This window comes from Staphylococcus sp. GDY8P120P (assembly GCF_017892065.1).
Lineage (GTDB): Bacteria > Bacillota > Bacilli > Staphylococcales > Staphylococcaceae > Staphylococcus > Staphylococcus nepalensis.
In genome coordinates, this window is sequence record NZ_JAESKI010000028.1 from 1 (window position 1) to 57671 (window position 57671).

General features: G+C 33.4%; 62 protein-coding genes, 1 pseudogene and 1 riboswitch (1 of these 64 running past the window's edge). Of the genes and pseudogenes, 7 read left to right on the forward strand and 56 right to left on the reverse strand.

The features are described from left to right. Nucleotides 1–69: 69 nt before the first annotated feature. The 16 genes from KA900_RS13205 to KA900_RS13280 all read right to left on the reverse strand — a co-directional run bounded on the left by KA900_RS13205 (nucleotide 70) and on the right by KA900_RS13280 (nucleotide 15270). Nucleotides 70–552: a SprT family protein gene (locus tag KA900_RS13205; protein ID WP_115342038.1), complete on the reverse strand. Its 483-nt coding sequence runs from the start codon at nucleotides 550–552 to the stop codon at nucleotides 70–72. Continuing rightward, nucleotides 545–2695 carry a Tex family protein gene (locus KA900_RS13210; protein WP_115342037.1) on the reverse strand — a complete coding sequence of 717 codons (2151 nt, stop codon included), beginning with the start codon at nucleotides 2693–2695 and terminating at the stop codon, nucleotides 545–547. The genes KA900_RS13205 and KA900_RS13210 overlap by 8 nt, the downstream gene beginning before the upstream one ends. A 148-nt stretch (nucleotides 2696–2843) precedes the next feature. Continuing rightward, nucleotides 2844–3614, reverse strand: a complete 771-nt coding sequence (sigB, locus tag KA900_RS13215; protein ID WP_096808819.1) for an RNA polymerase sigma factor SigB — start codon at nucleotides 3612–3614, stop codon at nucleotides 2844–2846. Next, entirely contained in the window at nucleotides 3589–4071 is a 483-nt protein-coding gene (gene rsbW, locus KA900_RS13220) for an anti-sigma B factor RsbW (RefSeq protein WP_115342036.1), read from the reverse strand. Before rsbW ends, sigB begins: the two co-directional genes overlap by 26 nt. A gap of 1 nt (nucleotide 4072) precedes the next feature. Then, nucleotides 4073–4399 (reverse strand): anti-sigma factor antagonist, encoded by a 327-nt coding sequence (locus KA900_RS13225; RefSeq protein ID WP_096808817.1) that lies wholly within the window; start codon nucleotides 4397–4399, stop codon nucleotides 4073–4075. Nucleotides 4400–4467: 68 nt separating this feature from the next. Then, a complete protein-coding gene (locus KA900_RS13230) occupies nucleotides 4468–5511 on the reverse strand; it encodes a SpoIIE family protein phosphatase (RefSeq protein ID WP_242692998.1) in 1044 nt (347 codons plus the stop codon). Nucleotides 5512–5805: 294 nt separating this feature from the next. Continuing rightward, a complete protein-coding gene (locus tag KA900_RS13235) occupies nucleotides 5806–6168 on the reverse strand; it encodes a type II toxin-antitoxin system PemK/MazF family toxin (RefSeq protein WP_096808815.1) in 363 nt (120 codons plus the stop codon). After that, nucleotides 6165–6335 carry a type II toxin-antitoxin system antitoxin MazE gene (gene mazE, locus KA900_RS13240; RefSeq protein WP_096808814.1) on the reverse strand — a complete coding sequence of 57 codons (171 nt, stop codon included), beginning with the start codon at nucleotides 6333–6335 and terminating at the stop codon, nucleotides 6165–6167. The genes KA900_RS13235 and mazE overlap by 4 nt, the downstream gene beginning before the upstream one ends. A gap of 87 nt (nucleotides 6336–6422) precedes the next feature. Further along, entirely contained in the window at nucleotides 6423–7571 is a 1149-nt protein-coding gene (gene alr / locus KA900_RS13245) for an alanine racemase (RefSeq protein WP_210139761.1), read from the reverse strand. Nucleotides 7572–7686: 115 nt separating this feature from the next. After that, the gene (acpS, locus tag KA900_RS13250) at nucleotides 7687–8037 is read right to left on the reverse strand and encodes a holo-ACP synthase (protein WP_096808812.1); all 351 of its coding nucleotides are present in this window, start codon (nucleotides 8035–8037) and stop codon (nucleotides 7687–7689) included. A 62-nt stretch (nucleotides 8038–8099) separates the two neighbouring features. Next, nucleotides 8100–8582: a PH domain-containing protein gene (locus tag KA900_RS13255; protein ID WP_108909235.1), complete on the reverse strand. Its 483-nt coding sequence runs from the start codon at nucleotides 8580–8582 to the stop codon at nucleotides 8100–8102. Beyond that, complete coding sequence (locus KA900_RS13260) at nucleotides 8575–10080, reverse strand: PH domain-containing protein (protein ID WP_115342035.1); 1506 nt, start codon at nucleotides 10078–10080, stop codon at nucleotides 8575–8577. The genes KA900_RS13255 and KA900_RS13260 overlap by 8 nt, the downstream gene beginning before the upstream one ends. Continuing rightward, entirely contained in the window at nucleotides 10073–10552 is a 480-nt protein-coding gene (locus KA900_RS13265) for a PH domain-containing protein (RefSeq protein WP_115342034.1), read from the reverse strand. The genes KA900_RS13260 and KA900_RS13265 overlap by 8 nt, the downstream gene beginning before the upstream one ends. Before the next feature lie 341 nt (nucleotides 10553–10893). After that, nucleotides 10894–12399, reverse strand: coding sequence for a degradosome RNA helicase CshA (gene cshA, locus KA900_RS13270; RefSeq protein WP_096808808.1), 1506 nt, complete (start codon nucleotides 12397–12399; stop codon nucleotides 10894–10896). Nucleotides 12400–12831: 432 nt separating this feature from the next. After that, nucleotides 12832–14187 (reverse strand): UDP-N-acetylmuramoyl-tripeptide--D-alanyl-D-alanine ligase, encoded by a 1356-nt coding sequence (locus tag KA900_RS13275; RefSeq protein WP_115342033.1) that lies wholly within the window; start codon nucleotides 14185–14187, stop codon nucleotides 12832–12834. 12 nt (nucleotides 14188–14199) lie between these two features. Beyond that, nucleotides 14200–15270, reverse strand: coding sequence for a D-alanine--D-alanine ligase (locus tag KA900_RS13280; RefSeq protein WP_096808806.1), 1071 nt, complete (start codon nucleotides 15268–15270; stop codon nucleotides 14200–14202). Nucleotides 15271–15531: 261 nt separating this feature from the next. On the opposite strand from KA900_RS13280, the gene KA900_RS13285 reads away from it, so the two are divergent. Continuing rightward, nucleotides 15532–16725, forward strand: a complete 1194-nt coding sequence (locus KA900_RS13285; RefSeq protein WP_096808805.1) for an FtsW/RodA/SpoVE family cell cycle protein — start codon at nucleotides 15532–15534, stop codon at nucleotides 16723–16725. A gap of 212 nt (nucleotides 16726–16937) precedes the next feature. Beyond that, a pseudogene (locus KA900_RS13290) lies at nucleotides 16938–17159 on the forward strand (transposase); the annotation flags it as partial. Between the two features lie 146 nt (nucleotides 17160–17305). On the opposite strand, the gene KA900_RS13295 reads toward KA900_RS13290, so the two are convergent. The 3 genes from KA900_RS13295 to csoR all read right to left on the reverse strand — a co-directional run bounded on the left by KA900_RS13295 (nucleotide 17306) and on the right by csoR (nucleotide 18284). Continuing rightward, nucleotides 17306–17446 carry an Lmo0850 family protein gene (locus KA900_RS13295; RefSeq protein WP_002482742.1) on the reverse strand — a complete coding sequence of 47 codons (141 nt, stop codon included), beginning with the start codon at nucleotides 17444–17446 and terminating at the stop codon, nucleotides 17306–17308. A 323-nt stretch (nucleotides 17447–17769) separates the two neighbouring features. Next, complete coding sequence (gene csoZ / locus KA900_RS13300) at nucleotides 17770–17976, reverse strand: putative copper chaperone CsoZ (protein WP_096808803.1); 207 nt, start codon at nucleotides 17974–17976, stop codon at nucleotides 17770–17772. A gap of 14 nt (nucleotides 17977–17990) precedes the next feature. Continuing rightward, nucleotides 17991–18284 carry a copper-sensing transcriptional repressor CsoR gene (gene csoR, locus KA900_RS13305; RefSeq protein WP_103372588.1) on the reverse strand — a complete coding sequence of 98 codons (294 nt, stop codon included), beginning with the start codon at nucleotides 18282–18284 and terminating at the stop codon, nucleotides 17991–17993. 141 nt (nucleotides 18285–18425) lie between these two features. On the opposite strand from csoR, the gene cls reads away from it, so the two are divergent. Both cls and KA900_RS13315 read left to right on the forward strand, forming a co-directional pair. After that, nucleotides 18426–19910, forward strand: coding sequence for a cardiolipin synthase (gene cls / locus KA900_RS13310; protein ID WP_096808801.1), 1485 nt, complete (start codon nucleotides 18426–18428; stop codon nucleotides 19908–19910). A gap of 319 nt (nucleotides 19911–20229) precedes the next feature. Beyond that, nucleotides 20230–20883 carry an HD domain-containing protein gene (locus KA900_RS13315; protein ID WP_210139762.1) on the forward strand — a complete coding sequence of 218 codons (654 nt, stop codon included), beginning with the start codon at nucleotides 20230–20232 and terminating at the stop codon, nucleotides 20881–20883. 134 nt (nucleotides 20884–21017) lie between these two features. Here KA900_RS13315 and yidC read toward each other — a convergent pair whose 3' ends face one another. The 7 genes from yidC to KA900_RS13350 form a co-directional block, all read right to left on the reverse strand. After that, nucleotides 21018–21887, reverse strand: coding sequence for a membrane protein insertase YidC (gene yidC / locus KA900_RS13320; protein ID WP_107644184.1), 870 nt, complete (start codon nucleotides 21885–21887; stop codon nucleotides 21018–21020). An 87-nt stretch (nucleotides 21888–21974) separates the two neighbouring features. Further along, entirely contained in the window at nucleotides 21975–22613 is a 639-nt protein-coding gene (gene thiE, locus KA900_RS13325; RefSeq protein ID WP_107644183.1) for a thiamine phosphate synthase, read from the reverse strand. A 2-nt stretch (nucleotides 22614–22615) separates the two neighbouring features. Further along, nucleotides 22616–23401 carry a hydroxyethylthiazole kinase gene (gene thiM, locus KA900_RS13330; RefSeq protein ID WP_210139763.1) on the reverse strand — a complete coding sequence of 262 codons (786 nt, stop codon included), beginning with the start codon at nucleotides 23399–23401 and terminating at the stop codon, nucleotides 22616–22618. Next, nucleotides 23394–24215, reverse strand: coding sequence for a bifunctional hydroxymethylpyrimidine kinase/phosphomethylpyrimidine kinase (gene thiD / locus KA900_RS13335; RefSeq protein WP_096808797.1), 822 nt, complete (start codon nucleotides 24213–24215; stop codon nucleotides 23394–23396). Before thiD ends, thiM begins: the two co-directional genes overlap by 8 nt. Nucleotide 24216: 1 nt before the next feature. Then, complete coding sequence (gene tenA / locus KA900_RS13340) at nucleotides 24217–24897, reverse strand: thiaminase II (RefSeq protein WP_115342032.1); 681 nt, start codon at nucleotides 24895–24897, stop codon at nucleotides 24217–24219. A gap of 84 nt (nucleotides 24898–24981) precedes the next feature. Further along, nucleotides 24982–25080, reverse strand: a riboswitch (TPP riboswitch). A gap of 281 nt (nucleotides 25081–25361) precedes the next feature. Further along, nucleotides 25362–26051 carry a transglycosylase family protein gene (locus KA900_RS13345; RefSeq protein ID WP_115342031.1) on the reverse strand — a complete coding sequence of 230 codons (690 nt, stop codon included), beginning with the start codon at nucleotides 26049–26051 and terminating at the stop codon, nucleotides 25362–25364. Nucleotides 26052–26471: 420 nt separating this feature from the next. Further along, the gene (locus KA900_RS13350) at nucleotides 26472–26891 is read right to left on the reverse strand and encodes a single-stranded DNA-binding protein (RefSeq protein WP_096808794.1); all 420 of its coding nucleotides are present in this window, start codon (nucleotides 26889–26891) and stop codon (nucleotides 26472–26474) included. 189 nt (nucleotides 26892–27080) lie between these two features. Between KA900_RS13350 and KA900_RS13355 the strand changes: the two genes are divergently transcribed. After that, complete coding sequence (locus KA900_RS13355) at nucleotides 27081–27521, forward strand: YwpF-like family protein (RefSeq protein WP_096808793.1); 441 nt, start codon at nucleotides 27081–27083, stop codon at nucleotides 27519–27521. Nucleotides 27522–27790: 269 nt separating this feature from the next. On the opposite strand, the gene fabZ is transcribed toward KA900_RS13355, so the two are convergent. The 27 genes from fabZ to fdaB all read right to left on the reverse strand — a co-directional run bounded on the left by fabZ (nucleotide 27791) and on the right by fdaB (nucleotide 52041). Then, complete coding sequence (gene fabZ, locus KA900_RS13360; RefSeq protein ID WP_096808792.1) at nucleotides 27791–28231, reverse strand: 3-hydroxyacyl-ACP dehydratase FabZ; 441 nt, start codon at nucleotides 28229–28231, stop codon at nucleotides 27791–27793. A 57-nt stretch (nucleotides 28232–28288) separates the two neighbouring features. Further along, complete coding sequence (gene murA, locus KA900_RS13365) at nucleotides 28289–29554, reverse strand: UDP-N-acetylglucosamine 1-carboxyvinyltransferase (RefSeq protein ID WP_096808791.1); 1266 nt, start codon at nucleotides 29552–29554, stop codon at nucleotides 28289–28291. Nucleotides 29555–29653: 99 nt separating this feature from the next. Further along, on the reverse strand, nucleotides 29654–29887 hold the full coding sequence (locus KA900_RS13370; protein ID WP_115342029.1) for a DUF1146 family protein: 234 nt from the start codon (nucleotides 29885–29887) through the stop codon (nucleotides 29654–29656). 393 nt (nucleotides 29888–30280) lie between these two features. Further along, nucleotides 30281–30685 (reverse strand): F0F1 ATP synthase subunit epsilon, encoded by a 405-nt coding sequence (locus KA900_RS13375; protein WP_096808789.1) that lies wholly within the window; start codon nucleotides 30683–30685, stop codon nucleotides 30281–30283. Nucleotides 30686–30703: 18 nt separating this feature from the next. After that, on the reverse strand, nucleotides 30704–32116 hold the full coding sequence (gene atpD, locus KA900_RS13380; RefSeq protein WP_096808788.1) for a F0F1 ATP synthase subunit beta: 1413 nt from the start codon (nucleotides 32114–32116) through the stop codon (nucleotides 30704–30706). A 21-nt stretch (nucleotides 32117–32137) separates the two neighbouring features. Beyond that, entirely contained in the window at nucleotides 32138–33004 is an 867-nt protein-coding gene (gene atpG / locus KA900_RS13385) for an ATP synthase F1 subunit gamma (protein WP_115342028.1), read from the reverse strand. Between the two features lie 30 nt (nucleotides 33005–33034). Continuing rightward, the gene (gene atpA / locus KA900_RS13390; RefSeq protein ID WP_096808786.1) at nucleotides 33035–34549 is read right to left on the reverse strand and encodes a F0F1 ATP synthase subunit alpha; all 1515 of its coding nucleotides are present in this window, start codon (nucleotides 34547–34549) and stop codon (nucleotides 33035–33037) included. A gap of 20 nt (nucleotides 34550–34569) precedes the next feature. Next, nucleotides 34570–35109: a F0F1 ATP synthase subunit delta gene (locus tag KA900_RS13395; RefSeq protein ID WP_096808785.1), complete on the reverse strand. Its 540-nt coding sequence runs from the start codon at nucleotides 35107–35109 to the stop codon at nucleotides 34570–34572. Next, on the reverse strand, nucleotides 35109–35636 hold the full coding sequence (locus KA900_RS13400; RefSeq protein ID WP_096811202.1) for a F0F1 ATP synthase subunit B: 528 nt from the start codon (nucleotides 35634–35636) through the stop codon (nucleotides 35109–35111). Before KA900_RS13400 ends, KA900_RS13395 begins: the two co-directional genes overlap by 1 nt. Nucleotides 35637–35733: 97 nt before the next feature. Further along, nucleotides 35734–35940, reverse strand: coding sequence for a F0F1 ATP synthase subunit C (gene atpE, locus KA900_RS13405; RefSeq protein ID WP_002482721.1), 207 nt, complete (start codon nucleotides 35938–35940; stop codon nucleotides 35734–35736). 40 nt (nucleotides 35941–35980) lie between these two features. Next, the gene (gene atpB / locus KA900_RS13410) at nucleotides 35981–36703 is read right to left on the reverse strand and encodes a F0F1 ATP synthase subunit A (protein WP_096808784.1); all 723 of its coding nucleotides are present in this window, start codon (nucleotides 36701–36703) and stop codon (nucleotides 35981–35983) included. Between the two features lie 27 nt (nucleotides 36704–36730). Next, nucleotides 36731–37081, reverse strand: a complete 351-nt coding sequence (locus tag KA900_RS13415) for an ATP synthase subunit I (protein WP_096808783.1) — start codon at nucleotides 37079–37081, stop codon at nucleotides 36731–36733. Between the two features lie 154 nt (nucleotides 37082–37235). Next, on the reverse strand, nucleotides 37236–38366 hold the full coding sequence (gene wecB / locus KA900_RS13420) for a non-hydrolyzing UDP-N-acetylglucosamine 2-epimerase (protein ID WP_119487782.1): 1131 nt from the start codon (nucleotides 38364–38366) through the stop codon (nucleotides 37236–37238). Between the two features lie 22 nt (nucleotides 38367–38388). Then, entirely contained in the window at nucleotides 38389–39018 is a 630-nt protein-coding gene (gene upp, locus KA900_RS13425) for a uracil phosphoribosyltransferase (protein ID WP_096808781.1), read from the reverse strand. Nucleotides 39019–39034: 16 nt separating this feature from the next. After that, nucleotides 39035–40273, reverse strand: coding sequence for a serine hydroxymethyltransferase (gene glyA / locus KA900_RS13430; RefSeq protein WP_096808780.1), 1239 nt, complete (start codon nucleotides 40271–40273; stop codon nucleotides 39035–39037). A gap of 22 nt (nucleotides 40274–40295) precedes the next feature. After that, entirely contained in the window at nucleotides 40296–40820 is a 525-nt protein-coding gene (locus KA900_RS13435) for a TIGR01440 family protein (protein WP_096808779.1), read from the reverse strand. A gap of 142 nt (nucleotides 40821–40962) precedes the next feature. Beyond that, nucleotides 40963–41385: a low molecular weight protein arginine phosphatase gene (locus tag KA900_RS13440; RefSeq protein ID WP_096808778.1), complete on the reverse strand. Its 423-nt coding sequence runs from the start codon at nucleotides 41383–41385 to the stop codon at nucleotides 40963–40965. Then, complete coding sequence (locus KA900_RS13445) at nucleotides 41382–42425, reverse strand: L-threonylcarbamoyladenylate synthase (protein WP_096808777.1); 1044 nt, start codon at nucleotides 42423–42425, stop codon at nucleotides 41382–41384. Before KA900_RS13445 ends, KA900_RS13440 begins: the two co-directional genes overlap by 4 nt. A gap of 96 nt (nucleotides 42426–42521) precedes the next feature. Then, nucleotides 42522–43358, reverse strand: coding sequence for a peptide chain release factor N(5)-glutamine methyltransferase (prmC, locus tag KA900_RS13450; protein WP_115342027.1), 837 nt, complete (start codon nucleotides 43356–43358; stop codon nucleotides 42522–42524). Further along, complete coding sequence (gene prfA / locus KA900_RS13455) at nucleotides 43345–44421, reverse strand: peptide chain release factor 1 (protein WP_096808775.1); 1077 nt, start codon at nucleotides 44419–44421, stop codon at nucleotides 43345–43347. Before prfA ends, prmC begins: the two co-directional genes overlap by 14 nt. Further along, on the reverse strand, nucleotides 44421–45020 hold the full coding sequence (locus KA900_RS13460; protein WP_096808774.1) for a thymidine kinase: 600 nt from the start codon (nucleotides 45018–45020) through the stop codon (nucleotides 44421–44423). Before KA900_RS13460 ends, prfA begins: the two co-directional genes overlap by 1 nt. A gap of 203 nt (nucleotides 45021–45223) precedes the next feature. Then, nucleotides 45224–45481: a type B 50S ribosomal protein L31 gene (locus KA900_RS13465; protein WP_096808773.1), complete on the reverse strand. Its 258-nt coding sequence runs from the start codon at nucleotides 45479–45481 to the stop codon at nucleotides 45224–45226. A gap of 131 nt (nucleotides 45482–45612) precedes the next feature. Then, nucleotides 45613–46929 carry a transcription termination factor Rho gene (gene rho / locus KA900_RS13470; protein ID WP_096808772.1) on the reverse strand — a complete coding sequence of 439 codons (1317 nt, stop codon included), beginning with the start codon at nucleotides 46927–46929 and terminating at the stop codon, nucleotides 45613–45615. Nucleotides 46930–47217: 288 nt separating this feature from the next. Continuing rightward, on the reverse strand, nucleotides 47218–48648 hold the full coding sequence (locus KA900_RS13475) for an aldehyde dehydrogenase family protein (protein WP_096808771.1): 1431 nt from the start codon (nucleotides 48646–48648) through the stop codon (nucleotides 47218–47220). Between the two features lie 404 nt (nucleotides 48649–49052). Continuing rightward, nucleotides 49053–49373, reverse strand: coding sequence for a winged helix-turn-helix transcriptional regulator (locus tag KA900_RS13480; protein ID WP_096808770.1), 321 nt, complete (start codon nucleotides 49371–49373; stop codon nucleotides 49053–49055). A 90-nt stretch (nucleotides 49374–49463) separates the two neighbouring features. Next, complete coding sequence (locus KA900_RS13485) at nucleotides 49464–50723, reverse strand: UDP-N-acetylglucosamine 1-carboxyvinyltransferase (RefSeq protein ID WP_096808769.1); 1260 nt, start codon at nucleotides 50721–50723, stop codon at nucleotides 49464–49466. Nucleotides 50724–51180: 457 nt separating this feature from the next. Next, nucleotides 51181–52041, reverse strand: a complete 861-nt coding sequence (gene fdaB, locus KA900_RS13490; protein WP_096808768.1) for a class IIb fructose-bisphosphate aldolase FdaB — start codon at nucleotides 52039–52041, stop codon at nucleotides 51181–51183. Between the two features lie 213 nt (nucleotides 52042–52254). Between fdaB and KA900_RS13495 the strand changes: the two genes are divergently transcribed. Beyond that, a complete protein-coding gene (locus KA900_RS13495) occupies nucleotides 52255–52776 on the forward strand; it encodes a DUF2529 family protein (protein WP_103373673.1) in 522 nt (173 codons plus the stop codon). Between the two features lie 281 nt (nucleotides 52777–53057). Here the strand turns inward: KA900_RS13495 and KA900_RS13500 are convergent, their stop codons facing one another. The 3 genes from KA900_RS13500 to KA900_RS13510 form a co-directional block, all read right to left on the reverse strand. Then, entirely contained in the window at nucleotides 53058–54668 is a 1611-nt protein-coding gene (locus tag KA900_RS13500) for a CTP synthase (protein WP_096808766.1), read from the reverse strand. A 325-nt stretch (nucleotides 54669–54993) separates the two neighbouring features. Continuing rightward, nucleotides 54994–55551 carry a DNA-directed RNA polymerase subunit delta gene (gene rpoE / locus KA900_RS13505; RefSeq protein WP_115342026.1) on the reverse strand — a complete coding sequence of 186 codons (558 nt, stop codon included), beginning with the start codon at nucleotides 55549–55551 and terminating at the stop codon, nucleotides 54994–54996. 115 nt (nucleotides 55552–55666) lie between these two features. After that, the gene (locus KA900_RS13510) at nucleotides 55667–56530 is read right to left on the reverse strand and encodes a GNAT family N-acetyltransferase (RefSeq protein ID WP_115342025.1); all 864 of its coding nucleotides are present in this window, start codon (nucleotides 56528–56530) and stop codon (nucleotides 55667–55669) included. 517 nt (nucleotides 56531–57047) lie between these two features. On the opposite strand from KA900_RS13510, the gene coaW reads away from it, so the two are divergent. Beyond that, nucleotides 57048–57671: the 5' portion of a type II pantothenate kinase gene (gene coaW / locus KA900_RS13515; protein ID WP_096808763.1), read on the forward strand. The gene runs 174 nt beyond the window's last position; only the first 624 of its 798 coding nucleotides appear in the window; the start codon lies at nucleotides 57048–57050; the stop codon falls past the right edge of the window.

Consider the following 57671-nt stretch of genomic DNA (forward strand, 5'->3'; position numbering starts at 1 on the left):
GGAAATTAGCAGCCTAGAAAACAGTGTTTTTATTAAGTTCCCATTTTAAGGGTTCAGTGCCAAATACAATCAGCTTTCTTTTTTCATTTGAAATGCGTAATTAACGGAATTTTTTTCTACTAATTTCCCCTTACACTGTCCACAAACCATTTTTTCAGTATTAACTTTTCTTATCCTATTAAATTTTAAGTTACAATTAGAACATACATACGTATATCTAACTCGATCTTCGTAATTTTCTATAGCGGAGCAAAATCTTGGCGCCCCAGTTTGTGTGCTTAATATTTTAAAGTCTTTATCTTTGTGTTTATACCCTTTTCCTTGTAGATGAAGATGGTAATGACATAATTCATGTTTAATAATATCTTCAATAGCCTTTTCCCCAAACTTATTATACTGTTTAACATTAACTTCTATATTATGCGTATTTAATATATAACGGCCACCAGTGGTTCTAAGTCTTGGGTTGAAATAAGCTTTATGTTTAAAAGGTCTATTAAAATAAGATTTAGAAATAGACTCGGTCATTTGTTGTAAATTTACATTATCCATATGGATCAATCATTGTCAATGAAACTTTACCTTTTTTATCATCTATATCTAAAATCCAAACATCAACGATATCTCCTACACTCACAATATCCATCGGGTTTTTAACAAATTTCTTAGAGAGTTTTGAGATATGCACTAATCCATCTTGTTTAACACCAATATCGACAAATGCTCCAAAATCAACCACATTTCTCACAGTACCACTCAATTTCATATTAGGTGACAAATCTTCAATTGATAATACATCTGATTTTAACATAGGGGTGTCGAATTCATTCCGCGGGTCTCTATTTGGAGCAATTAATGATTTAATGATATCTTCAAGCGTTGGTTCCCCAATATTTAGTTTTGTTGCCATACTCGATAAATTTATATGATTTAAAGCTGATTTCAATTCGTCATTACCTAGATCCTCAACTTTGAAACCTATTTCCTTTAATAATTGGTAGGTTGCATCATAACTTTCAGGGTGAATGGATGTATTATCTAACGGTTCACTACCATTGATGATTCTTAAGAAACCAATACTTTGTTCGAATGTTTTAGCCCCTAATCGTTTCACTTTAGCAATATCTTTATTGTGTTTAATCGCACCATTTTCTTCTCGATAAGTAATAATATTCTGTGCGATTGTCGACGATAAGCCTGACACATATTGTAAAAGTGAACGTGACGCAGTATTTACATCAACACCTACCTGGTTAACAGCTGTTTCCACAACAAAAGTTAATGCACCTTCCAATGCTTTTTGATTTACGTCATGTTGATATTGGCCTACGCCAATTGATTTCGGGTCAATTTTCACCAACTCACTTAATGGATCTTGCACTCTTCTTCCAATAGATACTGCACTACGTTCTTCTACTTGGAAATCTGGAAATTCTGAACGAGCAACCTCGGAAGCAGAATATACTGATGCGCCAGCTTCATTTACGATAATAAATTGTGCTTTCATTTGGTGTTTTTGAATCATTGATGCTATGAATTGTTCTGTTTCTCTACTTGCCGTTCCATTACCGATAGCAATTAAATCAACATCATAATGGTTTACAAATTGAACAAACGTTTTTTCTGCCTCTTCTTTTTTATTTACTGGTGGGTGAGGGTATATCACCCCTTTTGCAATAAATGTACCAAAGGGATTGATTACAGCTAATTTACATCCTGTTCTAAACGCCGGGTCGACACCCAATATTTGTTTACCTTTCATCGGCGGTTGTAATAAAAGGTTTCTTAAGTTTTCACTAAATACATCAATAGCATGGTTTTCAGCTTTTTCTGTTAAATCTCCTCTTATTTCCCTCTCTATCGAAGGCATGATTAATCGTTTTAGACTATCCTTTATCGCGTCTCCTACAACATTTGACCCTTCATGTTGATATGTTATTTCATTTTTACGAATAAAATTCTCGATACCTTGTGTGTCCATCTCTATCTTTGCTGTTAATACTTTCTCTTTTTCACCACGATTTATCGCTAAAACTCTATGGTTGGCAATTTGTTTGATTGGTTCCGAATAATCGTAATACATAGAAAAAATTTCTTTCTCGTCATCGGCATTCTTTTTCTTTTGAGTTACTATTTTACCATGTTGGAACGTATCTTTAAGAATTTTCGTTCTATACTTAGGAGCGTCTGATACTGATTCAGCTATTATATCTTGTGCGCCTTTAATTGCTTGTGCTTTATCTGTTATTTCTTCATTTAAAAATTGCATTGCTTTTTCTTCAACTGACATATCCAATTTCGATTTTCTAAGCCATTGTGCAAACGGCTCTAAACCTTTTCTTTTTGCTTCAGTAGCTCTTGTTTTCTTTTTTTGTTTATAAGGTCTGTATAGATCTTCTACTCTTTGTAATTTGGTTTGTTTCAAAATATCGCTTTTTAACTCTGTAGTTAAAAGACCTTGTTCTTCTATATTATGTATGACTTCTTCTTTTCTTTTTTGTAGGTTAACCATGTATTGATATTCATCATCAATTTGTTTGATTTCTACTTCATCTAAACCACCAGTTTGCTCTTTACGATAACGAGCAATAAACGGTACTGTATTTTTTTCTTCAAGCAATAATAATACTGCATGAATTTGTTGGCTTGAAAATTTGTATTTTTCTTTTATAGATTGTATTAAATTACTATCCATAGTATCCTCCACTCATAAATAAAAAATTGATTTACGCTTTATTATATTCTAACATACAACGTTATCCCCTTGCCTTTTAATAATACTCAACCAAACATCAATAAAAGCAGAATCCCGGGTTTGGAATTCTGCTTTGCGAACATGCATTTTATTTATTTGCTGCTTCTTGAAGTTTCTTGATTGCTGTTCTTTGTAAACGAGATACATGCATTTGACTTAAACCTATTCGTTCACCTGTTTCCTTTTGACTTAAACCTTCAATAAATGTACATTGTATAATTTCTCTTTCACGTTCAGTTAAAATAGGAAGTATTTTCTCTAAAATCATTCGTTTTTCTGTTAAATCATAATTATCATCTTGCTGACCCATAATATCTAATAATGTAACAGTGGAGCCATCTTTATCCGCTTCAATAGAATGATCTACGCTTAATGCATTATAACTTTGTCCCATTTCCATGGCTTCAAGCACATCTTCCTCGTTTACTTCCAGCCGGTTAGCTATTTCAGCAATAGAAGGTGAACGCTCTAACTCATTAGTTAATTCATCAGTGACTTTTTTGATACGCGGTCCAATCTCTTTAATGCGTCTTGGAACATGTACACTCCACGTTTTATCACGTAAATAACGCTTTATCTCACCAATGACAGTTGGTACTAAAAAGGCTTCGAATTTTCTATCGAAAGATAGGTCGAATCGGTTAATCGCTCCAATTAAACCAACCATACCAACCTGAACGAGATCTTCGTGATGAGATTGGCCTTTTGAATACTTATAGGCCAATGATTCGATTAACTTTTTATAATGTCTAACAAGTTTATCTTGTGCATCGGTGTTTTCATTATTTTGATGCTCGAGTATCCATTGGTTTATTTGTTCAGGTGATACGTCATTAACTGATTTCGACTCTTTCGCCATTATTTCGCACCTGCTCTTTTTTAATATACTTAATCATGCTAATTGTTACACCAGAATTTTTATCTACTGTAACTTCATCCATTAAAGATTCGATTAAAAATAGTCCAAGACCTCCTTCTCTAAGAAAATCTATATTTTCATCTTCTTTATATGGTCCTAGCTTTGCTTTCGTTTCTTCGTAATTAAAGCTTTCTCCTTGGTCAGAAATTACAATTTTAATTTTATCATCAAAAATTTCAAAACAAAGGTTAATCATGCCTACCTCTGCGGCGTCATCTTTATATGCATGTTTCACTGCGTTCGTTACTGCTTCACTGACTGCGATTTTTGCATCTTCTATATCATCATATGAGGCACCAGCACGTGAAAAAACCCCTGATAATGTTAAACGTATTAAACTTACATATTCGGCTGAGGCTGGTAAGCGCATTTCAATATAATCCTGTTTAAGTTGCATGTTATTCGACCTCCGTTCCTTCATTAACATGCATCAAATCTTTCAACCCAGTTATATCAAATAATCGACTTATTCGATCTGAAGCACCTAAAATATATAATTCTTTATCATTCTGGTTTAAAGCTTTCAACGTTCCTACAAATAGTCCTAAACCAGTTGAATCCATATAACTAACATTTTCTAAATTAACATATATATCATGTGTTCCTTCTTGTCTCATCGGTACTAATACTTCTTCCAATTCAGGAACAGTATAAACATCTAATTCTCCACCTACTTTGACCTCATAATGAGTATCATGTGTTACTGTTTCAATATTCAGATTCATAAATTACACTCCTAAGCATAGTTTCATTAATAACCATTATACCCTTTAAGTTTAAAAGCTAATCTTATCTAATTGACTCTTTTTATAATTAATATTGTTAAATCGTCTCTTCTATCTGGATTTTGGATTTTTAAAATCGCCTCATATAAAAGTTGAACGATGTCTTGCGGGTGCATATGTTTATATTTTTTTATCATATTTAAAAGATAATTTTTATCTAAAAAATCACCAGCTTCATTTCTAACCTCAGTGACACCATCCGTAAATATGATAACTAAATCATCTAAATAAATAGGTATCTCTTGTTGTTTATATCTTGTTTGTTGACTTACCCCTAATACACGTCCTCTAACACTGATTTCTTCAAATTCTTCAGTTTCAGCTCTATAGACATAACCAGGTTCGTGACCAGCAGAACTACAATATAAGAGATGATTTAATTCTTCATATAAACCATAAAACATCGTCACAAACATATTTTGGTTTACGTTTTTTTCAACTACACGATTTAGCCGCTTAAGTCCATCACTTGGTAATTGCGAATGTCCATATGAATCCATTCCAAATTTAATCATACTCATCGCTAACGCAGCGGGTATACCTTTACCTATGACATCTGCAACAGCGAAACTCATCGTGCCATCTCTATGATCTATTAAATTAAAATAATCACCACTTACTTTTTGTGCTGCTACTGAGATTACACCGATTTGTATACTGTCAAATTGAGGAATGTCTGTCTTAAGCATAGTTTGCTGTAAACGAGATGCTAAGTCAATCTCTTTATCATGATATTGCAATCGATCTACAAGTCGCTGATAGTCCCTATAATTATATCCAAACCCTTTGACTACTTCTTTAAGTATATTAAAGGTTTTAGAAATTTGTTCATCATTTAAATCTAACGCTTTGACATAATTCTTATGAATTTCAACAATATCTTCTGGCAGTAAATCTTTTCTTTTTACTTCTTCTGTAAAGCTCTCGCACTTTTTTAATAAATCTGTTTCATTAACTGCATGTAAACTTTCGTCAATTAGCGCTTTATATTGATTTTTGAATTCTTTCACTCGGTATTTCCTCCTCAAAATGCAAATATAAATCGCATACATCGGTTTTAACATAAAAATGTTTTATTATATGTATGTGTTTAAAATTGTTAAACAAGCTGTACAATTTAATTTCTATTTAAAGTAAAACACCCTCGAATTATTTATTTATATCGAAAAAAGCTTTAGGATAACCTAAAGCTTTTCAACTTAAACATCCTATTCAAAGATATGTGATTACAAACGCATCATTTGTTATCTCTTTTCTATGTACAAATAATCTTATAATTAAATGCTTGTTGCATGTATAGAGAATTGATGTCTATAACTCGCTATTTTATTACGTTTATTTAAGAATTATGTTCTATGATTTCTAATATTATGTAATCCTAAGCTAATATCTATAGCATTATTTACCTCTTGCATTTTTTCATCAGATAAATATGTTAATTTCTCTTTCAATCTGTTTTTATCTAAAGTACGTATTTGCTCTAACAAAATAACAGAGTCTTTGTCGAGTTTATACTTGCTTTTTTCTATTTCTACATGTGTAGGTATTTTAGCCTTATTAATCCTACCAGTAATTGCAGCTACAATTACGGTAGGACTATATTTATTACCAGTATCATTTTGTATAATGACTACGGGTCTTATTCCCCCTTGTTCAGATCCCTGTACTGGTGATAAATCAGCTAAATAAACGTCGCCTCTTCTCATCATTCATTGTTATGCTTAGAGCTAATGTAGACTTCATTGCAATCGCAAGCTTCACATTCAAATGGAAATGCTTCCGCCGCAAGGGAGAGATTCAAGTCAGCCATTTGTGAATAGCCTTCTTTTAAAAGTTGTTCAATACTATGATTTCTGTTTTGATTAAAACTTGCCATGAATAAAGACCTCCATGTGACTAAAATAGAATATATTGAGATTTCTTGTTAGATATATAATAACAAATTTTAAATACAGTGACTATACTATTTTAGTAATTCATTAAGGATTTCTAGGTCTTGCGTTCCATAATAAATACGTGGCAACCTTCTATTCAAGCGACATAGCACTTCATAATTAATTGTTTTTTGTTGACGTGCCAACGCTTCCACAGATTGTTGACTATCCGGATGATGGTCCATTAATATCACTTTATCACCCATTTGAATTTCTTCTGGAATTTTAATAATTATTTGATCCATACATACTTTTCCGATAATTTCACATTGCTGCCCGTTCACATTTACGTGGAAACCGGACATGATTCTTGGGAAACCATCAGCATAACCAACAGGTATGATACCTATTTTAGTAGGTTCATCTGCGGTATAAATACTACCATAGCTAACGGATTCTCCTGGTTGTAAAATTTTAGTTTGCACAATTTCGCTTATCCATTGTGCGCTTGGTTTCAAATGTACTTTTACATTATCTTTTACATATTGTGAAGGATAATAGCCATATAGTGATATACCAATTCTTACTGCATTACAAAATTGGCTATCTTTCATTAAAGCACCTGCTGAATTTTGTGAATGTATATACTGTGGCTTTTCTTCTTCGTTTACAATGGATTCAAATAGCATTTGTTGTTTAATCATAGATTCTCCTGGTTCATCTGCGCAAGCGAAATGCGTAAACACACCCTCAAACACTAAATGGTCACAATTGTTAATCAACTCGATGATTTCTTTATATTCAACTACATCTTTAATACCTAACCTGCCCATGCCTGTATCAATTTTGACATGTAACCACAAGACCTTCTCATTATCTTCTGGTATTTCTTCTAATGCTTTAATTAACCATTCTTTTGAAGGCACTGTAATTGCTACACGGTGTTGTATGGCTTTATTTATGGTATATGTAGGAATTACACCCAGTACTAATATTTTAGCATCTATCCCGTGCATTCTTAATTCAATCGCTTCATCTAATGTAGCGACCGCAAAAAAATCTGCACCATTACTCATCAAATGACGTGCGATTTTCAAACTCCCTAAACCATAACTGTTTGCTTTAACTACTGGCATCACGGTTTTACTAGGATGTAATTTTTGAAAAACTTGAAAATTTGCAACGATTGCATTTAAATCTACGTTTAAATAAGTTGATCTATAATACTTATCAGACATTAAATGGAACCTCCATTTCAAAAATAAATTTGCCGATTATATATAAAACTCATTTTATAACAATTCTAAAAAAATATTCAAATCTTATATTCTAATCATTGATTAAAAACTCACTTTATTTTTCTATGATAACCTGGCTCATGGCATAATGCTCTGTATGAGAAATACTTACATGCACTTTGAATCCGTCATAATGGATACAAGGTTTGCCTCGTTCGTCATTAAAGCAATCTATTTCATTTAGCGCAATAGATTTACCAAGTCCAGTCCCTAACGCTTTACTGAAAGCTTCCTTACAAGTGAATCTACCAGCTAAAAACTCTATTTTCCGTGCTTCATTATTAAATTGGTTAAAACGCTTTTGTTCATTTATAGATAGCACCCGTTCGATAAGTTTGTCTTGCCTTTGATAAATCTTTTTGATTCTATCGATTTCTATTAAGTCTACACCGACACCATGTATCATAAGCTACTCCTAACTTTCTATGCCAAGTTACTTTAATTTATAGGGAAATGCCGTTATTGATTTTATTGCATAGAATTATTACTATTTTTAATTGCTTGTTTTAACGCATATGCTTTGTTTTTATCTATTAACTTTATCTCAGTATTACCTCCAGCTGTCGATAAAGTCAAACTCGTTAAATTATATTTTCTCATTATAATACCTTCATGTGTATCTACATTTTGAATCCGAAATAACGGTATATTTACAACATTAATAAACCACAAACCATTTCTAACAGTTACTTCTTGATTAACTAACTTATATCTAAATATTTTATATCGATAGATAGGTATGATGAGGCACCCCATGATTAAAATAATTAAGATAATGACTGTTCCAACTATCCATATCCAAAACATCATTTTAGAACTAATAAGATGTAACCACACTTGGTTCACAACAGAAACGATAGCTAAAATGATGATAAAAACTGCTACACTAATTAAAGATGAAAGTCGTATGACTGTTTTTCCAGATGGATGCATATAATTATAATCATTCATCAATATCACCCCTCAAATACCATTTCTTTAATGCTTTCACGTTTTTATCTTCACTATATTTCAATCCTATCTCTGCATTTCCAGCCGCTTTTGCAATTATAAAATTAAAATTTGCTAAGTTACTACGACTTAAAAATGGATTCTTTGTAATTTGCATACCTAATAATTTATCGTGTTTAAAATACGTATTTTTAAAGCCAAACATAGTTACATTACGTACAATCATTTCATCACCATTTAATTTGAATCCTGATGATTTTATAACAATAATGCTATGTAAAATCATTAATATAATAACGAAACTAGCGACAGCAAAAGACCAAGCAGACCAATAATATGTCGCGATTGCAGCCATAATGATTAGAACGAGCGATTCTCTCCAAAAATATCTATGACACCCACGCCAAGGCATACCAATTTCAGGTTTATCAAACATCATACTTGGAATAAGGTTTCTAATAATTTTAAAAGCTTTTTCCCTTTTAATAAATGGCAGAATCATGACATTACCTCCAAGACTTACATCATCTTTATCCGTACTTCCCATATCACTTGTAATAACAAAATGTATTGAGGTATAACCGAATAATTTTCTTAGAAATGATTGTCGCTCAACGACTGCTTGGACCCTATCAGTAGGTACAGTAATACTTTTGACGTTAAACAAACCATATTGGATATTTAACTGATTACCTTGCTGTGTCACTGTATAATTAAAATTTCTGATAATCTCGATAATTGTCCCAAAAATATAACTTAGTAGGATAACAAGTGCAACAATTATTAATACAACCATAAACGTGGCTTGAAAAACTTGAGAGAATGTATCAGTAATTAAGTGCCAAGGTATAATATCATTCAATGCTACAAATATCGGTGAAAGCGTTGCAAAAGCTACACCGATAACGCCACTCGTTAATGCCATAAATAACAATTCTTTGAAAGTTAATTTATATACATCTATAGATTGCGATTTGTCTTCAAATGTTTCCTCTTCTTCCTGATTTGTAAATGATGATTCTGTTATATTCACTTCAGGATTTTGAGCAAGGCTTTGTTGTTTTTCTTTTAACGTTTGTTGAATAAATTCACTTTGTGCTTTGGATACTGTATCTAATTCTATGCCATCACTCGGAGTTTTAATTTGCAATTTAACCCCGCCTACAATTTGATTAATAATCCCTTGTGATGTATCTAATGTTTGAATTCTACGTATATTTAATTCCTTTCTTTCCTTAGTGAAAATACCAGTAGCTAAAATAAAATGATCGTTTTCTATCCAATAGCTTGTATTGTAAACCTTTAGTATCTGAAGGATAAAAGATATTAAAAACAAAACAGTAACAATTCCAGGATATATATATGAAGTGTAATCAGAAAAGTCAAAGTTACGTAAATTAAATACTAAGAAAATAATAATTAAAATGATATTTTGTTTTAACGCCTCTATTATTCCAGTTATGTAAGATATAGGATGTAATTTTTGAGGACTATACATCATAATCAGCTCCACGTAAAAATTCTAAAATATTACTTTCAAATGATTCAACCTCTGTCGTTAAGAGAAGCGGGAAATCAACTGTGTGACCTGCAGTTTTTAACGATAGTTTGTCTAGAAATAATCTTTTTAACAGAGGATTACTTTTTCTTTCTAAAAATTGCGTACGTTCAAACTTAACAATATCATTCTTCTTAAAAAAGAAACCTGTCTTAATTTCAATATAATGGTCCATCATCCTATAAAATGTATATTGGTATTTTAACCATGGTTTTACAATTACATATAAAACATCAAATACAATAGCAGTAATAAATATATAAATCAAAAAGTGCCACCATTCATAATGATTCCATAAAAATATTAGCATCGCTATCACAGCCAAACTAACAATTAATTCAAAAACTTCTACTATGTAATAATAGCTAATGGCTTGTTTGGGACTACGCCTAAATTGTGGGTCGTTAGTCATGCTTACACTCCTTCTTAGAATTTTCAATTCATTATAACATAGCTACTATATTTGCTACATTAATGATTCAATAGCGTAAAATAAAAATTGCGTTGATTTAATATGATAAAGTCGACTGAAGGGCTTTAATACTTGGTCCACATCTTTTCTATTACAATCAATATGCCATTATTATATTCAATATTGAAATATTAATGTATGTCTCGTCTGCAACTTAAACTATATTGCTATTTGATGTATATAATAATTTAAAAATGACGTTTAATCATCCTATTCCGCGTAAAAAAATCACTCCAAAAATTGGAGTGACTAAACCTAACGTTCATATATGATAAAGTATATTATTTTTTGTGGTCTGCGAATGTGCGACCTTTCATTGATTTCTTGTTATTTCTATCTGCTGATCTATCATTTTTCTTTTTATTGTTGAATCCGCCTTTTGAACGACGGTTTTTGTTGTCAAATTTATTTCCACGTTTGTGGTTGTTGCCACCACGTCTAGGGCCTTTACTTTGGCGACCTTTACGAGATAATGGTTTTTCAAATGTAAGTTGAACATCAACTTCATCATTTGATTCTACAAGCTCTTGTAGTAAAGATGCAACTAAATCTACATCATTATATTCTTCAATTAATTCTGTAGCAATACGTTGTAATCTAGGTTCGTTCTCTCTAGACATCCATTTTTGAACCTTACCTTTAATATCATTTTCACGTGCTTTAAGCACTTCTTTACGATGAGGGGGTCTTAATGCTGTCATTTGTCGTTTGTTAGCTTGTTCGATTTGTCTGATATAATCCATTTCGATTGGGTTAACAAAAGTAATCGCTACACCTTTTTTACCAGCACGACCTGTACGTCCAATTCTATGCGTATAGCTTTCCGTATCTTGAGGGATATCAAAGTTATAAACGTGACTCACGCCAGAGATATCAAGTCCTCTTGCTGCAACATCAGTTGCAACTAATATATCTAATTGGTCGTTTTTAAATTTCTTTAATACTTCTAAACGTTTAGCTTGTGTAATGTCACCGTGTAAACCTTCAGCTTTATAGCCTTTTGAAATTAATGCACTTGTTAATTCATCAACACGACGTTTCGTACGACCAAATACAATGGCTAATTCTGGTTGATGTACATCTAAGAAGTTTGTAAAGGTATCAAATTTCTCAAGTTCTTTCACAATTGTATAATATTCATCAATTTGTGGATCTGACATCTCATTATTCATTGTTTTAACAATGACTGGTGATTTCATAAATTGTTGAACTAAAGTTTGAATTGCTTTAGGCATTGTAGCTGAAAATAGCATTGTTTGACGTTGTTCAGCTGGGATTTTATCCATGATAAATTTCATGTCATCAATAAAGCCCATATTCATCATTTCATCCGCTTCGTCTAATATAAGCGTATGAATATCATTTGTTTTTAATGTGCGACGGTTTAAATGATCAATTACACGTCCAGGTGTTCCTACAACGATTTGGGGACCTTTTTTAAGTGATTTGATTTGGCGATCTATTGGCATACCACCAAATACAGTTACTACTTGCACATTTTGTCCATTAGCAAAAGCTCTAAGCGATTCAGCTACTTGCATAGCTAACTCTCTTGTTGGTGCTAGGATTAATGATTGAACCCCTTCTCGATTCGCCACTTTTTCAATAAGTGGAATACCAAATGCGCCTGTTTTTCCTGTACCTGTTTGCGCTTGACCAAGAACATCCTTACCTTCTAAGGCAAGAGGGATACTCTCTTTTTGTATAGGAGTGGCTTCATCGAACCCCATAGATTGTAGGGTTTCTACCGTTTTATCTGAGATCCCTAATTCTTTAAAATTTTGCAATATAATTCTCCTTTATTTATCTGTATTTCTATACATATATGTTCATCTAAGTTTCTTCAACTTCTTTATAGTACCACCTCAAGTATATAATCGCAATAAACCAAATTTGTTAAAATAACATAACCCTTAACATTTATAATCATATTCTGCTCAGAAAACACTGTAATATATAGGTTGTAAGCGTTTAATTTTATTTTCTGGTATTTATTTTATCTTTCGAAAAAAAATTGTTAATTTGTTTATATAGTTAATTATTAGAATATTTATTTACAAGAAACTTCTTAATGAATACAAATAACACTTAACTTTGTGCCTTTTATTAATTAAAAAATAATTAAAACACCACAATTCACACTTAAAAAAGTGAAATAAATCGCGGTGTCCATAATAAAGTTAATGTTTATATTTTAAAACGTATGTTAATAAAGAAAGTTAAATTAACGCTTCTACCACTTCTTCTAATTGCATACCCCGTGAACCTTTAATTAAAATCTTGTCTTGGGGTTCTATATATGATTTTAGTGAGCCAATCAATTCTGATTTATCAGTAGTGTGCGCTGCATAATTTACGAATGCTTGGCCAGTATGATGAATATGACGCGCTTCTCTTCCATAAGTAAATAATGCATCAATTTGTTTATTATCTAAGAAATTACCAACCGATTCATGCATTAATTGACTATTAGGCCCTAGTTCCAGCACATCACCGAGCACGAGAATTTTTCTTCCTTCCATACTGCTGAGAGTATCGATAGCAGCTTTCATACTAGTTGGACTTGCATTATACGCATCATTTATAACCAATCTCTCCTCATTTGTATGATGTTGCTCCATTCTCATACCTGTGAGTTGAACTTGTTGTAAATTTTTAAATATAGTTTCATAATTTAAATTCAATCTTTTACCAACGGCGATAGCTATAGTTGCATTTTTCATATTGTGTTCGCCTAAAATCGGTAATTCATATTGTTCCTCATGATTGATATTAAAAATAATGCCTGTATTATCTGTTTTTTCAATACAACATACTAGGTCATTCGTTGCTGCTTTACCTATACTTAATAAATCTAAGTTCATTAATTGACTTACGTGAGGCTTTAACAAAGGCTCGTCGCCATCGTAAATAAATAGCCCTTGAGATTTGAGCCCTATCGTAATTTCAGATTTAGCTTTTGCTATACCTCCTCTTGAACCCAAATCTTGCATATGTGATTCACCAATATTAGTTATTACAGCAATGTCTGGACTTGCCAATCGACTTAAAGCTTCAATTTCATGAAAACCTGACATCCCCATTTCCAATATAGAGATTTCTGTATCTTGGTCTAATTGCAAAATTGTGAGTGGCATACCAATTTCGTTGTTATAATTACCTTGCGTCTTTTTCACTTTAAATTGAGGTTTTAATACACTTTCAATCATGTCTTTCGTTGTTGTTTTACCATTAGAACCAGTCACCGCAACCACATAAGGTTTAACAAAGGCTAAATACGCTTTTGCTAATTTCTGTAATGCTTCCAGTGTGTCATCTACCCAAATGATAGGACCAGAAATTTCACGATCCATTGCATTGTCTTTTTGATAAAATGCTGCCCCTGCGCCATCTTTTAATGCTTGAACAACATATTTATGGCCATCCACGTGTTCTCCTTTAAATGGAATAAATAAGTTTTGCTCCTCGATTTTTCTCGAATCTATAGAAACACCTTTAATTGTGTAATCTAAATAGTCATTATCAATTTCACATGGAATCCATTCTTTGATTTGTTCTAAAGTTACTTCAATCATGAATTAATCGCCTCAATCAATTTTATATTTATTTTTCTTTTTATCTTCGTGTTTTTCTTTTGCTAGTTCAATTAATCTACTAATTAATTCGGCATAACTTACCCCCATATTTTCCCATAAGCTTGGGTACATACTATAAGCAGTAAAACCTGGCATAGCATTTGTTTCATTTATAAAAATTTGATTATCATCCGTTACAAAGAAATCTGCGCGTAATAAACCAGAGCAATCTGTTGCTTTAAAAGCTTCCACAGCCATATTTCTCAAAGTCATTTTCACTTCATCATCTAAGTCTGCAGGAATATCTAATCTAATTTTTCCATCTTTGTATTTCGCTTTATAGTCATAAAATGCCACGTCTTTAACGACTTCTCCAGGCCAAGTCGTTTCTGGATAATCGTTACCTAGTACAGCTACTTCGATTTCTCGAGCATTAATACCTTGTTCAATTACTAATTTACGGTCAAATTGAAATGCTTCTTCAATACCAGTTTTCAACGCTTCTTCATTATTACATTTACTGATACCTACACTTGAACCTAGATTAGCAGGTTTAACAAAAACTGGATATTCTAATTTATCGTGCACTAATTTTAAAATATTATGTTCATATTTTTGATATTCACTTCTTAAAAAGCTTACATATGGTAACTGAGGTAACCCTCTATGTGCGAATAATTGTTTCATAACAAGTTTATCCATTGAACTTGAAGCAGCTAATACACCATTGCCGACATACGGTATATCTAATACTTCAAACAGACCTTGTATCGTACCATCCTCACCATTTGGACCATGTAATAATGGGAAAATTGCACTGTAGGCACCACCTAAGCTACCTGTACTTAATAAATGAGATATTTCTCCAGCATTAACATCTGTTAATCGTAATGTATCTATGTCATCTATAGGATTTACGATATTTTCTTTCTTTTTCCAGTCACCGTCATTTGTTATGTAAATGATGTCTACTTGATATTTATCTTTATCAATCGCATTCAAGACATTTTGTGCTGTTAATATTGAAACATCGTGTTCCGCACTTTTCCCACCATAAACGATACAAACATTTTCTTTAGCCATATTTTAGCCTCCATATAGAATTCTTAAACTACATCATATCACGATTTATAAATATTTTGCATTTGTTACGTAGTTGAAGAATGATTATTTTTTTAATTAGTATATTGAAGATTTTCAAGTATTTAAAGTGATAACTTTAATTAACCTTACAATTATATTTTTGATTTTATATACCCTACTTCTAGCAAAATAGTATAAAGTTCGGTAAAATCTATATATACTATATATATTAGAAATAATAGTTTTTCAAAGGAGTAAGAAATGAATACTTCACGTCAATCAAAAAATAATCATTGGATCCGGAAAATAGACTGGATTTTAGTAGGCATCATCATTTTATTAGCTATAATAAGTATTACATTTATTAATTCTGCAATGGGGGGCGGCCAATACAGCGCCAATTTTAGTATACGTCAAATATTATATTATGTTTTTGGAGCAATCATTGCATGTTTAATCATGTTAATTTCGCCTAAAAAACTTATGAAATATACATATTTACTTTATATTATCCTATGTGTCTCATTACTTTTATTACTTGTTATTCCAGAAACGCCAATCACACCTATCATAAACGGTGCAAAAAGCTGGTACACATTTGGCCCTATTAGTGTCCAGCCTTCTGAATTTATGAAAATAGTTATCATTTTAGCATTAGCTAAAATTGTTACAAAACACAACCAATTCACTTTTAATAAATCTTTAGAAACAGATTTCAAATTATTCTTTAAAATTATTGGTATAGCCTTTATTCCAATGGTACTTATCTTACTACAAAATGATTTAGGTACAACGCTTGTCATTTTTGCGATTATTGTTGGTGTCATGATTGTAAGTGGTATAACATGGAAAATACTAGCACCTATATTAATAGGCTCACTCGTGATAGCTTCTGGTGTCGTGTTATCAGTTATATACAAACCTTCTATTTTAGAAAATAGTTTTGGCATTCAATCCTACCAAATGAGTCGTATAAACTCTTGGCTTGACCCATATACTTATAGTAGTGGAGATGGTTTTCATCTAACTGAATCACTTAAAGCGATTGGGTCTGGACAATTATTTGGAAAAGGATTCAACCAAGGTGAGGTTTACATTCCAGAAAACCACACTGATTTTATTTTTTCGGTTGTAGGCGAAGAATTTGGGTTTATTGGGTCTGTCATTTTAATTTTGATTTTCCTAGGACTTATTTTCCATTTAGTCAGACTTGCAACTAAAATCGACTTACCATTTAGTAAATTGTTTATAATTGGATTTACTACGATGATATTATTCCACGTTTTAGAAAATATTGGGATGACGATACAGTTATTACCAATAACTGGTATACCGTTACCATTTATAAGTTATGGTGGTAGTTCATTATGGAGTTTAATGTGCGGTGTAGGTGTAATATTATCAATATATTACCACCAATCTAAACACTACACTGCTCAAACTAAAAATAAATAATCAGCTAAATAGATTGGCTCTATACTAAACAGGACTGATATAAAAATCAGTCCTGTTTTTTGGTACAAAAAAAGCGCAAAAATCTCTATAATTTAAATATCTGACCAAATAAATTAAGGAGAGATTATGCGCCTATGAATAATTCAATAGATTTTATAAGTACCCTTGATGAAATAGATGCCAACAAAGTATGTCTCAAATTAAAAATAATCTTGAAAACTTTAAAAAAATATCAATCATTTATTAATAACACACTAAAATACCCTAATATAACCAATGGTCCAATAGAAGGTATCAATAATAAAATTAAACTGATTAAAAGAATATCGTTTGGATATAGAAATTATAATAATTTGCGTAATCGTGCCTTACTAACTTCACGACTTTATGCTTCTACAATCAAAAAAGAGATTAAGCAACCTACGGTTGCCTAATCTCAAAAATTGTATCAGTCCTCTTTGACAAAGAGCCAATAGATTAAAAGGCGTTATGTAAAAAAAGATCACATTAACTCATGTAAAATGAATTAATGTGATCTTTTGAGTTAGAGCTGTCGCTCTAACACAATATGGGTAACTTACTATTTCAATTCGTTAGCGGCTTTCACAGTCGTTGGTAAAGTATGCATGACTTCTAATCTTGATTTAGTTTTCTTTATGTTTACCCCTAATGATGATAATAGTTTAACTACATTTTGAATCTTTTCGTTATCCTTACTCATATCATCACCCCTAACTTCTAGCTTCTACTATATCTTACCCCATTTATTTATGAATTACTACACATTATTGAAAATTTCTTTATATTTATTAAAAAATTCTTTCTTTTATTACTTAACTTATATAAATTTCATAATCAATTATTTTTAATATTAAACATAAATTGAGTATTGCACAAAAACCAAAAGAAATGTCGTGAATGTGTGTTTTACCTTCAAAATGATCCCCGTTTTAAAATTAGAAAAAATATAATTATAACTATACAAACGAAGATATTCATTTTAATGAAGCATAAAGTCACAAATAATTGCATAATAACAATTGCTTAGTATAAAATTTCAAAACCTAAATCATATATTTCTTTTTCTAAATTATTTAAATTTGCAGGTGTTTTAAAATCAATAAGTACTCGCTTATAATCTTTATCAACTGAAACATTGTATACACCTATAAGTTGCGCCAAATGACTTTCAATTTGAATTTTGTTTGCTTCATTTTCTATGTTTTTTATATAAATCGCTTGTGAATTCATGATACTCACCTTATCTAATCTTTCATCAATTTTTGAAAAGTAACTAACAGTTCATCCATAGCCTCTTGCTGCTCGCCCTGATTGACCTTGTCCATGATACAACTCTTCATATGATGATCTAATAGTTTTGTTGCAACGCTATTTAAAGCAGATCTTGTTGCTCTAATTTGTGTGAGTACATCATCACAGTATACATCTTCATCTATCATGCGGTTGATTGCTTTTACTTGGCCTTCGATACGATTTAATCTAGACTTTAAATTGGATTTAGTTTGTTCAGAATGGTGTGCTTTTTGCGTTTCTGTCATGATTTAACGCCTCCTTCTTATTCAATTATATATTATACCCCTCCTGGGTATTAGTCAAGTGATAAAACTAGCATTCCATGTTACAATGGTAAGGCATTTACCAATTATTAAATAATTGAATAGCCAATCGGGAGGTTTAATATGATAGATATCTTCGCTATAATGTATAACCATACAAACGTCATTATTAACGTCATTCTTATTGGAGCATTTATATTAAACCTGATCTTTGCATTTACAATCATTTTTATGGAAAGACGCTCTGCAGGTTCTGTTTGGGCATGGATATTAGTTTTAGGTCTCATACCTATATTAGGCTTTGTCGTTTATCTATTATTCGGTCGTCAAATACAAAGAGAACATATTTTTAGTTTAGATGAAGAAGATAAAGTTGGCATAGAGATGATTGTAAATGAACAACTAGAAGCCTTGAAAAACGATGATTTTTCTAAAGGCAATCATCAAATAGTGAAATTTAAAGATATGGTTCAAATGTTACTTTATAATAATGCAGCTTTCTTAACAACTGATAATGACCTAACAATTTTTGTAGATGGTAAAGAAAAATTTGATTCACTTATTGATGATATATATAACGCAAAAGATTATATACATATCCAATACTATATTTTTCGTAATGATAAATTAGGCAAACGTATCTTAACTGCATTAGAACATAAACTTGATGAAGGTGTCGAAGTTAAAATGCTCTATGATGATATGGGGTCTAGAGCTTTATCAATCAAAGATTTTAAAAATTTCAGAAAAAAAGGCGGCCTTGTAGAAGCATTCTTTCCTTCAAAATTACCACTGATTAATTTAAGAATGAATAATAGAAATCATAGAAAAATCGTTGTCATAGATGGGCATATTGGTTATATAGGTGGATTTAATGTCGGAGATGAATATTTAGGGCTAAAGAAAAAATTTGGATACTGGCGTGATACTCACCTTCGTATTGTTGGAGATGCAGTTAACGCTTTACAATTACGCTTTATGCTTGATTGGAACTCACAATCTACGCGTGATAATTTAAAATATGAAGAACGCTATTTCCCAGATGTGGATTCAGGAGGCACAACGGGTGTTCAAATCGCTTCAAGCGGGCCTGATGAAACTTGGGAACAAATAAAATATGGTTATCTAAAAATGATTGCGTCTGCAAAGCACTCAATTTTTATTCAATCTCCTTATTTTATACCAGATCAGGCATTTCTTGATGCTATCAAAATCGCAGCATTAGGTGGTGTAAATGTTAATGTTATGATACCAAACAAACCTGATCATCCGTTTGTTTATTGGGCAACATATAACAATGTAGCTTCTTTATTAGATGCAGGCGTGAATATCTTTCATTATAATAATGGATTCTTACATTCTAAAACATTAGTCATTGATGATGAAGTGGCCAGTGTAGGAACTACAAATATGGACCACCGTAGTTTTACATTAAATTTTGAAATAAATGCATTTATTTACGATCCTTATATTGCAAAGGAACTTAGATTGGCATTTGAAAAAGATTTAAATGTGTCGTACAGGCTCACCAAACCGTTATATGAGCAAAGGAGTCTATGGATTAAATTTAAAGAAGGTGTTTCCAGGCTATTATCTCCCATCTTATAAAGTAAAGGATACTGTAGCGTCAAACCTTCCTTAAATTATGTAAGATATGTCTAATAGACGATTGGAGTAAAAAAGATATTTAGAACAAGGTTTAAACCCACTACGCCTAAACTGATGTAACTATCTTAACGTTTGAAGTATTTAAATGTACGCCCTAGCTTTTGTACGCTTTTTCAAGTCATTATTATTAGAGTGGGACAACGCGAAATCATTTTAGAAAAATGTGGTTTCCCCGCTCCTTTTTTAAGTTTCCACGAATTCTTTTGGCTTGTATCAAATAAGTATGATTATCCTATTTTGAAATGGAGGACAATTTAATATGTTTGAACAAGATATACTTAATAAAGCCAACTCATATATGGAAACATTTCATTATGATGATGTTTCTGGCCATGATATTGCCCACGTTAACCGTGTTACAAAATTAGCTGAATACATTGCTTCTAACGAACAAAAAGGACACTTATTGACAATTCAATTAGCAAGTATATTACACGACACAATTGACGAAAAAATTGCAAAACCAAAAGAAGCAAAAGCACGTTTAATAATTTTTTTTGCTGAGTTGAACCTCTCTCAAACATTGCAAGAAAGTATATTACATATCATTGAAAATATGAGTTATAAAAATGGAGCAAATAATAACACTAAATTATCCATTGAAGGCCAAATTGTGCGTGACGCAGATCGATTAGACGCAATGGGAGCTATTGGCATCGCACGTACCTTCCAATTTGCCGGCCATTTTGGTGAACCAATGTGGGTAGAAAATCAGGACCATAATATTATGCAAGAAACCAATCAAAATTATAATGACTGGCCGCCTTCTGCCATTAAACATTTTTTTGAAAAATTATTGAAACTTAAAACGTTAATGCATACAAAAACTGCCAAGAACTTAGCTCAACAACGTCACGACTATATGCAAGATTTTGTACAAACGTTTTTTAAAGAGTGGTATTTTAAATACTAAATGATTATTTACTTCGTTATATGCTTCTTATAATAGCATGCAAAAAGAGCCCGAAACATAGGCTGTTTCGGGCTCTTTCTTATGATCTGGCATTATGTACCAGGTTCTCTTTATTCAAAATAAGCTGTCATCAGTTATTTCTTTTTAGATTTCTTAGATACCACTTGCGTGTTCTTACCTTTAGGTGCATTGTCAGCATCGTTTTTTTTCATTGCTTCAATCATTGGAGCAACTTCTTTTTTAGCAAGATTTGAGTAGTACATGTTCGCTACTTGCGTTTGTACTATCAAGAATGCCGCACTGACTGACCAATAAAGACCTAATGCAGAAGCTGAACTTAAAGAAATCCAAACAATCATAATAGGTGAGATAATCATCATCATATAACCCATTTGACGTTGTTCATTTGGCATACTCTTACTTGAAACAAAGGCTTGTAAGAAGTATAAAATACCAGCAATAACCGTTATCCAAATATCAGGTTGTGCTAAATTAAACCATAGGAAATTAGGATGTTCAGTAAAGCCACCGCTTGACGGATATTTTAATACAAAGAATAATCCCATGATGATTGGCATCTGAATTAAGATTGGTAAACAACCTAACATACTCTTCATCGGGTTCATATCGTATTTTTTATATACTTCCATCATTTCTTGATTTGCAGCCATTTTTTCTTCTTGCGTTCTTGAACGCTTAACTTTTTCCTGAACTGCATCAATATCCGGTTTTGCAACCTTCATTTTTTCTCGCATCATATGACTATTTTTATAGTTTGATAACATGAAAGGCAATAATACAATACGAATTGCCAGTACAAGTACCACTATTGCTAAACCATAATCATTGTTAAAACTAGTTCCTAACCAATGTATTAATTTATCCATTGGTTCTACAAACGTATTAAAGAAAAATCCATCTCTATTTTCAGGTTTAGAATAGTCACAGCCTGCTAAAAAGACCATTACACCTAATAATAAAGGTAGTAGCGCTTTCTTTTTCATTTTTCCACCTCTAATGATATATTCACATAGAATTTATTTTATCATACTCAAAGGAAAGTAGAAAACAAAAAAAGAAAGTTTTCTTCATTATTCAACAGTTTGTAAAAATTGTTGCACAGTTCCTTTAATGTTTGGGCTTTTGGCTATTGCTGAAATCACTGATATGCCGTCTGCACCGCTATTTATCACTAGTTGTGCATTTTCCGTGTTAATGCCGCCGATTGCAACGATTGGAAAATCTTGAAGTTTCGTTCTCAAATTCTGAATCATTTCAGGCCCAACTGGCGCTTTTGCATCTGATTTAGATCCAGTATTATACATTGGGCCAACACCTATATAATCAACATTCGTTAAATCAGATGATTGATATTCTTCTAAATCACTTATACTAAGCCCTATAATTTTATCTTCAAACTCCTTATCGAATGTTGCTATATTTTCATCTTTTTGACCAACATGGATACCATCTGCATCTATCATTTTCGCTAAGTCAACGTCATCATTTACAATAAATGGCACGTGATAACTTCTACATAGACTCAATAATTTTTCAGCAAGCGTGATCTTTTCACTTCCAGATAAGGAACCTTCGCCTTTTTCTCTAAATTGAAACATCGTTATACCTGATTTCAAAGCTTCGGTAACGACTTCAGTCAATGAAGTCTCATGAGGTATATCTTGACTCCCACATATAAAATATAGCTTCAAATGTTCTTTTGCAAACATGGTTACACCTCTTCTATATTACTGTATTGTTCATACGCTTCAAATGACACTTTATATAATGCATTTAAAAGTTCTACTGCAAATGAACCTGGCCCTCGATTTTGTACACTTTCTTCCGCTTTTTCTGCAGCAATATTATACAGAGAAACAGCTTCTATGAGCGCATCTATCGATGGATGTTCTGAATCAACAAAACTTGCTACCACTGCGCCTAATAAACAACCAGCGCCAGTTATTTTTGCTAATAATGAGGAACCATTAGATAATTTAAATATACGTCCTTTTTGTACAATCACGTCATCTTTTCCAGTTAATATAATTGTTGTCTTGAAGTGTTTTTGAGCTTCATTTGCGATTGCCACTGAATCTAAATTTTGGTCACTATCTGTCCCTTTCATTTTTGTATCACTGTTAACCAATGTAAATATTTCAGAGGCATTACCTTTTATGACTGCAACTTTTATTTCTTTTAAAAAGTTTGCACAAAAGTCCTTTCTATATTGTGAAGCGCCTACTGCAACAGGGTCAAATATAATAGGCGTGCCTACTTGGTTTGCAGTCTTTGCAATTTCTAAAATGTCTTTTTCTCTCTCTTTGGTTAACGTTCCAATATTAATCAACAATGCCTTGGCAGCTGTCAACATTTCATGCGCTTCTTCAGGTGCCTCACTCATTGCTGGACTTGCACCTAAACTTAACAAACCATTTGCAGTAAAGTTTTTAACTACGTCATTTGTATAACATATCACAAGTGGATTGTGTTGCCTCAGGTTTTCTAAATTATTCATCATCTAAACCAACTTCCTTCATATATGCGAAATGATTTACCGGTCCTCTACCTTGTCCAATTTCGGGCGTGTATTTAATACTTAATGAAATAAATTTTTTCGCTTTTCGGACCGCTTCATACATCGATTTCCCTTTAGCTAACTCTGCTGTAATAACCGCTGAAAAAGTACATCCTGTACCGTGCGTGTGCTTTGTTTCATACCTAGGCTCTTCAAAAGTATATACATTGTCTTTTGTAAAAAGATAATCTGTTGCTTTATTCTTATCTTCTGAATGCCCGCCTTTAATCACAACGCCTTTACTACCTATCTCATTAATAAAAATGTTGCCCGCTTGATAAATAGATGATTCATCCTTGATTGATATACCAGTAATTTCTTCCGTTTCTGGCAAATTCGGTGTTGCAACAGTAGCATGAGGTAATAAAATATTTTGCAAATTAGATTTAGCATCATCATCCATAAGTGAATCCCCGCTTTTGGCTAACATGACGGGATCAATCACGTATGGGATATCAGAATATTTTTTTAAATATTGCTGTATTAATTCCATCATTTCTTTTGATGCAATCATTCCTGTTTTCAATGCTTGTGGTAACTCGTCATTAAATATGCTTTCTAGTTGTTCTTTTAACCACTGTGTTTCTATATTATGAATATGCTGTACACCTTTTGTATTTTGAGCAACAATACTCGTAATGGCTGCCATACCATATACACCACAAGCATGAAAAGATTTCAAATCTGCCATAACCCCTGCTCCGCCAGTAGGGTCAGTTCCTGCAATCGTTAAAGCGATGCTAGGTTTATTCATATTAATCTCCTCCGTATAACCAATCTTCTTGAATATAAGACATATTAAAGAAATTACGTTCGTGTACCGTACTTTGTAAGAAACATGATTTAATTTCATTTTTTTCTTTAATAGACATATTTTCGGTTAACTGGTTCATTAAATTATCAAACACATTTACAAGTGCGTCCATTTCTTTACTATAAAATTCAAACCATCTAGCTAAAATAGAATTTTGATTTAATCCATTATCTTTTAATGCCGCTTTAGCAATCACTTGATAAACATAAGGGCACGGTGCCATAGCTGCAATTGTATATGCTGCATTTTCTTTAGCATAAGCATTGAAATACATATGCTTTATATAATGATCACCACTCGGTGGCCATACTTTTTCTTGTACGATTTCATTATAATTCTCTTGCACATGTTCTGCTAATATTTCATGTGCTTCTACTTCGCCTTCAACTATAAACTGTATTTGTTCTACTAAGAACTTAACATCTTCTAATTGGTTCATTTTAGGTATCAATAATGCATAAATATTTGCAAATTCTTTTAAGTAAGATGCATCTGCCCTTAAATAAAATTTGATTGCGTCGCTAGGAAGTGTTCCATGTAACATGTCTTGTATAAAAGGATCTTTATAAATTTTCTTTATAATTGGTTTTGAAGCTTCTTTTAATTCTTGTGAAAATAACACACTTAGCCCTCCTAAATAAAAAAACTACATCCCACGTAGGAATGTAGTTAATTAATACATAGGTCAGCGTTACTTTCCCAAAATATTAATACAATACTACTTTCCTACGTTGGTATTAACCAAATCAGGTTGTAAGGGTCTGAACTATTTCATCTCAGCCTAACGGCTCCCCTAGTAGTCTTATACTTTATAGTTTCTTAAACATAACAAATTAACTCACACATTGCAAATTCAATCAAATATGAAATCGCATATTATTTTTAATAGATTCTATATCTCGATAAGGTTAAGTCATTATTTTTATAGGTAGTTATACATGCGCTGAAGTTCATGAGTAAGAACTGGCGCTTTAGGATTTAGATATAAATATATTGGTATTTTAATCATTTACTGCAAAAAAAGAAGAGACTAGGGTATTTTAACCTAGCCTCTTCTTATTACTTAAATAATGTTATTATTTTAAATTATGCAGTTACCCATTGTGAAGCACCAGCTGTGTTGTAAAGATCCATTGCTGCTTGGTCTTGTACTGACTCTGGAGCTTCTGTTGGAGATACACCTTGATATTCTGCAGGTGCTACTGAGTCCCAAGTGCTTTGTAAGAATTGATATTTACCTGCTGCACCTGATGATGGGTTTACAGCTTTAAGATCTCCGCCTGATTCACGTTGTGCAATTGCTTGTAAATGTGAATTAACGTTTACTGATGAACCACTTGAAGCTTCATTTGAGCTTGATGATTGAGTTGAAGCTTTTGTTGTAGCTTCTTGTTTTGGTTGTTGTGTTTGTTCAGTTTGGGGCGCAGCTTGTTGAGCTGGTTGTTCAGTTGATGCTTGCTCAGTTTGTTGTGGTTGTTCTTCAGTAGTAGATTGTTCTGATGAAACGTCGCTTGAACTAGAACCTTCGCCAAAGCTCCATGACCAATTTTGGCCATCTGATTCAAAATTGAAATTTTGTCCATTATGATTAAAGTTATAGTTATATGCACCCTCTTGAACTGGAGATGCATCTAATTGTTCTGGATTAGATTGTGCTAATTGTGCTAATTGTGCTTTGTCAACGCCTTGTTCGGCTGCGTCTGCTGAGTTTCCTGCTGCGAATCCTGTAACGCCTAAACCTACTGCTAATGTTGATGCTAATACTGTTTTTTTCATTGTTAATAATTCCTCCTATAAGGTAAATAATTTTTAGTTATGATTAATTTGCAAGTACAACTATAACATCTAAAAAATAGTAGTAGGTTACAGTCAAATAAAAAAGTGTATACTTTCTTTACATGCGAGTTACATTTATCCAAAGTTATAATAGTCTAACTTTATTCTAAAAAACTGTTATGAAAGTGCTTTTGCTTAATATGGAAAATTATCCAATGTAATACACTTGTAATTTGTCTGATTATTCTGTTATATTAGATATCAATATTGGCTAAATTATGTATTAAGCTATTCCTATCTAAACGAAATAAATATTAAGTTAGAAGGAATAGCCTGATAGAAGTATAATTTAATAGTAGGATATAATGTATATTAGATTTGATGGGTTATATTAAAGGGGAGTTAGGTGTGGATGGCATTTTATACAATTTCATATATATCATTTTCTTCTAAATGGAATTCACTTATAGATGGTTCATTTGTTTCTATAGTCGGTGGTTCAAAAAATGCTTCTGCTTCCTTTTTAATACGTGGGGACATGAATTGAATGGTTTCAATAAAAAGCTCTGATACAAAGTGCATCTGTCCTTCTTTTTCAAATTTACGTGATTGCATCTGTCCTGTTATACCAACAAGTGAACCTTGGCTGATATATTTTTCAACATTATTAGCCATTTTTCCAAAAGCTTTACAAAATAAATAATCACAAACAATATTTTGATTTTTATCCTTATAATTTCTAGATACAGCTACACAAAATGTGGCTCGTTTATTCCCCTCCTTCTCATATATTTTAGGGTCCTTTGTTAGTCGCCCTACAATGACAATGCTATTAATCATACGTCACCTCCTTTATAAACTAATCATAAAAAATTTACCCATACGCGTCAAAATACAATTTTAAATATTTCAAAAAGTAATCACCTACTAAATTTTACTTTTTTTACCTTTCTAACATAAAATTACGTTATAATGATTATATAAATAAATTTTTTGTAGAATTTAAATTAATTAATTGGATGTGAGACGATGAAAACATTTAAAGCCGTTCGATTTCAAATCGTATCAGAGAATGGTGGTGTTACTGAATACGAATTAGAAGATGGTGTCATTATCAATAAGGAAAACAGTGGCACTGGCTGGTTGCTTGAAATCGTCATTTCAGATTATCATTATGAAACTATGAAAAAATATATGGAAGATGAAACATTATTAGATATACGCGTAGTAATCACTAGACCTGCTAACGATCCTGCATTGTTTGATGCAACTATCAAAAATATTATTCAGTTAAATCATACAATCTCTGTGGTTTGTGAATGTCATATCTATACTTTAAGACAAGTTTATGCAGAAAGTTTATTAGAACAATTAATCGATGAAGGCTTAACTGGTGACACATTGAAAAAATCATTTAACCGAATGATGCAATCTAAACCAAGATTAAAAGATGAAAAAATAGATAAATAAAAATGAACGAGCCCAAGACGTTGTTTACGTCTCGGGCTCGAATATTACATAGATGATAGCTGACTAGTATGAAAATATACTTATAAAAAGAGGCCTGATTGGGTCTCTTTTTATTTAAAGAACTACTATTTTCTAAAGTTAAAGTGTGCTCATTTCTATGAAGATTGGTAGTTCTTACACAAATATTTTAGCTCTTGTATGTTTTTAGTCACCTTTACTATGGTAGGAGGACGAACTATTTTAGAAAACATAAATTTATGTTCTAGCCATTATTGTTTATCTTGAAGTGCAAAAGTTAACTCACAGCTACAAGCTAATTGTCCATCTACGGTTGCTTTAGCAGTGCCTTTGCCAATAGGACCTCTAAGTTTAGTTATTTCAACTTCTAAACGTAATGTATCTCCAGGTGTTACTTGTTTTTTAAATCGGCATTTATCAATACCAGCAAATAATGCAAGTTTGCCTTTATTCGCTTCACTATTTAACATTGCAACAGCTCCTGTCTGAGCTAAAGCTTCAGTGATTAATACGCCAGGCATCACAGCATACTCTGGGAAATGCCCTTGGAAAAATGGTTCATTACCTGAAACTTGTTTAATTGCTACACATCGTTGACCTTCTTCATATTCTACTACTCGATCAATCAATAAGAATGGTTGTCTATGCGGAATAATCTCTTTAATTTGATTATAGTCAAAAATTGTTTCCATATTTTGTTTCCTCCAACTTTGTTGCTATTATGTTAATCCTGTTAATGTATTATATCGTTAATCTTGTGTTCTTTTGATATCTGCACCTAATGATTTTAATTTACCATGTAAATCAACATATCCTCTATCTAAATGTTTCAACTCAGTAACGTACGTTGTCCCATCAGCTACGAGTCCTGCTAAAATAAGTGCTGCTGCTGCACGTAAGTCTGTGGCTTTGACTTGAGCACCTTGAAGTTCACTTTTACCTTCAATTTTAGCACTTCTACCTTCCACAGTAATTTTAGCATTCATTCGTTTGAATTCTCCAACGTGCATAAATCTATTTTCAAAAACTGTTTCAGTCACTACTTTATGGCCATCTGCAGTTAGTAATAAAGCCATCATTTGAGACTGCATATCAGTAGGGAAGCCTGGGTGTGGCAATGTTTTAATATCAACTGGTTTCAATGAATTTTCTACACTGACACGGATTGCATCATCTAGGTACTCTAAATGAACGCCCATTTCCTCAAGTTTATAAACTAAGCTAGTCATATGCTCTTTAATCGCGCCATTAACTAGCACATTACCTCTTGTGATTGCACCAGCAATAAGTAAGGTACCTGCTTCAATTCTATCAGGTATAATTGAATGTGTTACCCCTCGTAAAGTTTCTACACCTTCAATCGTAATTGTATCAGTACCAGCGCCTAATACATTACCCCCCATTTCATTGATATAATTAGCTAAATCAACAATTTCTGGTTCGCGCGCTACGTTTTCTAATACGGTTTTACCTTTAGCTAAAGAGGCAGCCATAATAATATTTTGCGTTGCACCCACACTAGGAAAATCTAAGTGAATCGTTGCGCCTTTTAACCCGTTAGTTGTACTAGCATAAATAAAGCCACCATCCATATGGATTTCTGCACCTAGCTCTTCAAAGCCTTTGATATGTTGTTCAATTGGTCTTGAACCAATGGCACAACCACCTGGCAAAGCAACTTTGGCATGCCCTAAACGAGCTAACAACGGCCCCATAACAAGAATACTTGCTCTCATCTTGCTCACGTACTCATATGGTGCTTCTTCATTTAATTGTTTGGTTGCATCTACAGTAACGATTTCTTTATCTTTATCATACGAAACATCTGCATTTAATGTTGATATTACGTTATTAATTGTTTCTACGTCACTAAGTGCTGGTACATTTTGTAATTCACTAACGCCTTCCGACGCTAATAGTGACGCTGTTAATACTGGTAACACAGCATTTTTAGCTCCTGAAACTTTAACTTCACCAATTAATTTTTTACCACCATTAATTTCTATCTTATCCATCTTAAATCCTCCACTTAACTACTTATAAATTGCCATTATTTTAATCAAACGTACTACTAAATTATATCGATAAACATCAATGATATACAATTATTTGAATTATTGTGCTAAATATTTTATTTGTGTAGAAAATTGTAGCAAATCTACAATAAAATTACTTACTGATGTTCCGATTAATATTGCCAAAAATATCATACAAATTTGAATTTGTAACGGATACCCTTTTTTAAAAAATTGTTCTAATCTCACTGCATTAAGCGCCCAATAAGCGATACAAATACAAAACAAATGTAATATGAGATGTACAATTGAAAACTGCCCTAAATATTCCATAAGTCATTCTCCTTGATAAACACTATTTATATATTTTACACGAAAGACATAGTAAAAGATACTTAAGAATGAGATAAACATCTTGTAAATGATAAATGTTTGATTAACTGATACTTTCCCTTTATGGATATGTTTTATGCATAACTATTGTAATTAAATAATGATGGTTATTTTGTAAATTGACTACGTATCATGATGTATCTTTCAAACGGTTAGTAACAATGCAATCGAAACGAAATTATAGTTTTAATTTAGCTATTACGATATTGAAAAACTTAAATCCAGCAATGTTTCATTACAACCACCTACTGAACATAGTATATTTATAACCGAGATATTATTTCTGACTTGTCCTCAAAAAAAAAGAAGCCCTAAAAGGGACTTCTTTACGCATTATTGTAATTCAGCGACACGAAGACGGTTATTAGCACGATCTAATGCGCGTTTGGCTCTATTTATGTCACTGTTATCTTCTTCACTATTCAAATGAGACTCTGCTCTCGATTTTGCTAACTCTGCTCTAGCTACATCAATCTCCTTAGCAGGCTCTGCAGTTTGAACGATGATTGATAATTTATCTTGTCTTACTTCAACAAAACCTTCACTCACTGCAATATATTCTGAACCACCGTCAAAATTAATTTTGGCATAGCCAATTTCAAGTGCTGCAACTGTTGGAATATGTCCATACATGACACCGATTTCTCCAGCAGTAGTTTGTAATACTGCCAGAGTGACATCTTCTCGGTCGTAAACAGAACCATTAGGAGTGACAATATTTAGGCTTAATGTATTCATTATCCATACCTCCTAATTTTAAACTTCAACACCCATATCTTTAGCTTTTTCAATTACTTCTTCCATACTGCCAACAAGACGGAATGCATCTTCTGGAATATGGTCATAATCACCATTTAAAATGGCTTTGAAGCCTTCTACTGTTTTTTGTACAGGTACATATGATCCTTTTTGGCCAGTAAATTGTTCAGCCACGTGGAAGTTTTGTGATAAGAAGAACTGAATACGACGCGCACGTTCTACAGTTTGTTTATCTTCTTCAGACAATTCATCCATACCTAAAATAGCAATGATATCTTGTAATTCTCTATATTTTTGCAACGTAGATTGAACATCACGTGCAATTTCATAATGTTCTTGACCAACGATTGATGGATCAAGTGCTCTTGAAGTAGATGCTAACGGGTCTACTGCAGGATAAATACCCATTTCTGTTAACTTACGTTCTAAGTTTGTAGTTGAATCCAAATGTGCGAAAACTGCAGCTGGTGCTGGGTCAGTATAGTCATCGGCAGGTACGAATACTGCTTGAATAGAGGTTACAGAACCTTTAGTTGTTGATGTAATACGTTCTTGTAACTGACCCATTTCAGTAGCTAATGTAGGTTGATATCCTACTGCTGAAGGCATACGACCTAAAAGCGCAGAAACTTCTGAACCAGCTTGTGTAAATCTGAAAATGTTATCGATAAACAATAGAACATCTTGTCCTTGTTCATCACGGAAATATTCAGCCATAGTTAAACCAGAAAGCGCTACACGCATACGTGCACCAGGCGGTTCATTCATTTGACCAAACACCATAGCTGTCTTTTTAATAACACCACTATCACTCATTTCATAGTATAGGTCATTACCTTCACGTGTACGTTCACCTACACCAGCAAATACTGAAATACCACCGTGTTCTTGAGCGATATTATTAATTAACTCCTGGATTAATACCGTTTTACCAACACCGGCACCACCAAATAACCCGACTTTACCACCTTTAATATAAGGCGCTAATAAGTCAATAACCTTAATACCAGTTTCTAATATTTCAACTTTTGTAGATAATTGATCAAATGCAGGTGCTTCTCTATGAATTGGATCGCGACGAACTGAGTCTTCGATATTTTCTTCTAAATCAATTGTGTCACCCAACACATTAAATACTCTACCTAAAGTTTCATCTCCAACTGGAACACTAATACTTCGTCCGTTATCTCTAACTTCTGTACCACGTTTAACACCATCAGTTGAATCCATTGCGATTGTGCGTACAACGTCATCACCAAGTTGTAATGCAACTTCTAGCGTTAATTGAACAGTACCTTCGTCTCTTTCTACGTCAAGAACTAAGGCATTATTAATTTCTGGAACTTCATTGTGCTCAAAGCGAACATCAATTACTGGACCCATAACTTGTGTTACACGGCCTAATCCCATGCTATTTTCCTCCTTTAATCGTTATTCAAGTGCAACTGCGCCACCAACAATTTCTGTGATTTGTTGCGTGATTGCTGCTTGTCTAGCTCTGTTATATTCGATAGATAAATCATCAATAATATCCGTCGCATTATCAGATGCATTTTTCATAGCCGTCATACGTGTTGCATGTTCACTTGCTTTTGCATCTAAAATCGTTCCATATATTAAACTTTCCACATATTGAGGTAAAATCACGCTTAATATAGCTTCTTTGTCTGGTTCAAATTCATACGAAGACATTTGACCATGCCCTAAACTTGAATCTTCTGGAGACAATGGAAGTACAGTTTTCATCGAAGGTGTGTTTTCTAATACACTTACGAAATGGCTGTAATAAATTTTTACCTCATCCACAGCTTCATCGCTATATAAGTCTATAGCTTTTTTAGCGATCGCTTGAATTTCTTTAAATGAAGGTTGGTCAGGCACTTCCGTTAAGGAATCATGAATGTCGTAGCCTTTATTTTTTAGAAAATCAACACCTGATTGACCCAAAACTAAGATTGAGTATTCTTCACTGCTGTTATGTTTATTTTCAATATCTTTTATTAGGTGTTTTAATACATTTGCATTATAAGCACCTGCAAGCCCTTGGTCACTTGTAATTACTATATAACCACTTTTATTCACTTCACGTTGTCGTAACATTGGATGATGTGAATTTTTATCTGCGCCAGCAACTGCTGTAATTGCATCTTGCATTTTCACCATATATGGTCTAAATTGATTTGTATTCTGCTCAGCACGACGCAATTTTGAACTGGAAACCATGTTCATTGCTTTTGTAATCTGTTTCATCTTTTTCGTTGATTTTATTCGTGTATCAATTTCTTTAAGAGATGCCATTATCTCACCACCTTTTATCTACATTAACTATTATGCTTCTTCAGTTTTACTAAAACTCTTCTTAAATTCATTAATAGCTGATTCAAATGATTCATCATTTGGTAAAGCGCCGGATGTTTTGATTTCATTTAATAAATCAGAAGCATTTGTTTTAGCCCATTGATTTAACTCATCTTCAAAACGTGTAATATCAACTACTGGAATATCGTCTAAATGACCTTTGGTTAAAGCATAAATAATTAAAACTTGATTTTCTACAGGTAGTGGTTTGTTTTTGTCTTGTTTTAGAATTTCAACCGTTCTTTTACCGCGGTCTAATTTTTTAGCAGTAAATTCATCTAAATCAGAACCGAATTGTGCAAATGATTCTAATTCACGATATGACGCTAAATCTAAACGTAAAGTACCTGCGACTTTTTTCATTGCTTTAATCTGCGCAGAGCCACCAACACGAGATACGGATTGACCTGCATTAATCGCTGGTCTAACACCAGAGAAGAACAAGTCAGATTGCAAGAATATTTGTCCATCTGTAATAGAAATTACGTTGGTAGGTACATACGCTGCGATATCTCCTGCTTGTGTTTCAATAATAGGTAACGCTGTGATTGAACCGCCACCTAAATCATCATTTAATTTAGCTGCTCTTTCTAATAATCTACTATGTAAGTAGAACACATCACCAGGGTAAGCTTCACGGCCTGGAGGTCTACGTAATAATAATGATAATTCACGATAAGCTGCAGCTTGTTTTGTTAAATCGTCATAAACAATTAAAACATCCTTACCTGCAAACATGAACTCTTCACCCATGGCTACGCCAGAGTAAGGTGCGATGTAGAGCATAGGTGCTGGATCTGCTGCTGATGCTGAAACAATAATTGTATAATCAAGTGCGCCTTCTTGACGAAGTTTTTCAACATTTGCGCGTACTGTTGAGTCTTTTTGTCCGATTGCAACATATATACAAATTGTGTCTTGATCTTTTTGATTTAAAATCGTATCGATCGCAACGGTTGTTTTACCTGTTTGACGGTCTCCGATAATCAATTCACGCTGACCACGGCCAATAGGTACAAGCGCATCAATTGCTTTAATACCAGTTTGCAATGGTTCATCAACTGATTTACGATCCATGACGCCAGTAGCTTTTTTCTCTACAGGGCGTGTTTTCGTAGTATTGAGCGGCCCTTGTCCATCAATAGCTTGCCCTAATGGATTAACGACACGACCAAGTAATTCGTCTCCAACTGGGACTTCCATAATACGCCCAGTACGTTTGACTTCGTCTCCTTCTTTGATATCCGTATATGGTCCTAAAATTACTACACCAACATTGGATTCTTCAAGGTTTTGTGCTAAACCTAGAACGCCGTTATTAAATTCAATAAGCTCACCAGCCATAACATCATTTAATCCGTGGATTAAAGCTATGCCATCACCTATTTGTAGAACTGTACCTACATCAGTAACAGCCATTTCTGACTCATAATTTTCTATTTGTGAGCGAAGTAAAGCACTGATTTCTTCAGCTTTAATGGCCATCTATGTCACTCCTCCGATTTTTATTTCACTCTAATAAATTGCTTTTCAAGTTTTGCAAGATCATTTTTAATACTTGCATCCATCACTTTTGTACCAACCTTAACACGGATACCTCCGATAAGATCTGGGTTTACTTCATTTGATATCTTTAATTTTGAAAGTTTTGTACGTGACTTTATAATTGAATCAATACTTGTTAATTCATCCTCGGATAATTCATAAACTGATTCAATAACAGCAAAATCTTGATTATAATGCTGATTAAACAATGTTTCGAAAGCTATAAATATTTCGTGTATATATGCAAGATGGCGATTACTCGCAAGAACCATTAACATATTTTGCAAATATTGATTAGCTTGCCCAAAAATGATAGCTACAAAACGATTGCGCTGTGTTACATCTTGTTGAGGGTCAGTATCTAATTCTTTTAAGTTTTCTAATTCAGGTTGTACTGCTTGGTCAATTGTTGAAAATTCTTCATACATTAGATCGAGCATTTCTTTTTCCTTAGCAGTATCAAATAACGCTTTGGCATATTTTTTTGCTACGTTAGCCATTATTTATCGCCCGCCTCTTTAATGTACTTTTCAACTAATTCTTTTTGATCTTTTTCTGAGATTTCTTTTTGAAGTACTTTTGAAGCAATCAGTACTGAAAGCTCAGAAACTTGATTATTAATATCTGCAAGTGCACGTTCTTTTTCACTATTAATTTCATTTTGAGCAGTTTCAATCATACCATTTGCTCTGATGTTAGCTTCATGAATGATTTCTTCATGTTGTTTACGCGCTTGAACCTTAGATTCTTCTAATATTTTATGAACCTCTTCTTGGGTTTCTTTTAAAGTTTGTTTATTTTGTGCTTCTAATTTCTGTGCATTTAATTTAGCTTGCTCAGCGTCGTCGATATCTTTATTAATATCGCGTTCACGTTGGTCCATTACATCCTTAAGTGGGCCCCACGCAAATTTTTTCAATAAGGTTAATAAAACGATAAACGTTATAAGTGTAACGAAGATGGTCCCCCATCCAACGCCACCGCCACTGGCTGCACCAAGCACGAACATATTTGTCGTAGCAGTCACTTCCATAGACACTCCTTTCATACGATATGGTTATAAGACATTTTGATAAAAACGAACGGCGAAAGCCGATAAGACCTCGCCATAAATACTAGTTTAATTATAGTGACATGAAAGCGATAACTACACCGATGATAGGTAACGCCTCAACTAAACCGATACCGATGAACATAATACCCATTAATTGACCACGTGCTTCTGGTTGGCGAGCGACACCTTCTACTGTTCTAGAAACGATAAGACCATTACCAATACCTGCCCCAAGTGCTGATAACCCGATTGCGATTGCTGCTGCGATTAAATTCATTTAAAAATCCTCCTAATTATTTCTTTTTTAATTTTTTAACTTAATGACTTTTTTGTACTTTGTGTGACATATACACCATTGAAAGCATTACAAAAATATATGCCTGAATCGTACCAATGAAAATTGAGAACCCTTGCCATATCACTAGGCCAGGTAAACCGATTGCCCAACCCCATGCTGGGAAACTGAACACTAAACTTGCTAATAAACCAAGTAATAATTCTCCCGCAAAAATATTTCCATACAAACGTAGACCCAATGTTAAGGTTGAAGTAAACTCTTCAAAAATATTAATCGGTAATAGGAAAATTGGCTTAGTATAGTTTTGGAAATAACCTTTAGTACCAACCATCTTAACGCCATAATAATGTGTTAAGAGTATAATCAACGTTGACAATGTCAATGTAACGGTTGGGTCTGCTGTTGGTGATTTCCACCAAAGCGTATCACCTGCAACCAATTGAAAAGGTAATCCAACCATATTACTAACGAATATGAAAAAGATTAAAGTAACTGCTAGGAAATGGAACTGACCGCCTTTGGACCATGCCATGTTACTTTCAATAATTCCTCTTACGAAATCAAAAACCCACTCTATAAAATTTTGTTTGCCTGTTGGACGTTTCTTGAGGTTCCGTGTACAAATAATAGCTATGACAAAAACAATAAGCGCCGTAATCAACATCATCATGATTGATGACAGATTAAACACGATGTCTAAACCGAATACATTCCAACTGACTAGAGGGTCTTTATGATCCATGTCTTCTCACCTCTTTCATTATAAAATTTATTTCTTGTGTAAAAATGGTTTGAAAACAATTAAAACATAAGAAATCATTAAACCAACAACTACTCCAATCACGTTTATATAATCTTTATAAAAATACCATAATGTACAAGCTAAAATCACAATCAAATATCTCCATATGTTGCCCGTTGAAATATGTATGTTGTCTTCTTCTTTTGCTCTCGCCAAATAATATTCAAAAGTAAAAGTAATGCATAGTGATCCACTTGTACCTATTAAAAGACCTAATATAAACTCAGAGTATGTGAAAATAAACACAATAACTAGCACAATGATACTGTATAAATAGTATTGAATGTACTGGTTAAAAATGATGTTGAAACGTTTCATTTCAGTGCCTCGTTTCACCTTATCTTTCGTATATGAAAACCATTCCAATCATACAATTTTAATAATAATATAGGGTAGTTAACGTGTCAATTCTATTCAAATTGTAATTCAATTTTTTACACAAATGTCACAAAAATGACACATTAAACTATTATTATTTGAAAGATGAAGGTTTTTTATCAATTAGTCCAAAAAAATACTTAATATTTTGACAAATTCTGTTGGCTGCGTTGCCATCGCCATACGGATTTCGTGCTGTGCTCATTGTCTTATACAAATTTTTGTTGTCTAATAAAGCTTTTGTTGCTTCGAATATGTTGTTTTCGTTTGTACCTACAATTTTAAGTGTCCCCGCTTCGACACCTTCAGGCCTTTCTGTTACATCCCTTAATACAAGCACTGGTTTACCTAATGAAGGTGCTTCTTCTTGAACACCACCAGAATCCGTTAAAATTAGATAAGATTGGTGGGCAAAATTATGGAAGTCTACCACCTCTAACGGTTCTACCAGTTCAATACGAGCATGATTAGATAAATAATAATCTGCAATGGCTCGTACTTTAGGATTTTTATGTATTGGGTAAACAACAACAACATCATCATAAGTATCGACAATAGCTCGTACTGCCTTAAAAATATGAGACATAGGCGCTCCAATATTTTCTCGCCTATGCGCTGTCAATAAGATAATACGTTTATCTTTATGCTTATCAATTATTTCTGAATGATAATCTTTGTGAATTGTTGTTTTCATAGCATCAATAGCTGTGTTCCCTGTTACTACAATAGCATCCTTTGGCTTATTTTCAGAAATTAAATTTTTTGCAGCATTATTAGTAGGAGCAAAGTTCAAATCAGCCATTACTCCTACCATTTGTCTATTCATTTCTTCAGGAAATGGAGCATATTTATCCCAAGTACGTAAGCCTGCTTCAACATGGCCTATTGGTACTTGATTATATAATGCTGCTAAACTTCCAGCGAATGTGCTCATCGTATCACCATGAACAAGTATCATATCTGGTTGTTCTTCTTTAATGACCCCCTCTAATCGAATGAGTATACGGGAAGTGATTTCTGATAATGATTGACCTTGCTTCATAATGTTTAGATCATAATTAGGGGTTATATTAAAGCTAGTCAAAACAGAATCTAACATTTCTCTATGTTGTGCCGTTACAACCACGATTGGCTCTAATTCGACATCATTCTCTAATTCTAAAACAAGAGGCGCCATTTTTATCGCTTCAGGACGCGTCCCAAAGACAGTCATAATTTTTTTCATATTACTCCACTCCTGGGCCAAACTATTTTGTACCGAATAAACGGTCGCCAGCATCACCTAAACCAGGTGTAATATAAGCATGGTCATCTAATTTTTCGTCTAATGCCGCAATATAAATATCTACATCTTCATGTGCTTCTTGTAATTTTTCTACACCCTCTGGTGCTGCAATAAGACACATAAATCGAATATGTCTAGCGCCACGTTTTTTAAGGGAATTAATCGCTTCGATGGCAGATGCGCCTGTAGCTAGCATTGGATCAACCACAACAATCTCTCTTTCTTCAATATCTTGTGGCAATTTCACAAAGTATTCAACCGCTTCTAAAGTCTCTGGGTCTCTATATAAACCAACATGGCCTATTCTAGCCGCTGGCACTAAATTCAAGATGCCTTGAGTCATACCTAACCCTGCTCTAAGAATTGGAATAAATGCCAATTTTTTTCCAGTTAGTCTTTGAGCAATCATTTTAGTTACTGGTGTTTCAATTTCTACATCCTGTAATTCTAAATTTCTAGTCACTTCATAAGCCATTAGCATACCGACTTCATCTACAAGCTCTCTAAACTCCTTTGTACCTGTATGTACATCTCGAATGTAACTTAATTTATGTTGAATAAGTGGGTGATCAAAAACATGTACGTTGCTCATAATTACTTCCTCCAATTTAATTGTATAAAGGATGTTTAGTAGTTAATGCTTTAACTCTTTCTTGTCCTTCTTTTAATGTTGTTTCATTTTCAGGATCTTTTAATACTAAACTAATGATTTTCGCTACTTCTTCAAATGCTTGTTCGTCAAAACCTCGCGTAGTCGCCGCTGGAGTACCAAGGCGTAAACCACTAGTTACAAAAGGTTTTTCCTGATCAAATGGAATTGTATTTTTATTACAAGTTATGCCAATTGCATCAAGTGTTTCTTCTGCTACTTTACCTGTTATATTTACAGATCCTTTTACATCTACACATACTAGATGATTATCGGTACCGCCTGATACGACTCTAAATCCTTCTTGGCTTAAAGTGTCAGCTAATACTTTAGCGTTTTTTACAACTTGTTGTTGGTAAGTTTTGAAATCGTCTTGCAAAGCCTCACCAAATGCTACTGCTTTTGCAGCAATAACATGCTCTAAAGGTCCACCTTGAATACCAGGGAAAATGGTTTTATCAATTTGCTTTTTGTATTCTTCTTTACATAAAATCATTCCACCACGAGGGCCGCGCAATGTTTTATGCGTTGTTGTAGTTACAAAATCAGCGTATGCTACAGGGCTTGGATGTAAACCAACAGCTACTAATCCAGCGATATGTGCCATATCTACCATCAATTTAGCTCCGACTTCATCAGCTATTTCTCTAAAACGTTTGAAATCAATCGTTTTTGAGTATGCAGATGCGCCAGCAACAATTAATTTAGGTTGATGTTCTTTAGCCACTTTTAAAACTTCATCGTAGTCTATTTGTTCGCTATCTTTATCGACACCATATTCAACAAAGTTGTAAAATTGTCCACTAAAGTTTACTGGTGCGCCATGCGTTAAGTGGCCACCATGACTTAAATTCATACCTAATACAGTATCACCATGTTCTAATGCTACGAGATAAACAGCCATATTTGCTTGAGAACCAGAGTGTGGTTGGACATTGACATGTTCAGCACCAAATAATTGTTTAGCTCGTTCGATAGCTAATGTTTCAGACACATCAACAAATTCACAACCACCATAATATCTTCTGTTAGGATAGCCTTCAGCATACTTATTTGTTAATACTGAGCCTTGAGCTTCCATCACTGCTTCTGATACAAAATTTTCAGAAGCGATTAACTCTATATTATTATTTTGACGGTTAAACTCATTTTGAATTACTTCATATATTTCTTTATCTTGCTTTTCAATAAATGACATTAGTAAACCCCTCGTTTCTGTATTAGTTATATTTTGCTCTTTCGCCACCAATTTTTTTAGGTCTTGAAGAAGCGATTGTAACAATTGCTTCACCAATTTGTTTAATACTTGTACGCTCCGGAATTGCGACATGTTGGATATGCATACCGATGAGTGTTTGGCCAATATCTATCCCTTTAGAAACAGTGATTGCTTCTACTACCATCGGATTATCCATATGCTGATATGCATAAGTTGCTAAACTGCCTCCAGCGTGAACATCAGGTACAACGGTTACTTCTTCCATCGTTAAAGGGTTGAACTTCGCTCGTTCTATAGTTATCGCTCTATTTATATGTTCGCAGCCTTGAAATACAAAGGAAACCCCTGTTTCAGATTCGATTTCTTTTAATGCGTCATATATGTCTTTCGCTACTTCCATAGATCCAACACTACCGATGCGTTCACCAATCACTTCAGATGTAGAACATCCTATAATACAAAGCTCATTTGCTTTAAAGAAAGATTTAGATTTTAATTCACTTAATAATGCTTTTAAATCCTCCATATTAACACCCCTTTTCTTTTGATTAAAAAAGTAAGCCAATATACAAAAGTTCAATACATACAAATTTAATTGATAGCAAATTTGCTACACGTTATTATTATAACGTATTTAGTAAGTTACTCATACTAATTTCACATATTTATTACTTTAATATTTTAATTTTTATTTTATCAATCAATGGGTTTAATTCATTGAAAATTTTAAGATATTCTAATTTGTTGCCTCCAAATGGATCAGACACATCACCGCTATTTGATGCATATTCATTGATTGTGAACACGTGTGCTTCACTGCCATACATACGTTTGATTGTGTCTCGGTGTGATGCAGACATAGTTAAAATTAAGTCTGCGTTTATATCATCTTCAGTAAAGGCTTTTGCATTTTCTGGAAAAGGTAATTGATTTTCTTCTAATATAGATAAAGTATGCTGTGATACAGGGGCGCCGTCTAATGCAAATAAACCACGTGACACAATATCTAAGTTAGGCATCTTAGCTCTTGCAATACTTTCAGCCATCGGACTTCTACAAGTATTTCCTGTACAAACAAAAACGATTTTCATAGTTCTTCCCCTTTAACAACTGTATAGTTTGCAGCTTTTAACATTCTATTCATTATAGCGGTCGTATCATCATTATTTTCAAAACCAAATATATAAGCATGGTTAATATGGTTGTTTTGATCTATATCATGCAAAACCTGGTATAAGTGACGATTTGCTCCTTTTATATCTTTCTCATTTTCACATAAAGGCATAAATATTGCTTCTTTCGGTACCAAGTCACGCTTGTTTTTCGGAAATATAAATGCCGTATCTTGCCAATTTTTCTCTGAAGAAGGTCGTTTATAAATAGATTGCACAATTGTAATTGGCGTATCTGGTGCATAATGTTTATACTTCATACCTGGTGCGATGGGTTTTTCATGGTTTAAATCCTCTACTGATGAAATGCTATCTGGTAAAACACTTTCAATCATTGTCTTTGTGATTGATCCAGGTCTTGCAATTTTAAATGGATATTGTGTACAGTCCAACACCGTGCTTTCAAGGCCCTCTTCACTTTGATCACCATCAATAATACCATCAATACGTTGATTCAAATCATTATACACATGTTCAAATTGAGTAGGAGACGGTCTCCCACTTAAATTAGCGCTAGGCGCAGCGATTGGTAAATCTACAAATTTCAGTACTTTTCTGCCTACTGGATGACTCGGCATTCTAACAGCTATCGATGATAAACCACCACTGACACTTTCACATAAATATCCCTTTTTCAACGGTAAAATAAATGAAATTGGGCCTGGCCAAAAGCGTTGCATTAATGTCTTCACTTCTTGGGTGATATGCTGTGTGAAACATTCTAATTGTTTTATATCGTGAATATGTACGATCAGAGGATTATCTGAAGGTCTACCTTTAGCAGAATATATTTTTTTTATAGCTGCTTCATTTCTAGCATCGCCGCCTAAACCATAGACCGTTTCAGTCGGAATAGCGACAAGCCCACCATTTTCAAAAATATTTTTTATCTCATTATATATATAGGTGTTATCTTCTTGTGTAATATCCTGCTGTAAGTTCCATATTTTTGTATTCATTTATACACACCCTTTCATCTTAATGCTAATTTTAAAACAAAATAAGAAGTTATGCACCTTCATGACATATCATGTTCAGCACATAACTTCTTAAAGTTACCATTTGAAAGAAATCATTCTATCATTATTATTAATGTCTTTGATTATTTGAACATCTACTGTTGGGTATTTTTCTTCGATTTTTCTTTTTAAAGTAGGGCCCTGTTTATAACCAATTTCAAAAACTACAGCAGCGCCTGGTAACAATACCTCTGGTAATTGGCGTAAAATCGTATCATATACTTGATAACCATTGTCTTCAGCAAATAGCGCAGTATACGGTTCGTATTTTAGAACTGTATCATCCATTAGATCCGCTTCACTATTGTCTATATAAGGCGGGTTTGAGATTAAACCATTGACTTTAATATTTCGCTCAATTAATGGTGCTAAAGCATTACCCTGTAAAAATGCAATATCTACTCCATGAGCATCAGCATTTTCCTTAGCTACAGAGAGTGTAGCTTCATATAAATCTGTAGCTAAGACTTCCAGATTACTATTTAATTTCTTAAGTACAATAGGAATATTGCCACTGCCTGTACCAATGTCTACAACTTTGTCACCAGAATGCACTGACTTATAGAAATGTAGCAATACTTCTTCTGTTTCTGGACGTGGAATTAAGCAATGTTCGCTTACTTTGAATATTTCACCATAAAAAGATTGCGTTCCAACGATATATTGTATAGGTTCACCATCTAGCATTCTGCTTTCTGCATTATCAAATAATATTTGATGAGCTTTAGTCATTTCATCATTAGAATGCATTAAGTAATCTGACTTCTGCCACTGAAACAAGTCAAGCATTAACCACTCAGGTCGTGTTGGTTCGATGCCTTTTTCAACACATTTAGCTTGAGCTTTTTTTAATCTATCTCTATAGTTCACCATCATTCAGTTCTTTCAATTTATCTGTTTGTTCTGCTAAAGTTAATGCATCAATAATTTCATCTAATTTACCTTCCATTACTTGTTCTAACTTCTGTAATGTTAACCCAATACGATGATCAGTTACACGACTTTGCGGATAATTATATGTTCTAATTCTTTCTGAACGGTCTCCAGAACCTACTGCTGACTTACGTTGCGCTGCGTATTTTTGTTGTTCTTCTTGCAATTTCATATCAAATAAACGTGCTTTCAACACTTTCATCGCTTTTTCACGGTTTTGGATTTGTGATTTTTCTGATGAAGTAGCAATTACTCCGGTTGGAAGATGGGTGATACGTACAGCTGAATCAGTCGTATTAACGTGCTGTCCACCCGCACCGCTTGAACGGTACGTATCTATTTTAATATCTTCATTGCGAATTTCTATTTCAACATCTTCTACTTCTGGTAATACTGCTACCGTCGCTGTAGATGTATGGATACGGCCACCTGATTCTGTCGCTGGCACACGTTGGACACGATGGGCGCCATTTTCATATTTTAATTTACTATAGGCCCCTGTACCTGAAACAGAGAAACTAATTTCTTTATAGCCGCCGTGATCACTTTCAGCAGCCTCAACTATATCAGTTTTGAAACTATATGCTTCAGCGTATCTAGAATACATTCTAAACAAATCACCAGCAAATATAGCAGCTTCATCTCCACCTGCTGCGGCACGAATTTCAACAATTACGTCTTTTTCGTCGTTAGGGTCTTTGGGAATTAACAAGAATTTCAATTCTTCTTCAAGTTTCGGTATTTTTTGAGTAAGCACTTGTTTTTCACTTTTAAGCATTTCAACTTCTTCTTCGTCTTTTGTTTCTCTTAACATTTCATCGATTTCATTTTCATCTTCTTTAGTTTGTTTGTATTCACGGTAAACTTCAACAGTTTTTTGTAAATCAGCTTGTTCTTTTGAATACTTTCGTAAGTTGTCAGGGTTATTCACGACTTCAGGGTCGCTTAACAATTCATTTAATTGTTCATATCTTTCTTCTACAATATCTAATTGATCAAACACTACATTTCCTCCTTCTCATTATCACTTGGAGCAACAATATGGTGTGCTCTGCATCTTGGCTCATAACTTTCATTTGCACCAACTAATATCACTGGGTCATCTATTTTTGCTGGATTACCGTCAATTAACCGTTGTGTACGGCTGGAAGATGAGCCACAAACAGCACAAACAGCTTGTAGTTTTGTCACTTCTTCACTTACTGCTAATAAATACGGTATAGGTTCAAATGGTTCACCTCTAAAATCCATATCCAAACCTGCAGTAATAACTCTATGTCCTTTTGCAGCTAATGCTTCAACAATATGAACTATATTATTTTCGAAAAACTGAACTTCATCTATTGCTATAATATCAAAATTTGATAAATCGTGTTTGTAAATTTCAGCTGCAGTTGAAATATTAATAGCTTCAATTGCATTACCATTATGAGACACAATCTTATCTTTATGATAGCGGTCATCTATTGCTGGCTTAAATACAACTACTTTTTGCTTAGCATACAACCCACGTCTCAAACGACGGATTAATTCTTCAGATTTACCACTAAACATGCTTCCAGTAATACATTCAATCCAACCGGAGTGATAAGTTTCATTCATTATGCGTTCCACCTTTTTTCAAAACATAATCGATTTATTATATCATATTTTTTCTTTCAAAATATCAATTTCCCACAAGATATTTGTAATTTTGTATGTAATCTTATTTCTAAACGCTTAGCCACATAAAATTTTAAAATAGCCTATATCTTATATTAAATAAAAAAGCATTCTCATAAAATGAGAATGCCTTATTACAACAATTATTCGTTGCTTGATTTGAATCCGAATTTCTTGTTGAAACGTTCCACACGTCCATCCGCAGCAGCGAATTTTTGACGTCCTGTGTAGAATGGATGTGAATCAGACGAAATATCTAAACGAATAACTGGGTATTCATTTCCATCTTCCCATTCCATAGTTTCAGATGAAGATTGTGTTGAACCACTTAAAAATTTAAAATCAGTAGTTGTATCTAAAAAGATAACTTTGTGGTATTCAGGATGAATATTTTGTTGCATGTTTTTCAGCTCCTTTGCCCTGAACCATCTGGAACAGAGTTTTTTGTGAGTTTTTACCCAATACTTGATAATTATAATTGCTATAAAACTAAAACGCAACCCTAAATCATATATTTAAACCATAACTCACATTAAATAATTGGTTTACCAGTTTTAGTACTTTCTTTAGCCGCTTCTTGTAACTGTTCGAAAAATTCTTGATTTGTTTTTGTTCGTTTTAGCTTTCTTACAAATCTTTCAGTAAAATCAATTGAATCAGTAAACATATTACGTAGCTGCCAAAGCGATTCTAGATCTTTTGGTGAAATTAGCAACTCTTCCTTACGAGTTGAACTTCTACCGATATCAATAGCTGGAAAGACACGACGTTCAGCTAATTTACGGTCAAGGTGTAATTCCATGTTACCTGTCCCTTTAAATTCTTCATATATCATGTCATCCATACGCGAACCAGTATCTACTAATGCTGTGGCTAATATAGTCATACTTCCGCCAGCTTCAATATTTCTTGCAGCACCAAAAAAAGCTTTCGGTTTATGCAATGAAGCTGGATCCAAACCACCGGATAACGTACGCCCGCTTGGTGGCATAACTAAATTATATGCACGTGCAAGTCTAGTAATAGAATCCATCAAAATAATGACGTCTTTACCAATTTCTACTAAACGTTTTGCACGCTCTAATAATAATTCCGCTACTTTAACATGATGTTGTGGCGGTTCATCAAATGTTGAATGCACAACTTCTGCTGATTCAACAGAACGTTCTATATCTGTTACCTCTTCTGGTCGTTCACCTACAAGTAATACAAACAGTTCTGCATCAGGTTTATTTGTTGCTACAGCATTAGCAATTTCTTTTAGTAATGACGTTTTCCCCGCTTTTGGAGGTGCAACAATCAAACCACGTTGTCCCAAACCAATAGGCGTAATCAAATCCATTATACGCGTAGAATAATTTGTTTTTGTTGTTTCTAACTTGATACGCTCTTCTGGATATAATGGTGTTAACGCTTGGAAATGTGGTCTTTTTTTAACTTCCTCTGCATTCTCATCATTGACAAAATCAACTTGCAGTAAACCATAATATTTCTCATTATCCTTAGGTTTTCTGACTTTACCAGTAACTTTATCGCCACGTTTAATTTCAAAGCGACGTATTTGACTAGCTGATATATAAATATCTTTTTCACCCTTTGAATAATTGACAGTTCTTAAAAAACCATAACCATCTTGTTGAATATCGTCTAAGATACCCTCCATATAATAGTTTCCGTCTTTTTCCATTTGGGCTTCCATAATAGCAAGAACTAATTCTTTTTTATTTAATTTACTATAATTTGTTAATTTAAGTGATTTTGCCTTTTGAGTAAGATCTTTAGTAGTGTAATTTTTGTATAGCTCGTGGAACGATTCGTACTGAGGTGATGTCCGTACTTTATCAGGCATTATCTTGCACCCATTTCATAAAAAAGTTTTAAATAACATAGAGAGCTACGCTACTTACTTTTATTACTATAGCAAATTTCTTATTTAATTACAAAATGTATTTCACTTTTTGAAATTTATAAAAATAGCTCTGAAGCTAACACACTGTTAAAACAGTACATAACCATACCATGTGTCAAATGATGGTTCAAAGCTCCATAATATTAAAATAAGGGCAACCAATTATATCGTTTGGCTGCCCTTAAAACTAGACTTTTAACTTAAACATTTTAACTTTATTTTATTAAACTATGCTTTGTAATAACCAGCAATAGATTTAACTTCTAAGAACTCTTCTATACCATAGTCTCCCCATTCGCGTCCTAAACCTGATTGTTTATAACCGCCGAATGGTAAGTCTGGTTTACGTCCAGCTTCGTTAATTTCAACTGTACCTGCTTCAATCGAACGCGCTACCTTGTGTAATGTGTCTTTATCTTTACCATATACGTATGACGCTAGCCCATATTCTGTATCATTTGCGATTTTGATGGCTTCGTCCACATCATTATAAGTGATAATTGACATTACAGGTCCAAAAATTTCTTCTCGCGCGATTGTCATATCATTATCCACGTTATTAAAGATCGTTGGACGTGCGAAATATCCTTTATCCAACCCTTCAGGTTTACCAGGGCCACCATAGAATAATTCTGCGCCTTCTTCTACACCTTTATCAATATATGATTGAACTTGGTCAAATTGTTTTTTACTAATAATCGGGCCAACTTGCGTACCTTCTGCACGTGGGTCGCCTACTTTAACTTGGCTGAATTTTTCTTTTACAGCTGTTAAAAATTCTTCTTTAATACTTTCTGGTACTAATGTTCTTGTGCCTGCTGTACAAACTTGACCTGTATTGGTTACTACTTTACCAGTAGCTGCACTCGCTGCACCGTCAATATCAGCATCATCCAAGATAATATATGGTGATTTACCACCTAACTCTAGCGACACTTTTTTGAAATCTTCTGCTGCTTTTCTCATGATGCTAGCACCTGTAGGGCCAGAACCAGTAAATGACATCATTCTTACTTTTGGATGTTCACTTAGTGGATTACCAACACCTTGGCCATCACCATTTACTAAGTTGAATACTCCTTTTGGAACGCCGGCTTTATCAAATATTTCTGCTAAAATAATCGCTGCAAATGGCGTCTCTTCTGACGGTTTTAATACTACAGGACTGCCTGCTGCTAATGCTGCAGACAATTTAAGAGAAGTTTGGTTTGTTGGGAAATTCCATGGTGTGATTAAACCTGCAACACCAATAGCTTCTTTAACAACTAAATCATCCCCACGGCGCTCTTCAAATTCAAAATTATCCAATGCATCACGTGCAGCTTGGAAATGATCTAATCCCATTTGATAATGGACATTTTCTGAAACTTTTAACGGAGAACCTAATTCATCCGTAATCGCTTCAATAATATCTTCTTTTCTATTTTTATATTCTTGAACAATTTTATCTAATAATTCTTTTCTTTCTTGAACTGAACTGTGTCTAAATTCAAAATATACATTTTCAGCAGCATCTACTGCTTTATCAACATCTTCTTTATTACCTTTCGCAATAATACCTGTTACTTCTTCTGTTGCAGGGTTGATTACTTCAATTGTTTCTCCACTTGTACTTTCAACCCATTCACCGTTGATATACTGTTTAGTAAAATTTCTCATCAATGATTCACTCCTTAACTGTGTTGATAATTATATTGTAACCGAGATTTCACATTTTTAAACATATTTGCTCACGTCGACGCTTTACAAACGTTGTTATTATGCGCTTTCTCCTCTTTTATAACACTTCTATAGACGATAGGAAAAACATATAATTTCTCACTAAAGAAGCAGAACAGAGGTCCAAATGTTAAAAAATTTCTATCTCGCTAAAGTTCTTATAATTAAAAAGCTATTTTATAAAATGAATCACAAGTATATTTTTCCAATAGGCAATCAGCAATGCCATAAGAAGAACCTGAGATATTAATTAATACCTCAGGTTCTATTAAAATAAACGAAATATAAAGTATGTTTTGAAATAATACATTGATTAAGAAATCAATCCAAAAAATCAATATCATTTAACTCTCTAATTCAATATATTCTTGCGCCCACTTTTCCATAGGGACCAATGCCGTTGCTAAGGCATCACCTTTATCTGTAAGTTGGTATAAAATGTTCATCGGGCTCGTAGAAATAATTTTTTTCTCTACAAGGCCCCATTCACATAAATCTGTTAATTTTATACTTAGCGCGCGAGGCGTGATTGTTTTCAAATCACGCTTCATATCAGAAAAATGAGCAGATTTTTCTGTACATCTAGATAAGTAATTTATTATAAGACCGTTCCAACTTCTACCTACAATTTTAAAGGTTTCTTCGAGATAAGGGCAAACCTCCATGGTCATCACCTCATATCATTTATATTTTTCATAATAGAAAACGGAAATCACAACCTACAAAAAATCAGTATATTTAGTATACCACATGTATTAAATTTTTTCAGTCCAAATGTCTGCGCCAAGTGATTTTAATGTTTCAACTATATTTGTATAACCACGATAAATATGTTTTACGTTATAAATTGTAGTAACCCCTTCTGCTAATAGACCAGCTACTATAAGGCAAGCACCAGCACGCAAATCACTTGCATATACTTCTGCGCCAGTTAATTTAGATGGTTTTATTGTTGCAGTACCGTTATCGGATGAAATGTTAGCGCCCATATTTCTCAATTCGTCAACGTGTTTAAAACGCGCTGGATAAATTGTTTCAGTTACAAATGAAACACCATCAGCCATAAACAACAGCGGTGTAATTGGTTGTTGTAAGTCTGTAGCAAATCCAGGGTACACCAACGTCTTGATATCAACGCTTAAGTACGGGGCGTTTCTCTTGATAATCGCGCTGTCTTCCCCAACTTGGATGTCTACACCAAGCTCCTTTAATTTAACGGTTAATGGCTCAACATGAGTAGGAATAATATTGTTAATCGCAATGTCTTCTCCACAAGCAGCCGCTATACACATATAAGTACCAGCTTCAATTCTATCTGGAATGACTTGATGATGAGACCCATGAAGTTGGTCTACACCTTTGATTTTGATTGTACTTGTACCTGCACCTTTAATATTAGCACCTAAACTTGTTAAAAAGTTAGCCACGTCAACTACTTCGGGCTCTTTCGCTGCGTTTTCAATTACTGTTTGTCCTTCTGCACGAACTGCTGCTAGCATGATATTTATAGTAGCGCCTACACTTACAATGTCTAAAAATATATTAGCACCTATTAAGCGGTCAGCTTCAATCTTCATAGATGTTTCACTAGATTCATCAATGCGTGCACCCAATGCTTTAAATCCTTTAATGTGTTGGTCGATTGGTCTTGGACCTAAAGGACAACCGCCTGGCAAACCAATGACGCATTTTTTAAATCTGCCTAGCATCGCGCCCATCATATAATATGAAGCGCGCAATGATTCTACTTTATTATTTGGCAAGGGGGCATTTTTAATTTCATTTGGATTCACTTCTAGCGTCATTCCGTTTAAATTGGTTTTTATATTTAAATCGCCCAATAAACTCACTAGCGTTTCTACATCTGAAATCTGTGGAAGACCTTCTATCGTTACTTTTTCTTCTGCCAATATTGCTGCAGGGATTATAGCCACGGCACTGTTTTTTGCGCCATGATTATTAACTTCACCTTTAAGTGTTTGACCACCTCTGATTTTTATCACTTCTTGAGCCATTCGCTTGATCTCCTTTACCTTTCAATCAATATTTCAATTTTGTTACATTATTTGCATTATAAATTAAAAATTTATAGTTTGCAAAACACACCTATGAAACAAAATCTTTTTAAATTAATATTATGTATTACTTCACTTATATATATTTGGTAATACTATTTTTATTCCCAGTTTATTAAAGGTTAAATCCTATTTGTATGTTTTATTTAAATACTATGTAAATAACTTATGTTCAGACTTACAGTTAATCAATACATGCTAATAAATTATAACATAAATAAATAAGCCTGAGACATTACTTTTTGTCTCAGGCTTATTCGTTAAATTGGCAGTAGCTACTGGATTGAAAACACCGGTGTAACAGGATTTTCCTTCCAATTATTAATGCCTTAATGGAACAATGAAATGATATTAGATAAAGTGGATTTCTGCACTACTCCACTTTAAAATAATAATATTATTTAGCTCTATTTGAAGTGCCAAATTCTTTAATTTTACCAATTACTGTCGCTTTAATTGCTTCACGTGCTGGCCCTAAATATTTACGAGGATCGTACATTTCTTTATCTTTATCTAAAGCTTCACGTACTGCTTTAGCAGAAGCAATTTGGTTTTCTGTATTGACATTGATTTTCGCAGTTCCGAATGGAATCGCTTTTTGAATATCTTTTGTTGGGATACCAGTACCACCGTGCAATACTAATGGTAAACCAGTTGAAGCACCGATTTCTTCCATTTCTTTAAATCCTAATTTCGGTTCACCTTTATACGGTCCGTGAACTGAGCCTAATGCTGGGGCTAAAGTATCGATACCAGTTCTTTCAACAAGTTCTTGACACTCTTTAGGATCTGCGTAGATAACGCCTTCAGCAATCACATCATCTTCTTGTCCGCCTACAGTGCCTAGTTCAGCTTCTACTGACACGCCATGTTCGTGAGCATATTCAACAACTTTTGAAGTAGTTGCTATGTTGTCTTCGAATGGTTCGTGTGAAGCATCGATCATAACTGAAGTAAATCCAGCATCAATCGCTTCTTTACATTTATCAAAACTTGAACCATGGTCTAAGTGGATTGCAACTGGAATTGTAATTGCTTTATCGTGCATTAATCCTTCAACCATTTTAACTACTGTGTAGAATCCACCCATATAACGCGCAGCACCTTCAGAAACTCCTAAAATAACTGGAGCGTTTTCTTCTTGTGAAGCTTCTAATATAGCTTGTGTAAATTCCAAGTTATTTAAGTTGTATTGACCAACCGCATAACCATTTTCTTTCGCATCGATTAACATTTCTTTCATTGAAACTAAAGGCATGAAAGTTCCTCCTTAGTGCATTTGCACATATTTTTACAATCTAATTATATCAAAACCACAAGCATTTTGCATTCTTCTATTCAATTGTAAGCGTTTTTAATTTATTTTTTTATTTTATTCCTTTTAAATTACCCTTTAAATTTCTTTTTTTATATAAAATTGCAATATTTTTTACCATTAATTACAATGAGTGAATAGAACGGAGGTACATACATGTCTAAAATTTTAAATACACAATTAAACGGCGTTTTTAATCGCATCGAAGCCCAAGCGTTAGACGTTCAAATGGCTGCGCAATGTTTAATTCAAGCAATCGGAGGTGAGGGTACTGTATATGTTAAAGGGTATGAAGATTTAAATTTTTTTGAAGATTATGTCCTAAATAGTAATGAAAAACTAAAATCTAGCGCCCCGCTAGCTTCAATCAACACATTTAAAGATATTGATACTACTGATAGAGTTTTATTGTTTTCGCCTTATTATACAGAACAATTAAAAAGAGATGTTGAAACTTTAATTGATTGTGATGTTGATTTTGTCTTAATTTGTAATAAACCCAAAACAGAAATCTTTCAAGACCATCTATTTCATTTCATCAATTTAAGCACACCGAGACCGATTGTGTATACTGAGGATTACGATAAAATTGTTACGCCTCATCCAATTGCTTTTAGCTATATTTATTATGATATATATACACAAATGATTGAAATGGTTAGAGATCTAGATCTTTAGAATAATAAAACGATTTTTTACATATACTACACTTTAACCTCTACAAATTGCCCAAATATAAAAAGCGCACCTTCATTTCAAAAATGAAGGTGCGCTTTTTAAGTTTGTTACACTAAAATCATAAATGCCAGTAATAGTAATTAGCCGCATTCGAAACTTCATGAATATTAAATCATGAAGTTTTTTGGCAAAGTTAGTGATAATTATAAGAGGTCAACGTAATTATATCTACGCTACGTTTCGAAAGCACTCATAACTTTGCTATTATCATGTTAATATCTTTATTTTGTTTGTTGATACTTTAATGACGCTTCAATAAACGCTTTAAAAATAGGCTGTGGTCTATTCGGTCTTGATAAGAATTCTGGGTGAAATTGGCAAGCAACAAAGAAATCATTTTTCGGAATTTCTACCATTTCAATTAATCGTCCATCTGGGCTTGTACCTGAGAAAACCATGCCATTTTCTTCTAGTTGATCTCTATATTCATTATTGAATTCATAACGATGACGATGTCTTTCTTCTATATCTACTTCATCATAAATTTTATGTGCTAATGTGTTCTCTTTAATATGACAAGGATATAGCCCTAATCTTAACGTGCCTCCTAAATCTTCAATATCTTTTTGTTCTGGTAATAAATCAATAATAGGATGTGGCGTTGATGGATCTAGTTCTGCAGAATGCGCATTATCTAAACCAATTACATTTCTTGCAAATTCTACTGTAGCAAGTTGCATGCCTAAACAAATGCCGAAGTACGGTACATTGTTTTCTCTAGCATATTTAATAGCTGATATTTTACCTTCACTTGCTCTGAAACCAAAGCCACCAGGCACTAAAATACCATCAACATCGCTAAGTACCTCTTTAACATTGTCATCAGTAACTTCACTTGAGTCAATCCATCTCACATCAATATCTTTTTTAAATGGATAACCCGCGTGTTTAAGTGATTCGACTACTGATAAATATGCGTCTTGTAAACTTACATATTTCCCTACTAAACCAATCGTTATTTTACCATCTAAACTATTCACTGTATCTAATAAGTATTGCCATTCATCTAATTGCGTATCATATTTTGGATTTAGCTCTAAACGACGGATTACAATATCATCCATATCCTGTTGGCTCAGTTGTAGCGGTATTTCATATAATGATTCTGCGTCACGACATTCAATTACACTTTCTTTATTAATATCGCAGAACAATGCAATTTTATCTTTTAAATCTTGTGTTAATTCATATTCTGTACGTACTACAATTAGGTCTGGTTGAATACCTAACCCACGAAGTTCTTTAACGCTATGTTGTGTAGGCTTCGTTTTCATTTCACCAGCAGCTTTAATAAATGGTAAAAGTGTACAATGTACGTACATTACATTTTCGCGTCCTAAATCACTACGTATTTGTCTAATTGCTTCGATAAATGGTAATGATTCTATATCACCCGTTGTACCACCTATTTCAGTAATAACTACATCAGCATTTGTACTTTCGCCTGCTAAAAGCAAACGTTCTTTAATTTCGTTGGTAATATGTGGGATAACTTGGACTGTGCCTCCCAGATAATCACCGCGACGCTCTTTTTTCAAGACGTGCGAATAAACTTTACCAGCAGTAACGTTTGAATATTTATTTAAATTAATGTCGATAAATCTTTCATAGTGACCTAAATCTAAATCTGTTTCTGCACCATCATCTGTCACAAAAACTTCACCGTGTTGATATGGACTCATAGTGCCAGGATCAACATTTAAATATGGATCAAATTTTTGGATTGTAACTTTTAATCCTCTATCTTTTAATAAACGTCCTAAAGATGCTGCTGTGATACCTTTACCTAGTGAAGATACAACTCCACCAGTTACAAAAATAAATTTTGTCATTTTCTGCCTCCTATTATTAAAACAGTAATTCATTCAATACCAACAAAATATATGGCATGTACTATTAAACATTGAAGTAATTATCATTTATGTAAACGCCTATTTCCTATTGTTCATATGATAAAAGCATAACCCCGGAAAATAGCGTCATAAATTAATATTTTATAAACTTTATATAGTAATTCAAATAAAAAAATCGCTCCCTCTCACAGTATTTGTAAGGGGGAGCGTATAACATTTATACACGTCGTCCTAATTTAAGGAGCCCGAATAAAATTTTATCATTTTCACGGGAAAAGTCAAATGAATATTAGTAGATAATGAATTATTTTTCTTCCTCTTCTTCGTCATCTTCATTTTCTTCATATTCCTCTTCTTCTTCTAAATCTTCATCTTCTTCCTCTTCTTCGTCGATCACGATTTCATTCTCAGGAATTTCTTCGTCAACTTCTTCTTCATCTGGGTCTTCTGGATCTTCTAAAGTTTCTTGGTCATCCGTCGCTGTCGGGATATCATCATCTTCGTCTGCATCATCTTCGCCAAGTAATTTCAATGTTTTATCTTCTTCATCTTCTTCTTCTAAAATATCGAATTTTTGAATCGTTGGCGCTATTTTTTCTTCAATGTCTGCTACTGAATACCAGTCACGTAGTCCCCAAATATTTTCCCCAACATTTAAGAAACGACCATCTGTATTCAAATCAGTATAGAATTGTACGATTCTATTTTCAATCTCATTATCTTCGTAATGACCAAGCGCTTTAAATTCATCTATGATATCATATAAATTCATTGTATCGCCTTTTTCAAGTAATAACGTATAGGCCATATCGATAAATGATTTCTCATCAACCATTTCTTTTGTGTAATCTTGAATTCTCATTATTTATTCTTCCTTTCAGAGGCATTTATGCATTTATCCAAATCAGTACTGTTCATCTTAAGTAATAATAACAAAAGTAAATTATAAATGGCAATCCTTGATTTCGCAAACGCATTTAATAATTTATATATTTTTCAAATACAGCAAAATCTTCGCCACTTTCAATTTCAACAAAGTTACTGTTTATACATAACGGTTTTAATTCATTGCGTTCCCCGTACAGCGTTATCGTAACAAATTGCGCGCCTACAAATTTTTTTCGAATATAGGTTGGCAGTTGTCTTAATGCACTTTCAGCAATACCGTTATGTCTCTCACCTTTATTCACTTCAATAGAATTTATATTAATTCGTTGCTGATGTTGCTCGATTGCAATAAAACCAACTTTACTGCCATCCTTAATCATATCAATCATATGATGCGTTTCGAAAGGTGATTCGTTATCATTAGGTTTTAATTTTAATGAAGATACATGCTTCGAATCTAAATCTAAATAATATAAACGTTCCTTACCAATAGGTCCTTCTTCTTTTGTAGCAGTATGCATAAAGCCTGCCCGTTCGTATACATTCCATGCGCCTTTATTTTCAGCATCTACGACTAAATACAAATGATTAAAACTCGGAAATAACTTTTGTACGTATTGTGGTAAATGCATCATCATTTTTGTACCATACCCACATCCTTGGAAACGTTCATTTACAGATAAAGATCGCACATATATGACTTGTTTGGGTGTGTCATAACCCTCGTGTTGATAATATTGATGTAGCACAAAGAAGCCTACTACTTCTCCATCTTCATTTAATGCAATATTAGCTATTCTATCTTTATCACTGAGCGCATCGTCGAGTACATCTTTAGGTAACGAGGAGTATATTTGTTGCCGCTCGCTTAATTTAAAATGATGTAATGCAGTTTTATACTTATTTTCAAATACTTGTATCGTAATATTTTCAAACGATTCTTTAATAAACATATCTTATCCCCTATTATTTTAACTTGTTAATTAGTTATTAATACCACATTTGATTTAAAATAATCGAAATATGAATATTTCAAATTACTAATAGTTCAAAAAACAGTTCACATTCCAATTTACTCCAGGTTACTTTTCACTTCATCATGCCCATCATTTTAGAATGCTTTAGGAATATCACCATACTTGACCTTACTTTATGAATTATACATTTCTTTTTAAGGGGACAAACCGTCGAACGTTAATCATGATACTATGCGTATCATGACGCATTTACATTTATACGCCCGGGACGTTAATTTGTGAGGTTATTACCATCTACTAGCCGTTTAGAATATAGTTTTTTCCTTTGTACTACCAAATACGTTTTTGTAAAAAGTATGCTTTGTTTATCTTGCTATTCTAATAAAAAGGCTGGACATCGTTCAAATTATCCCTTTCCAATTCTCTATATTTGATTTTCCTAAATTTTATTATAATATAAGTTATAACGTAAATATTTTAGGAGGATAAATAGATGAAAATAGGCATTGATGCCGGTGGAACGCTCATAAAAATTGTCCAAGATTATGATGGAAAACGTGAATATTCTACCAGATTAACCACTGAAATTAATGAAGTCATCGAGTGGTTAGACCGACAAGTGTGTGAAAGTATTAGTTTAACAGGAGGACAAGCTGGTACTATAAGAGATAGGTTAACGTGCCCATCTCGGATTTTTGTAGAGTTTGATGCTGCTGCAAATGGACTTGAAATTTTATTAGAGGAGCAAGGACACCAATTAGACAATTATATATTTACCAATGTAGGGACGGGCACATCACTTCATTTTTCAGACGGTAAAAAACAACAACGTGTCGGCGGTGTAGGCGCAGGTGGCGGAATGATACAAGGCCTTGGTTACTTGCTGACTGGACTGAAAGACTATAAACAATTAACAGACACAGCCCAAAAAGGCGATCGTGAATTCATTGATTTAAAAGTAAAACACATTTATAAAGATAGTGAACCACCTATTTCAGGTGATTTAACTGCTGCAAATTTTGGCCATGTATTACATAACTTAGATAAAAGCTTCTCTAACGCTGATAAATTAGCATCATTGATTGGAGTTGTAGGTGAAGTCATTACTACGATGTCT

What these genes read in the sequence shown, in the direction of transcription:
- KA900_RS13205 (WP_115342038.1), bottom strand. Translation starts at nt 552, where the DNA reads ATGGATAATGTAAATTTACAACAAATGACCGAGTCTATTTCTAAATCT.
- KA900_RS13210 (WP_115342037.1), bottom strand. Translation starts at nt 2,695, where the DNA reads ATGGATAGTAATTTAATACAATCTATAAAAGAAAAATACAAATTTTCA.
- sigB (WP_096808819.1), bottom strand. Translation starts at nt 3,614, where the DNA reads ATGGCGAAAGAGTCGAAATCAGTTAATGACGTATCACCTGAACAAATA.
- rsbW (WP_115342036.1), bottom strand. Translation starts at nt 4,071, where the DNA reads ATGCAACTTAAACAGGATTATATTGAAATGCGCTTACCAGCCTCAGCC.
- KA900_RS13225 (WP_096808817.1), bottom strand. Translation starts at nt 4,399, where the DNA reads ATGAATCTGAATATTGAAACAGTAACACATGATACTCATTATGAGGTC.
- KA900_RS13230 (WP_242692998.1), bottom strand. Translation starts at nt 5,511, where the DNA reads ATGTATGCGATTTATATTTGCATTTTGAGGAGGAAATACCGAGTGAAA.
- KA900_RS13235 (WP_096808815.1), bottom strand. Translation starts at nt 6,168, where the DNA reads ATGATGAGAAGAGGCGACGTTTATTTAGCTGATTTATCACCAGTACAG.
- mazE (WP_096808814.1), bottom strand. Translation starts at nt 6,335, where the DNA reads ATGGCAAGTTTTAATCAAAACAGAAATCATAGTATTGAACAACTTTTA.
- alr (WP_210139761.1), bottom strand. Translation starts at nt 7,571, where the DNA reads ATGTCTGATAAGTATTATAGATCAACTTATTTAAACGTAGATTTAAAT.
- acpS (WP_096808812.1), bottom strand. Translation starts at nt 8,037, where the DNA reads ATGATACATGGTGTCGGTGTAGACTTAATAGAAATCGATAGAATCAAA.
- KA900_RS13255 (WP_108909235.1), bottom strand. Translation starts at nt 8,582, where the DNA reads ATGAATGATTATAATTATATGCATCCATCTGGAAAAACAGTCATACGA.
- KA900_RS13260 (WP_115342035.1), bottom strand. Translation starts at nt 10,080, where the DNA reads ATGTATAGTCCTCAAAAATTACATCCTATATCTTACATAACTGGAATA.
- KA900_RS13265 (WP_115342034.1), bottom strand. Translation starts at nt 10,552, where the DNA reads ATGACTAACGACCCACAATTTAGGCGTAGTCCCAAACAAGCCATTAGC.
- KA900_RS13275 (WP_115342033.1), bottom strand. Translation starts at nt 14,187, where the DNA reads ATGATTGAAGTAACTTTAGAACAAATCAAAGAATGGATTCCATGTGAA.
- KA900_RS13280 (WP_096808806.1), bottom strand. Translation starts at nt 15,270, where the DNA reads ATGGCTAAAGAAAATGTTTGTATCGTTTATGGTGGGAAAAGTGCGGAA.
- KA900_RS13285 (WP_096808805.1), top strand. Translation starts at nt 15,532, where the DNA reads ATGAATACTTCACGTCAATCAAAAAATAATCATTGGATCCGGAAAATA.
- KA900_RS13295 (WP_002482742.1), bottom strand. Translation starts at nt 17,446, where the DNA reads ATGAGTAAGGATAACGAAAAGATTCAAAATGTAGTTAAACTATTATCA.
- csoZ (WP_096808803.1), bottom strand. Translation starts at nt 17,976, where the DNA reads ATGAATTCACAAGCGATTTATATAAAAAACATAGAAAATGAAGCAAAC.
- csoR (WP_103372588.1), bottom strand. Translation starts at nt 18,284, where the DNA reads ATGACAGAAACGCAAAAAGCACACCATTCTGAACAAACTAAATCCAAT.
- cls (WP_096808801.1), top strand. Translation starts at nt 18,426, where the DNA reads ATGATAGATATCTTCGCTATAATGTATAACCATACAAACGTCATTATT.
- KA900_RS13315 (WP_210139762.1), top strand. Translation starts at nt 20,230, where the DNA reads ATGTTTGAACAAGATATACTTAATAAAGCCAACTCATATATGGAAACA.
- yidC (WP_107644184.1), bottom strand. Translation starts at nt 21,887, where the DNA reads ATGAAAAAGAAAGCGCTACTACCTTTATTATTAGGTGTAATGGTCTTT.
- thiE (WP_107644183.1), bottom strand. Translation starts at nt 22,613, where the DNA reads ATGTTTGCAAAAGAACATTTGAAGCTATATTTTATATGTGGGAGTCAA.
- thiM (WP_210139763.1), bottom strand. Translation starts at nt 23,401, where the DNA reads ATGAATAATTTAGAAAACCTGAGGCAACACAATCCACTTGTGATATGT.
- thiD (WP_096808797.1), bottom strand. Translation starts at nt 24,215, where the DNA reads ATGAATAAACCTAGCATCGCTTTAACGATTGCAGGAACTGACCCTACT.
- KA900_RS13345 (WP_115342031.1), bottom strand. Translation starts at nt 26,051, where the DNA reads ATGAAAAAAACAGTATTAGCATCAACATTAGCAGTAGGTTTAGGCGTT.
- KA900_RS13350 (WP_096808794.1), bottom strand. Translation starts at nt 26,891, where the DNA reads ATGATTAATAGCATTGTCATTGTAGGGCGACTAACAAAGGACCCTAAA.
- KA900_RS13355 (WP_096808793.1), top strand. Translation starts at nt 27,081, where the DNA reads ATGAAAACATTTAAAGCCGTTCGATTTCAAATCGTATCAGAGAATGGT.
- fabZ (WP_096808792.1), bottom strand. Translation starts at nt 28,231, where the DNA reads ATGGAAACAATTTTTGACTATAATCAAATTAAAGAGATTATTCCGCAT.
- murA (WP_096808791.1), bottom strand. Translation starts at nt 29,554, where the DNA reads ATGGATAAGATAGAAATTAATGGTGGTAAAAAATTAATTGGTGAAGTT.
- KA900_RS13370 (WP_115342029.1), bottom strand. Translation starts at nt 29,887, where the DNA reads ATGGAATATTTAGGGCAGTTTTCAATTGTACATCTCATATTACATTTG.
- KA900_RS13375 (WP_096808789.1), bottom strand. Translation starts at nt 30,685, where the DNA reads ATGAATACATTAAGCCTAAATATTGTCACTCCTAATGGTTCTGTTTAC.
- atpD (WP_096808788.1), bottom strand. Translation starts at nt 32,116, where the DNA reads ATGGGATTAGGCCGTGTAACACAAGTTATGGGTCCAGTAATTGATGTT.
- atpG (WP_115342028.1), bottom strand. Translation starts at nt 33,004, where the DNA reads ATGGCATCTCTTAAAGAAATTGATACACGAATAAAATCAACGAAAAAG.
- atpA (WP_096808786.1), bottom strand. Translation starts at nt 34,549, where the DNA reads ATGGCCATTAAAGCTGAAGAAATCAGTGCTTTACTTCGCTCACAAATA.
- KA900_RS13395 (WP_096808785.1), bottom strand. Translation starts at nt 35,109, where the DNA reads ATGGCTAACGTAGCAAAAAAATATGCCAAAGCGTTATTTGATACTGCT.
- atpE (WP_002482721.1), bottom strand. Translation starts at nt 35,940, where the DNA reads ATGAATTTAATCGCAGCAGCAATCGCAATCGGGTTATCAGCACTTGGG.
- atpB (WP_096808784.1), bottom strand. Translation starts at nt 36,703, where the DNA reads ATGGATCATAAAGACCCTCTAGTCAGTTGGAATGTATTCGGTTTAGAC.
- KA900_RS13415 (WP_096808783.1), bottom strand. Translation starts at nt 37,081, where the DNA reads ATGAAACGTTTCAACATCATTTTTAACCAGTACATTCAATACTATTTA.
- wecB (WP_119487782.1), bottom strand. Translation starts at nt 38,366, where the DNA reads ATGAAAAAAATTATGACTGTCTTTGGGACGCGTCCTGAAGCGATAAAA.
- upp (WP_096808781.1), bottom strand. Translation starts at nt 39,018, where the DNA reads ATGAGCAACGTACATGTTTTTGATCACCCACTTATTCAACATAAATTA.
- glyA (WP_096808780.1), bottom strand. Translation starts at nt 40,273, where the DNA reads ATGTCATTTATTGAAAAGCAAGATAAAGAAATATATGAAGTAATTCAA.
- KA900_RS13435 (WP_096808779.1), bottom strand. Translation starts at nt 40,820, where the DNA reads ATGGAGGATTTAAAAGCATTATTAAGTGAATTAAAATCTAAATCTTTC.
- KA900_RS13440 (WP_096808778.1), bottom strand. Translation starts at nt 41,385, where the DNA reads ATGAAAATCGTTTTTGTTTGTACAGGAAATACTTGTAGAAGTCCGATG.
- KA900_RS13445 (WP_096808777.1), bottom strand. Translation starts at nt 42,425, where the DNA reads ATGAATACAAAAATATGGAACTTACAGCAGGATATTACACAAGAAGAT.
- prmC (WP_115342027.1), bottom strand. Translation starts at nt 43,358, where the DNA reads ATGGTGAACTATAGAGATAGATTAAAAAAAGCTCAAGCTAAATGTGTT.
- KA900_RS13460 (WP_096808774.1), bottom strand. Translation starts at nt 45,020, where the DNA reads ATGAATGAAACTTATCACTCCGGTTGGATTGAATGTATTACTGGAAGC.
- KA900_RS13465 (WP_096808773.1), bottom strand. Translation starts at nt 45,481, where the DNA reads ATGCAACAAAATATTCATCCTGAATACCACAAAGTTATCTTTTTAGAT.
- rho (WP_096808772.1), bottom strand. Translation starts at nt 46,929, where the DNA reads ATGCCTGATAAAGTACGGACATCACCTCAGTACGAATCGTTCCACGAG.
- KA900_RS13475 (WP_096808771.1), bottom strand. Translation starts at nt 48,648, where the DNA reads ATGAGAAATTTTACTAAACAGTATATCAACGGTGAATGGGTTGAAAGT.
- KA900_RS13480 (WP_096808770.1), bottom strand. Translation starts at nt 49,373, where the DNA reads ATGGAGGTTTGCCCTTATCTCGAAGAAACCTTTAAAATTGTAGGTAGA.
- KA900_RS13485 (WP_096808769.1), bottom strand. Translation starts at nt 50,723, where the DNA reads ATGGCTCAAGAAGTGATAAAAATCAGAGGTGGTCAAACACTTAAAGGT.
- fdaB (WP_096808768.1), bottom strand. Translation starts at nt 52,041, where the DNA reads ATGCCTTTAGTTTCAATGAAAGAAATGTTAATCGATGCGAAAGAAAAT.
- KA900_RS13495 (WP_103373673.1), top strand. Translation starts at nt 52,255, where the DNA reads ATGTCTAAAATTTTAAATACACAATTAAACGGCGTTTTTAATCGCATC.
- KA900_RS13500 (WP_096808766.1), bottom strand. Translation starts at nt 54,668, where the DNA reads ATGACAAAATTTATTTTTGTAACTGGTGGAGTTGTATCTTCACTAGGT.
- rpoE (WP_115342026.1), bottom strand. Translation starts at nt 55,551, where the DNA reads ATGAGAATTCAAGATTACACAAAAGAAATGGTTGATGAGAAATCATTT.
- KA900_RS13510 (WP_115342025.1), bottom strand. Translation starts at nt 56,530, where the DNA reads ATGTTTATTAAAGAATCGTTTGAAAATATTACGATACAAGTATTTGAA.